A 56,551-nucleotide genomic window follows, 5' to 3' on the forward strand; every position below is an offset into this window, starting at 1 on the left:
GTCTGGCCCCAGCGGACGATGTCGCCGGCGGCCACGCCGATCAGGGTGGTGCCCATCACGGTCAGCAGGGTGCCGGTGACCACCGGCGGGAAGTACTTCAGCAGCCGGGCGAAGTACGGGGCGGCAAAGAAGGTGACCAGGCCGGCCACGATGATCGAGCCGTAGACCGCGGCGAGGCCGTCGGTGCCGCCGCCGGAGGCCAGGCCGATCGCGATGATCGGGGAGACCGCGGTGAAGGTCACGCCCTGCAGCAGCGGGAGGCGTACGCCGATGCGCCTGCCCAGGCCGGCCGACTGGATGATCGAGGCGATCCCGCAGGTGAACAGGTCGGCGTTGATCAGGTGGATGGTGTCCCGGGTGGAGAGGCCCAGGCCCTGTGCGACGACCAGCGGCACGATGACGGCGCCGGCGTAGAAGGCCAGCACGTGCTGCAGGCCGAGGACCGCGAGCTTCGGGACCGGGGGCACCGCGTCGACCGGGTCGACGGGGCGTACGAGTGAGGTCGTGGTGGACACGGCCCCCACCCTAGAGGTCACTCCACCGGCGGCGTCGACCGGAGGTACCTACCGAAGTGCGGCACGGTGAACTGCACCTTGCCGCGCTCCCCCGAGTAGACCAGGCCCTTCTTCATCAGCGAGTCGCGGGCCGGGGAGAGGCTCTGCGGCTTGCGGTCCAGGTGGGCGGCGACCTCGGCAGTGCTGGCCGGTTCCTCCCCGCCGACCTCCGCCATCGCCCGCAGGTACTCCCGCTCGGCCGGGGTGGCCCGCTCGTAGCGCGACCCGAAGAAGCCGACGGCCAACTCGGACTCGGCTTGCGGCACCGCGACCCGGACGTCGTCGACGGTGATCGGCGAGGCGGTCGCGACGTCCCAGACGGCCTTGCCGTACGCCTGGATGAAGTAGGGGTAGCCGCCGGTGGCGGTGTAGAGCGCGGCCAGCGCCTCGGGCTCGTACGCGGCCTCCTCGTCGGCGGCGGGTGCGGCGAGCGCGGCGTCGGCGGCCTCCCGGGCCAGCCGGTCGATCCGTACGTAGCGGAACAGGCGCTCGCTGTAGGACTTGGAGGCCGACAGCACGGCCGGCAGGTGCGGCAGCCCGGCCCCGACCACGACCAGCGGCAGGCCCTGCTGGCTGAGCTCGTGGCAGGCCGCACAGATCGCGGAGACGTCCTCGGGCTCCAGGTCCTGCATCTCGTCGATGTACACCGCCACCCCGGTGCCCAGGTCGGCGGCCAGCCCTCCGACGTCGGAGAACACCTCGACCAGGTCGATCTCGATGTCCCCGGAATCGGCGCGCCCGCGGGTGGGGGCGGCGGTGATGCCCGGGTTCCACCGGTCCCGCAGCTTGGTGCCGGGCTTGGCGTCCGCCTCGACGAAGGACCGTACGGTGCCCAGCACCAGCTCGGTCTGGGAGGGATGGCCGAGCTCTCGGATCGCCATGTGCAGGGCGGCGCCCAGCGGGCGGCGCAGCGACTGGCCGGGACGGGCCTCCAGCTTGCCGGTGCCCCAGCCGGCGCGGACCGCCGAGGACCGCAACGTGTTCAGCAGCACCGTCTTGCCCACCCCGCGCAGTCCGGTGAGCACCATCGAGCGCTCCGGGCGGCCCTTGGCGACGCGTGCCAGCACGACGTCGAAGGCGCGCAACTCCTCGTCACGGCCGGTCAGGGCGGGCGGGCGCTGTCCCGCCCCGGGGGCGTACGGGTTCTGGATCGGGTCCACGATGACACTCTATGGTCCGCTCTACCGCAGGACCGATAGTGACGCAGATGTCGATCGAGATCGGCCGTGGATTATCTTGCAGGAATGCACGAGCAACTCGCCCTCGCCCTCGAGGCGTACCGCCGGACCTCCCCCCTCGTCCACTGCCTCACCAACACCGTGGTGACGAACTTCACCGCGAACGTGGTGCTCGCCTCCGGCGGTGCCCCGGCCATGGTGGACAACCCGCAGGAGGCGGCCGGCTTCGCCGCGATCGCCGGCGGCGTGCTGGTCAACCTCGGCACCCCGCAGGAGCACACCGTGGCCGCGATGGGGCTGGCGTCGGCCTCGGCCCGTGACCACGGCGTCCCGTGGGTGCTGGACCCGGTCGGTGCCGGCGGCCTGCCGTGGCGTACGCAGGTCGCCGTCGAGCTGCTGGACAACCGCCCCACGATCGTGCGCGGCAATGCCTCCGAGGTGCTCGGCCTGACCGGCGGCTCCGGCGGCAAGGGCGTGGACAGCACCGAGACCTCCGAGAACGCCCTGGCGGCCGCCCGGGCGCTGGCCCAGGACTTCGGTTCGGTGGTCGCGGTCAGCGGGCCGACCGACTACCTCACCGACGGCCACCGGGTGCTGGCGCTGGGCAACGGCGTGGAGCTGATGACCCGGGTGACCGGCGTCGGCTGCGCGCTCGGCGCGCTGATGGCCGGCTTCGCGGCAGCCACCCCCGACGCCCTGGTGGCCGCTGCAGCAGCCACCACCCTGCTCTGCCTGGCCGCCGAGGAGGCTCCCAAGAACGGCCCGGGCTCCTTCGCCGTCGGGCTGCTCGATGCCCTGTCGACGATCACCCCGGACAAGCTCGCCGACCGGGCGCGCCTGGAGGAGCGGTGAGCGCTCCGCTGCCCGACCTGCGGCTCTACCTGGTCACCGACCGGGCGATGACCGCGGCGTACGGACTCGTCCCGACCGTGCTGGACGCCGTGGCCGGTGGCGTCGGGATCGTCCAGCTGCGCGACCCCGAGGCCGACGACGACGAGCTGGTGCGGATCGGCCGCGAACTCCATGCCGCGCTGGCCGGCCGGGTGCCGCTGCTGGTCAACGACCGGGTCCACCTGGTCGAGGCGATCGGCGCAGAGGGCGCGCACATCGGCCAGCACGACCTGCCGGCCGACCAGGCCCGCCAGGTGCTCGGCCCGGACCGACTGCTCGGCCTCTCGGTGCAGACCGTCGCCCACGTCGAGGCCGCCCGGGAGCTCGGCCCGGGGGTGGTCGACTACATCGGGATCGGCCCGGTCTGGGACACCGCCACCAAGCCCGATGCCGCCCGCGCCGGCGGCCCGGCCCACACCGCCGCCGTCGCCGCGGCCAGCCCGTGGCCCAGCGTGGCGATCGGCGGGATCAACCTCGCCCGGGTGCCCAGCCTGCGCCACACCGGGATCGACGGGATCAGCGTGGTCTCGGCGATCTGCTGCGCCCCCGAGCCCCGCCGGGCGGCGGAGGAGCTGCTGGCGGCCTGGACCCGTTGAGCGGGGCGGCTTGGTCGTCGTGGCAGGATCGACCGGTGTCCGCACCGCCAGCATGAACGATCCCATCGGAGGTTGACCCTTGTCCTGGACCTTGCCCGAGCAGTGGGTGAACAACGCGGTCGTCATCGTCGTGACGGTCCTGATCGCGTTCATCGCCCGCGGACTCCTGATCCGTACGATCCGCCGGATCGAGCGATCGGTGGTCGCCGAGGCCAAGGGCCGGCGCAACCGCGCCAGTGAGATCCTGCGCCGGGCCGCCGACATGTCGGACGAGCGCCACCAGCAACGTACGCACACCATGGCCGGCCTGCTGAAGAACCTGGTCGACATCATCATCGTGGTGGTCGTGGTGATGACCATCCTCAACGTGGTCGGCGTTCCGCTCGGCCCGCTGCTCGCCAGCGCCAGCATCGGCGGCGTCGCCATCGGCTTCGGCGCGCAGTCGCTGGTGAAGGACTACATCTCGGGCATCTTCATGGTCTCCGAGGACCAGTTCGGCGTTGGCGACTGGATCCAGATCAACGACCAGGTCTCCGGGCGGGTCGAGGAGGTCGGCCTGCGCGTCACCCGGGTGCGGGCGTTCTCCGGTGTCGTCTGGTACATCCGCAACGGCGACATCGTCCAACTCGGCAACTCCTCCCAGGGCACCTCGACGGCGATCATCGACGTGCCGATCGCCGTCCACGGCGACTCCGGCCACGCCATCTCGATCATCCGCGAGGTGCTGGCCCAGATGGCCGGGGAGCCGGAGTGGCAGCAGGTACTGATCGCCGACCCTGTGGTGCTCGGCGTGGAGAGCATCGACCCCCGCCAGACCAAGCTCCGGGCGACCGCCGACACGCTGGCCAACCAGCAGTGGGGCTTCCAGCGCGAGGCGCTGAACCGGATCCGCACCGCCCTGCACGAGGCCGGGATCGAGCCGCCGACGGCCTACCCGCCGCCCCTGGAGTGACGCACCCGCTCAGAAGTCGAGGTCACACCCGTCGCACCCGTCGCCGAGGGTGTCCAGCCCGTCCACGGAGTCGACGAAGCTGCCGACCCCGTCACTGAACGCGCCCAAGCCTCCGCTCACCACGTCGGCCACCCCGGAGACGTCCAGGCCGCCGATCAGCTCGGTCAGGCCCTCGCCGGCCAGGAAGGCCAGCTGCGGCAGGTCGAGCAGGTCGGCCAGGATCACCATGTCGATCCAGTCCAGGCCGAAGTCCAGGTCGTCGTAGCCCTCCAGCTTGGCCTGCGAGGCGATCTCGCCGAACACCTTGGCCCAGTGGTCCGCCACGCCGAACACGATCGCGTACGGCAGGTAGCGGGAGAAGATGTCGGCCGCCTCCTCGAACTTGATCTGGTCGGCCTCGGCGGTGCGCAGGTACTCCTCGAAGGCCAGGGCCTGGATCCGGACCGCCGTACCAGTGGCCGTACGTCCCGGCAGCACCCGGCCGAGCTTCTGCCAGGCCGCCGCCGACCCCAGCGTCAGGACCCCGGCGACCGCCCCGGCCCAGCCGCCGGCGACCAGCATCACGATCGCAGCCCCACCGGCCAGGCCCCACAGGCCGAATCCGCTGAGGCCCCGCTTGGTGCGGGGGTGGCGCCGGTACCAGCCGCGGTGCACCGCCTCGGTGTAGAGCGCTTGGACCGCCTCGCGCATCACGCTGCCGAAGTCGGAGGTCAGCTGCGAGATCCGCACGCTCGGGCCGTACGCGAACATGCCGTTGAGCAGGTGCGCCTCCATCACCGACAGTTCGTCATCCGCGGGCGGGTCCTGGGCGGTGACCTCCCAGTCGGCCTTCTTCCGGCCGAGCGGCTTGCGGGAGGGACCCCGCGCCTCGCCGGCGTCCTCCTCCGGCTCGACGGCGGTGATCTTCACGTACCCCCGCACGGCGAGGTCGACGATCGTCGCGGTCACGTCGCGGCTCTCGGCCACCCCGTCGTACACCGTGCCGACCAGCCCGGGCCGCAGGCCGCCGGGAGGGGTGAACTGGACCGCCACGTCCTTGCTGTAGGCGGTCTCGGGCACCCGGCGGGTGTCCGCCTCCTCGCCCGCCCGGGGGAGCTGGCCGGGCGTCACTCCCTCGTAGATCTCGTCCAGTCCCTCGCGCCGCGAGCGGATGATGGCGACGATCGTGAGCGCGGTGACGAGCAGACCGGCGACCAGCATGAACATGGAGACAGGAGTCACCCGGCCAGCCTACGTGAGCGGGGACAGCACAATGGCCGACCGCTGGTGCGGTCGGCCATTGCTTTGTCGCAGCGCTGGCGTACGGGGGGGGATGTTGTCAGCGCGCGACGACTCGGGGGGGTGTTCATACACCTGCCGACCTAGATTAGCCCAAAGATCTGCGGCACAACAGGGGACACGCAAGATTCTCAGGCATCATCGGACAAAATCAGGCGTTGGCCCTGTGCCACAGTTCGATATAGCTCTGGAACGCATCCACCCAGGCCTTCAGGAAGCTCTGGGTGCGCTCGGTGTCGAGGCAACCCTCCTCGTACTGGACGTACGCCTCCGGCTGACGCATGGTCGGCATGTCGAGGAAGCCGAGGATGTTGCGCAGGTGCTGCTGGGCCATCGAGGTGCCCGGGGCACCGATCGAGGCACCGACGATACCGGCCGGCTTGCCGGCGAAGGCGTTCTGCCCCCACGGACGGGAGCCCCAGTCGATCGCGTTCTTGAGGGCGCCGGGGACGGAGCGGTTGTACTCCGGGGTGACGAACATGATCGCGTCGTTGGCCGCGATCGCTGCCTTCATGTCGAGGGCGGCCTGCGGATAGTCACCGTCGAGGTCATGGTTGTAGAGCGGGAGGTCCTGGTACGGGATCTCGACGAACTCGAGGTCGTTCGAGGCGAGCTCGACGATCTTCTCCGCAACCTTGCGGTTGATGGACTGGGCCGACAAGCTACCGACGAAGTAGCCAACCTTGATGGTCATGTACCCTCCTTGGACGTTGACGATTCAACCATAACGATCGGGGCCGCCCGACGCAAGAGTGCACCGGACGGCCCCGAGAGCCATCACACCACAGATACGATCCGTGGTCGATAGATTCGATCAGTGGTCGATCGCCCCGCCGGCACCTGCACCGGTGAGGGAGCGGATCTCCATCTCGACCGCCTTGTCGGCATCGTGCTCCGACGAGGTGATCGTGCCGATCCACCCGAGGATGAAGCCGATCGGCACCGAGACCAGCGCCGGGTTGTCGAGCGGGAACCAGGCGAAGTTCATGTCCGGGAACATCGCGCCGGCGTTCCCGGAGACGGCCGGGGAGAAGACGATCAGCACCAGGGCGGAGATCAGGCCGCCATAGATGCTCATCAGCGCACCGCGGGTGTTGAAGCGGCGCCAGTACAGGGTGTACAGGATCGAGGGCAGGTTCGCCGAGGCCGCCACGGCGAAGGCCAGGGAGACCAGGAAGGCGATGTTCTGCCCGTTGGCGACCACGCCGCCCACGATCGAGATCAGGCCGATCACGACCGAGGAGATCCGCGCCACGCGCAGCTCCTCCTTCGGGTCGGCCTTGCCGTGCTTGATCACCGAGTTGTAGATGTCGTGCGCGAAGGACGCGGACGCGGTGATCGTCAGGCCGGCCACCACGGCGAGGATGGTGGCGAACGCGACGCCGGAGATCAGCGCCATCAGGACCGTGCCGCCGAGCTCGAAGGCCAGCGCCGGAGCGGCCGCGTTGGCACCACCCGGCATCGCCTTGATCTTCTCCGCGCCGACCAGCCAGGCCGCGCCGTAGCCGAGGATCATCGTGAGCAGGTAGAACAGGCCGATCAGCACGATCGCCCAGGTGACGCTCTTGCGGGCCTCCTTGGCGGTGGGCACCGTGTAGAACCGCATCAGCACGTGCGGCAGGCCGGAGGCTCCCAGGACCAGTGCGATGGACAGCGAGATGAAGCCGAGCTTGTTGGTGCCGTACTTGCCCATCGGCTGCAGCAGGCCGTCGCCGTGGCCGGGCTTCACGGTGTTCACGTGGTCGATGGCGCCTTGTATCAGGGTCGACAGGTTGAAGCCGACCTTGCTCATGACCCAGACCGACATCACGATGACGCCGGCGATCAACAGGATCGCCTTGATCATCTGCACGTAGGTGGTGCCCTTCATGCCGCCGATCAGGACGTACGCCACCATCAGCAGGCCCACGATGACGATGACGATGTTCTGGCCGACAGGGTTCGAGATACCGAGCAACAGGGCCACCAGGCCGCCGGCGCCGGCCATCTGGGCGAGCAGGTAGAAGAAGGAGACGAGCAGCGTGGAGACAGCGGCGGCCATCCGGACCGGCCGATCCTGCACGCGGAAGGAGAGCACGTCGGCCATCGTGTAGCGGCCGGTGTTGCGTAGCGGCTCGGCGACGAGCAGGAGTGCCACCAGCCAGGCGACGAAGAAGCCGACCGAGTAGAGCAGGCCGTCGTAGCCGTAGAAGGCGACAGAGCCGACGATGCCCAGGAACGAGGCGGCCGACAGGTAGTCACCGGCGATCGCGAAGCCGTTCTGGCGGCCGGAGAACGAGCCGCCACCGGTGTAGAAGTCACCCGACTTCTTCAGGCCGCCGCGGGTCACCATGATCACGATCGTCATGGTCATGACGACGAAGGCGACGAAGATGGCGATGTTGACGGTGGGATTGCCCAAGGTCTCAAGCGGAAGCATCGTTCACTCCTTCGATCTCGGCCTTCAGCTTGCTCGACAGCGGGTCGAGCGAGTGGTTGGCATGACGGATGTAGAGCCAGGTGATCAGGAAGGTGGTCACGAACTGGAGGAAGGAGATGAGCAGGCCGGTGGTGATGTTGCCGGCGATCCGGGTGCTCATCCACCCGACCGCATAGACGGACAGCAGGACGTAGAGGAAGTACCAGACGAGGAAGGCGATGGTCATCGGGAACGCAAAGTTGCGGAACTTCTTCCGCAGCTCGACGAAGTCAGCCGACCGCTCTACCTCTCTGTAGTGTTCGGGACTTAGCATGATCCGCTCCTGTATCGAGTGTGCGACCCGCGTCACACTACTAATACCAGTTCAGATATGTAAGCCCTTACTGGTACCGACTTGCTGACTTCTATAACAGTTGAGTAACGGCCGGGGCGGATCAGGGGAGGTGGCGCAGTAGCAGTGGGGCGATCGGATCGTGTTCCGCGGCGGACCGGGACCACCACTTGCGGGCTGCCCGTACGTCACCCGCACGAAGCGCGAGCAGCCCGAGGACGTTCAGGCCGGCGGTGTCGCCGTACTCGGCGGCTGTCCGCACGCGCAGGAACGACTCGTCCTCGGCCAGGTCCGCGGCGCCGAGCGACAGGACGTGTAGGTAGTCCTGGGCGAAGGACGAGCCCGCCTTCGCGGCGTTCGCCAGCGCCTGCTCGGCCAGGTCCGGGGCCCCCTCGGCGCTGCACAGACAGGCGAGGTCGACCAGCACCCGGGAGCTGCCCGAGGCGGCAGCGCGGCTCCAGTGCCGTCGCCGCGCGGCGGGATCCGCAGGGGAGACGCACCACTCGCCGTACAGCAACTCCCCCATCGGGGCGTACTCGTGGTGCCCGCTGGACATCGCCACCCGGAAGGCGGCGCAGGCCGTCATCGGGGAGCTCTGGGCCAGGAGTTGGCCGAGCCGGACCGCCGCGAGCGGGGCCCACTCGCCGTGCCCGCTCGCGACGGCGATCTCCAGGGCCTCCGCCGCCCCGGACGGGTCGGTCCGGGCGAGCAGTTGCCCCAGCCGGACCGCGGCGCGCGGGGCCCACTCCCGGTGCCCGCTCGCGATCGCCGTCTCGTACGCCGCCCGGGCAGCCTCCGGATCGGACTCGGCGAGCATCCAGCCAAGATCCGCGGCGGCCCTGGGGGCCCACTCCGGCTGGCCGCTGCGGATCGCCGTCTCGTACGCCTCGCGGGCCGCGGCGCGGTCCTCCGACTCCAGCATCCAGGCCAGGTAGACGGCCGCCTCGGGGGCCAGGTCCGGGTGTCCGCTGCGGATCGCCGCCGCGTACGCCTCCCGTGCCGCCGGCGGGTCGTCCCACTCCAGCAGCCAGCCGAGCCGCAGGGCGGCCTCCGCCGCGAGCGTCGGGTTGTCCCCGTGCTCGACCGACTCGTACGCCTCCCGCGCCACCACCGGATCGCGAACCTCGAGCAGGCGGCCCAGGGCGGTTGCGGCCGCCGGCGCGGCGTCGGGGTGGCCGGATCCCATCGCCCGCCGGAGCGCGGCGATGGCCTCCTCCTGGTCGTCCTGGGCGGCATCGAGTTCACCGACCAGCGCCGAACCCCAGGCCGCCAGCGGGGTGGTCGTCATCCTGGCCACAGCGTCCCAGGCGCCGTGCCCGACGTCGTGGACCTCGGCCACGTACGCCCGCAGCCCGAAGCCGAGCAGGGTCACCGGGTCACCGGTGGCCAGGGCGTGAGCGAGTCCCGCGGACCAGACCTCCTGGTCGATGGTTCCCCACTCGGGCGGCGGATGCGCGACCACGTAGCCGTCGGCATGCAGCCGATCGGGACCTACCCAGGTGACCGGACTGGCGGCACTGATGGCCAGCGGCGCCGTCAGCTCGGCGATCGCGGTCTCGAAGCGTTCCCGGCGCTCGTGGCCGGTCCCCTCGACCAGCGACTGCTGGCGCTGGCGGGAGAGCACGGGCAGCCAGACCTGCTCGGCCACCTGCACGGGAATGCCCCCGGGCAGACCCATCCGGCTCCACGCGGCGATGACGCGGGCGACGGCCCTGGCGATCGGGTCGAGCTCCTCCAGCCGGTCGAGGAGTTCGCCCGCAGCGCCGAGGACCTGCCCCAGGGACTGCCCCTGGGCGATCCGCCGCCCGAGCAGCCCCGGCAGGCCGGTGGTCGGCAGGTCCTGCACCGACCAGGGCGGCAGGCGCACCAACTCGACGACGACGGGGTCGGCGAGGACGGACCAGGGGCCGTGGAAGTCGCGGTCGTCCAGCACCTGGTCCAGGAATTCGGTGCGGACGCTCGCCACGACGATCAGCCGCTCCCGGGAGGCCCAGTCCCGAAGGGTCGGCGTGTCCCACCGGACGGTCGCGTCCCCGACGTGGTCGAGCCAGACCACCGCCCCCTCGGCCGGGGCCTGCGCGATGATCTCGGAGGGGTCGGCCCCGGCCTCCGGCACCAGGAGTGTCCATCGGGAAACCACGGGGTGGGTCCGGAGGGCCTCGGCGATCGTCCGGGAGGTACCGTCCATCGCGTGGCCGGCGATGACGAGCGGACGGTGGTCCGAACCATCCGCCCGGCGGTCCAACGCGCCGGCGAGCTGGTCGTCCACTGCCCGTCGCAGATAGGGGAAGTACGGGTCACCGCGGGATTCGACGTCGGTGCGCGCCAGCCTGGCCCCGAAATTGCCCGGCTCCGCGTCCAACGAGACCCGCCGCTCCGCCCCTGCGCCCATCGCTCCCCCTGTGCTCAGGCCATTACGAAAGTCTAGGCAGATGAGCGAGGGACATCGCGGACATATGGCAAGTGGGTGGCGTGTCGGGGGTAGGTAGGGGGTGCATCCCCGCTAGTCGGGCCGGGTTCAGCCCGCCGCCCGGGCCGGGCCGGTGGCCTCCCGGGCCCGGATCCCCCCTTCCAGCACCTCCTGCATCGTGGTGACCGTCTCGGGCAGCAGGTCGACCCCGAGCGAACGCGCCTGGGCATTCAGCCGGTAGACCAGGCGTTCCACCTCCCGTACGTTGCCAGACCTGCTCTCGCAGACCAGCAGCTGGCGCTGCAGTGCCTCGTCTCCGGGCGCCGCGACCAGGCCCCGGCCGATCGCCCACTTGGCCAGGTCGGGGTCGGAGCCCTCCAGCGCCCGGGCGGACAGGACGTACGCCACGTCGCGCAGGGCGCAGGCGGCCTCGATCCGCAGCTCCTCGGCCCAGGTCCAGCCTCCGGGTGGCGCGTCGGCGAGCGGCGCGCCGCGGACCAGTTCCAGGATCGCCACCAGGGTCGCGTCACTGGCCATCTCCACCCCGCGGCCGAGCAGGATCTGCACCTCCTGCCAGTCGGAGCGGACCGCCGGGTGCAGCCTGATCCGGCCCGAGTAGGCCTCGGGCAGGTAGGCCGCACCGTCGGCGCTGGCCCCGAGCCAGCCCCGCAGCCGGCTCATGTTGGAGCGCCGGGTCGCCTCGGCGACCAGCAGGGAACGGGCCATCTCGACCGAGGAGGCGTTGGGGTGCTCGAGCAGCCAGGCGCAATACTCCAGGCACTGGCGCGGGGCCCTCGTCGGCGGGACACCGCGTGCCCCCTCGAGGACCACCGGACCGAGCAGGAGGAGCCGCGGATCGTCTGCCATCGTGAGCTCCTCAGGGGCGGTCTGGTCAGTGTTGGGGGCCCACCAGGGGGCGGGGACGAGGGCGTCGGGAGCACTCACCCGGGCCAGTTCCACCACGGCATCCCGCACGGAGCGGGGCACGAGCTGGGGGGTGAGGTCGAGGTCGACCGGCTCGAACGTTCCGCGCAGCGGCTCCTCGTCGACCAGCAGCGTCGCGTCCGCGCCGGGGTGCTCGGAGAGCAGGACCAGCGGCCCGCGAGGCGTACGGTCGAAGCGCGCGGTGAGCCGGCTGCGCTCGGCCGGGGTGATGTCGGCGAGCAGGACCAGGACCTGCGGGGCCCACGCCTCCGCGTAGTCGGGGTCCAGGCGCAGCAGAGGCACCGGTTCGTCCGCCACCGCCGCCAGGGCCTGCTGGGTGGCGGCGGTGGACTCCCAAGCCGGCAGGATCTCCTCGAGCGTGGCGACCCGTACGACATTCTCGGCCTCGCCGACGTCCACGAACCCGCCGTCGTCGCCGACGACCAGGACGCGCGCGCCTCCGGCCCAGGGGTTGGTGGCCAGCTCCATCACGTACGAGGTGAGGACCTCTCCGGCACGACGGGCAGTGTCGGCCTGCACGCTGACCCGCCCCCAGCGCTCCAGGTCGACGAAGTAGGTGTCCTCCCCCCGGGTACCGATCGAGACCAGGGTCGGCCACAGCCGCAGCACGTCCTCCTCGATCCGCTCCCGGCGGTCGGCGGCGACCTCGGCGAGTCCGACGCTCCACGAATCGGGCGTGCGGGTGAAGGGCGCGGGTGGCCGGCCGGCCGGGTTGTCGTCCCAGTGGAACTCGATCCCGTCCGGGCCGGCGCGCAGCCAGTCGAGCCCGGCGAGTCGACCACGGCGTAGGGCGTCCCGCGCGACCATGTGGACCGCCCATTCCACCAGCTCGACCGCAGGTGGCAGGGGCGTGGAGAGGAGTGCGCCGCGCAGCCGGACGGTGGGGTCGGTGGGGCGTTCCGGCAGCTGCCCGAGGGGTCGCTGCACGAGCTGGCGTTGCCGTCGGGCCGCCAGCATGGCAGTGATGCCGGTGGCGACCAGGGCCCCGGTGCCGCCGAGCAGCAGGCTGGGGTCGGGTGCGACGGTGTCGGACGCTTCTGCCTCGGAGCTGGCCGGGGTCGAGATCGGGATGTCCGACAGGGATGCCGGGGCCGGGGCGCCCGGAGCCGGTGCTGCGGGTACGGGCAGGGCTTCGGGTACGGGCGGGACTTCGGGCTGGACTTGGGGTTCGGCATCAGGTTTGACCGTCGGCGCTGGTCCCTCGGTCGGCGAAGCAGCCGCCGGGACCGGGATCTGCAGGACCCAGCCGGGTTCGAGGTGTTCGGGGTTACCGGCGAGCCGCTCCCGGTTGAGGTCCAGGATCTGCCGCCACTGCATCCCGTCACCCAGATAGGTCTCGGCCAGGGTCCACAGGTCGTCACCGCGCACCACGGTGTACTCGAGTAGGGTCGAGGTCGCGGCGGGCGCGGCCTCCGTCTCGGCGACACGCGCCGACATCGCCGCCACCGGCTGGACCTGCGGCCCGGGCTGGACGGGGTGGACGGGGGCGGCATGGGCGGCGACCACCATCGGTGCGGGCGGGAGCCCATCGGTCCCGGGGTGGTCCTCGTTGGAGCCGAGCATCACCAGGACCGCCACCAGGAGTGCCCCCGACACTCCCTGCATCCATCGCAGGCCCGGGAGCCGGACGGCAGGCCGGCCCTGGAGGGCAGCAAGGTCCAGGGCGGTGGACACGGTGAACAGCACCCACACCACCCAACCCAGGGCCGTCACGGCCCAGAGCAGGACCCGGCCGTCATCCGGGGTACGGAGCAGGTCCCAGGTCAGCTCCGAGGGATCCGGATAGTGGCCGACCGCCAGCAGCAGCCACGGCACCACGAGGAGCGAGGCCAGCAGGGCGGCCAGGGCGAGGAGTCCACGTACGACGCGCATCAGCGCCCCCGATACCTGTCGGCGACGCTGACCGCGTCGGCAGTGATGGTGATCCGCCCTGGAAGCCCCGGCAGCAGCAGGTCCGCCAGGGCGACGGTACAGCTGGCGGTCGCGGTGACCTCCCCCGGTGAGCCGGGGGGCCGGCTGAGGGCGGTGGCGTCGACGACGACGGCTGACGGCCGACAGGACAGGTCGGCGAGGTTGCGCAGGCCCGCCTCGCGGCCCAGGGCAGCCGACGTCCGGGCATCAGAGATGACAGTCGCCGTCCGGGCCGCACGGTGGGCCGCCTCGTCGACGGTGGCCCGCGCCGACCAGACCCGGGCGCCCGCCACCACCAGCCCGACCAGTGCCATCAGGGCGGGCACGAGGACGACGACCTCGACGGCCGCATTCCCCCGCTGGTCCCGCCTCATCGGGGCACCTCCCGGGGAGCCGATGCACTGACCTCGATCCGTCCCAGTCCCAGGTCGACCAGAAGGGGGGCCGAGCCGGTGACGACGACCTCGACCTGGCGGCCACCGCGCTCGGCGCGGACATCGACGTCCTCCACGCCGCCGGCACCCGCGACCCGGAGGGCCGCCGCGCGGGCGGTGGCCGGGTTCGCGCGTTCGACGCTCAACATGTCCGCGGCGGTCGCCGCGGCCGACGTGAGGGTGAGCCGCGCGTGCCACCAGACGCCGAGCTGGATGGTACCCAGCACCAGCAGCATGACCAGCGGCCACAGCACGGCCCATTGCAGGCTCTCGGTCAGCCCACGTTCGTCCCTCGTCAGGAGGGCATGTTGGACTTGACGTACGCGGTGACCGCCGTGATCACGATCGTCGCGACGGTGACGGCCCCAGCGAGCAGGATGGCGTTCTCGGTGCTCTGGGAGAGTCCGCGCTCGTCGCGGGTCCGGGGTCCGACGACGAGCAGCAGCAGGGTGCTGAGGGCGGTGGAGATGGTGGACATGGTAGTTCCTTTCCTCGGGTGGTGTGGCGGTGGTGGAGGTCGTGCCGGTGAAGGTCGTACCGGTGGGAGTCATGGTGTGCCGCCTGCTCCGGTCAGCCGCAGCAGCGGCGGGACGAGGAAGACCAGCGCGAAGACCATCGAGGGGATGACCATGAAGACGGTCATCTGTTCGGAGACCTTCGCGGCGCTGATCTTCTGGGCGCTGAGGTGGGAATCGCGCAGCTCTCGCACCCGGGCCCGCAGCGCGCCGGTCAGGGAGGCGCCCGACTCCTCGAGTTGCATCACGTCGGCGACGTCGGCCAGCTCGGGCAGCTCGAGCCGTTCCGCCAGCGCGCGGAGCTCGGCGTACGGGGGGCGCTGTTCGAGGCGGGCCCGGTCCAGCGCCGAGCGCAGGTGCAGGAACAGCGGCGCGTCCGAGGCGTACGCGGCGGAGGCGAGTGCCTGGGGCGCCGACAGGTTGGCCAACCGTTCCAGGGTGACAAGGTCGAAGTAGGTATAGAGAGACTCGGCCATGTCGGCGCGCAGGGCCGGGGCACGACGTCGCAACGTCACGTCGGGGACGAACCACCCGATGATCGCGCCGGCCAGTGCCACCCCGACCGGCACGAAGGGCGTCCAACCGGCAAGGAATCCGATACAGCCCGCCACCACACCCGGGACGATGGTTCCGATCACTGTGAAGACGGCCTTCTCGGCCATGAAGTCGGCGATCGGGATGTTCCGGGCCGCCAGGGCCCGGCGTTGCGAGGCGGGTAGCGGTGCCAGCGGATGCCGGGCCAGCCAGGCTCCGAGGCGGTCGCTGCGCGAGGCCGGTCCGGCGGTCGTCAGGTCGGCCGCGGTGTCGGCCGGGCGGCTGGTGTCGAGGAACGCCAGACCGGCGGCCAGGGATGGCACCGGGGCGCGGAGCCCGCGTACGACCGCCACGGCGCCGAGGCCGACCAAGGCGCCGATGGCGGCCACCAGCAGCGTCCACGCGGCGGACGTCATCGGGTAGCTCCGGCCAGGATGCGCTGGCGCTCGCGAGGCCTGGTCAACCGGCGCATCATCGCGAGGGACCCGACGTACGCACCGACCAGCCCCAGCAGGAGGGCCTGCCCGAGCGGGGTGGAGTAGGGGCTGAAGAAGTCTCCGCCGAAGACCAGGGCAACGCCGAGCATGCCCAGGGTGATCGTGGTCACCTGGCGCACCACGATCCGAGGCTTGGCCCGCTCCGCCTCGATCTCGCGCCGGGCGGCCAGGGTCTGCTCGATGGTGTCGGACAGCGAGGTGAGCGTGGCGGTGGCACCGGTCCCGCCGCGGTGGGCGGCCAGACCGAGGGCGGCGAGGACGGCATCGGCCTCCGGGGTGTGCAGGTGGTCGGCCATTTCGCGCAGGGAGTCCCGGACGCTCCAGCGCTGGTCCAGCCGCCGGACCACCCGGTCGATGTGGGGGGCCAGTAGCGCCGGGGCGTTCCGCCGGGAGGTGCGGATCGCGTCGGCGATCGACTGCCCGGTCGGCAGCGTGGCGACCAGGCTGTGGACCCAGCGATCAAGCGCACTGAGCTGGTCGATCGAGGGAGTAGGTGGATCGGCCAGCAGGGCTGGCAGGGCGAAGACAGCCAGCGGGACGATGAACAGCCAGACCACCCAGCCGGTGAGCGCGTACCCGAGGATCCCGGCGACGACCGCAGCCGCCAGCCGGATGTCCCGGCGTCGGCCGGCCGGCCCCTCTGGGCGTCGGGTGACATCTGCCCAGCGTTGCGCCCAACTCCGCGGCCGCGCCATGACGACCACCTGATCGCGCGGGACGGCACCCAGCACCACGAGACCGATTCCCGCGGTGAGGAGGGCGCCACACAGGGCCACCAGTGCCGTCATAGGGCACCCGGCCAGGCCGGACGGAACCGCTCCAGCTCCGCGAGGGACTCCGGCACAGGATCGAAGACCTGTGGCGTCCGTGCGGTGGGAATGGCGTTGTAGGTCAGGTGGGTCACGGGGCGACCGTTCTCCAGTGCCCCCGTGACCTCGCGCACCTCGCTGACCAGGCGTCGGCGGGTGCCGCCGCGCCAGGTCTCGTCGATCAGCTGGACGTGGACGAACAGGTCGATGTTGTGCGCGATCTGCCGATATGCCTCCTCGACGGTGAGGACGCCGCCCTGGGCCGCCCGTGAGGCGAGCCGGTCCATGGTCGACGCGGCCGAGTGCGAGTGGGTCGTACTGAGCGTCCCGGCGCCGGACTGCATCGCTTCGAACATCGCGCCGGCCTCGGCGCCCCGGACCTCGCCGACGACGATCCGTGACAGGTTCTGTCGCAGGGCCTCGGGGAGCAGGTCCGCCACCGTCACCTCGCCGATCCGGCGGCCGGCGACGACCTCGCCCTGGCCGGTCTTGGCCTGCAGGGCGACGATGTTGCGGCGTTCGGGCAGCAGGTGGGTGAGCAGCTCGTAGTCGGTCTCCAGGGTGCCGAAGCGCTCGTTGGCCGGGATGGCGTCGATCAGTGCCCGAAGGAGGGTGGTCTTCCCGGCGCCCTGGTCGCCCGAGATCACCACGGATCGGCGCGACATCACGGCGGCGTGCAGGTAACGGGCGAGCTCCTCGGGAAGCATCCCGCTGTCCACCAGTTCGGGCAGGCCGATGTCGGTGAGCAGGTGCTGGCGGATGGTGACCGAGGGTCGGTACGACAGCCCGAACCCGATGGCGTGCAGGCGGAACCTGTCCCCGAGTGCCAGCGTCATCGTCGGATGCGCGTCGTCGAAGGGGCGGCTCGGCCGAGCCTGTTCCCCAAGGAAGCGGATGGCCTCCACGAGCTCCTCGTCGGACTCCGCCACCGGGGCGTGCTGCTCACGCCTTCCGTCCCCGTACTGGACGACCACCGAGTCACAGCCGTGGATCTCGATGTTCTCGGCCGTCGGGATGTCGAACAGCGGCTGCATCCTCCCGTAGCCGAAGACGGCGCTGGAGACTGCGCGGACGTAAGACTCCTCGGTGTCGAGGTCCCACAGTGCCGCCCCGGACGCCTGGAGTTGCTCGGCATGGGAACGTACGACCTGCCGGATGACGGCCCGACCCATCAACCGGCGATCACCCTCCGGCATGGCGCGGGCGTACTCGTCCTGGTGGTGCTCGACCCGATCGCTGATCTCCGCTGCGGCGCGCCGGCGCAGCGTGACGACCACGCCCCAGTCGACGGTCTCGCGCTGCGGGGGGACGACCCTCTTGGCGCTTGGAAGTGGCAGGTCGACCGGGGTGACCTCGGTGATCGCGCGCCGCCCCAGCAGGGGGACCTGGTCGAGCGGCAGGCGGTCCAGTGGCATGTGCTGTGTCATCGGGCCACCGCCTCCCCGAGGCGGGATGCCTCGAAGTCACGCAGGGCCTCGAGCAAAGGCGATCGCTCCCAGCGGCGCGGTGGTGGCGCTCCATCCGACAGCACGGCGGCGTGGTCGGGCAGGAACGGCAGTACCAGGTCAACACGCCAGCCGAACTGCGCGGCCACCTCGTGGCGGTCGTAGGGCATCCCCTCACCGACCAGCGCCAGGCCGGCACGCGTGCCCCTCGGCGATCGGGCCACCAGCGGGTCGAGCACGTCGACCACCGGCCGCGCCGCGGCCAGGTGCCGCAGGCTGGTCCGCGCCACCAGCAGGACCTCGTCGGCGATGCGTACGAGGGGCTCGGCCGTTCGCGCCGAGGTTCCCCGGCCGGCGTCGATGACGACGTGGGTGCCCTCGTCCGCCAGGCGACGCAGGACGTCGGCGAGGTCGGGCCAGGCGGACTCGAACAGCTCGGCCGCCCCCAGGTGGCCGATGCCGGGCAGGAAGCGACGCTCGCCGTCGCGGTCCAGCGGCACGGTCGCCGCCTCGAGGTCGAAGGGAGCCCCCATCCGGCGCCGACGGGCGAACTCCTCCAGACCACTGCTCGCGGCGGCGGTGCCGCGCAGGTACCCGGCGAGGACCGCCTGGGCCGCATCACGGGAGGCGTCAACCAGGAGCACGGGGCCCTGGTGCTGGAGCGCGAGGCCCAGAGCGGTCGTGGTGACTCCGGGCGAGCCGGCAGGGCCGACGATCAGGTGGACGGGCATCACTCACTCCTGACCAGGACGATGCGGTCCTCGGCGGCGAGGCGGGCGACGGCCTCCACGTCGCGGCGGGCGACCGTGACGTCGACGAGCATGGCGACCTGGTCGGCGCTGGTCTCCATCGGCCGGTGCACCTCGGCACGGAAGGCCCGCGCGGTGCCGGCCGCGCCGCCGGCGACCGGCTGCTCGGCCGCTGCCTCGACGAGCAGGACGGGGGTACCTGGCTCGATCGGCACTCGGGGGACGCGTCCCTCCTCCAGGCGGAGTCCGACCACCGCGGTCCCCGCCTCGAGTTCGGGCCGACCGATCGCCTCCCGTGGCAGGAGGCTCCCGGCGGCGACGTCGGTGCGCACCTGTTGGCCGATGACCGAGGCCAGGTCGTCGGAGAGCAGGGCATCCACCCCGCCGAGGCGACCCACGCTGACCGGGCTGAGGTCCTGCGACGTGATCACGTGCCCCCGGTACAGCGTGTCGTTGACGCGCAGCACGGTCGTCGTCTCCGCGACCCGGTTCCACAACAGCACCGAACCGAGCGCGCCGAGCGCCAGTGCCAGGACCCCGGCCAGGATCCACCGGGGCTGGCGGCGACGCAGCCCGGGCAGCGGCGCGCCGGCGGTTGACGTACGTGGGGCCGCGTCCGGGAGCGACGGCGGCGCGGGCAGCGGCGAGGTGGTCTGAGTGGTCGTCATCAGGTCTCCGTGGCATCCGATAGAGGGTGTCGAGGCTGACGCTAGGCAGACAGCGGGTCAGGTCCAGCGGCTGCGATGGTGAAGTCGCGGTGAACATCAGGGGCGGCATGGGACGTTCGGGGGCTGCGAGACGTGTTCTGGGGCACGTCCCCATGCTGCTGGCCCGGTGTTGCCCGAGGTGTTGTCCGGACCATGCCCGGTGTTGTCCATATCACCGTCGGTGTTGTCCGGAGGCCACGATGCGTCTGTGCGCCCCCTGAGGCCCTGCGCTTCCGGTTCCGGACACTTCGAAACTGGGGCTAGCCAAAAGTCGCGGACTGAGTAAGCTGGACCTAATCTCGTAGCGAGACCAAAGAAATCCCAAGGGCCGTTCGGTGTCGTACCGGCGGCCCTTGGTGCTGCCCCGGGATCGAGCACCTCCACTCGCCCGCAGGACCTCGGATCGGCCATCTCAGGTCGGCCCCACTCCGCCACGTTCCGTTCCTGGCCGGTGCACCCGCTGCCGGAGTGCCCGGCCGCCGCGGGTGGCAATGAGATGTTGGCCACAAATCCCGCAGGCCCCTACACGCCCAAGCCATCCGCCGGTAGCTTTCTGGTTATCTCCTAGCGAGATCACAGAACTCCCAGGGGCCGTTCGGTGTCGTACCGGCGGTCCCTGGTGCTGTGTCCGGGTGCTGCTGGGTCCGCAATGGTGGGAGGGCGGGACACCGATGCGATTCCTTGGGCACGCGCCGAACTATTGTGTGCAGGTGGATCTGTGGCGCGAGGGCCGACGGCTGATGCACGGCGCGCTCTTCCGGAAGATGCTCGCCGTGCGCCTCGCCACGCAATCGGCCGACGGGATCCTTCAGATGGGTCTGGCCTCCTACGTCGTGCTGTCCCCGGTGAACCAGGCCGACGCCATCTCCATCGCCACGGTGCTCGCCGTCACCCTCCTGCCGTTCTCCATCATCGGGCCGATCATCGGCGTGGTACTGGACCGCTGGGACCGTCGTACGGTCATCGTGGTCACCGACCTGGTCCGAGCGGTCCTGGTCGGGGGCCTGGCGGTCCTCGTGGCCAGCGGACCCCTGGGCAGCGGTCAGACCGTGCTCTTCTACGGCATCGTCCTGGTGGCGATGAGCCTGAACCGGTTCCTCATGGCCAACCTCCAGGCCGCCGTCCCGCTGGCCGTGCACGGTCGCGACTTCCTCATCGCCAACTCGATCCTGCCGATGGTCGGGCCCCTCGGCGTGGTCGTCGGCGGGGCCGTCGCGGGGGGCCTGCGGCTGGGCACCGCCGGCCTCCTGCCGACCTGGGTGGCCGACAGCCTCATCTTCGCCGTCTCCGCGACGCTCTTCCTGGGAACGGTGGGGCTGGGCACCCGGGTCCCACCGCGTGCGTTCGGGCCGACGGTCGTGCACCGACCCCGGGCCGGGGAGGTCCTCGGGGGCATGTACCGGGCGGTGGTCCACCTGGCCCGGCAGCGCGCCGCAGCCGTCGGGCTGTTCTTCTTCGCCGCCCAGCGGGTGCTGTTCGGCATGATCTTCGTCGAGGCGATCCTGCTGTACCGCAACTGGTTCAACCCCACCGACGACATCGGCGCCGCGATGCGGGACATCGGCCTGTGGGCAGGCATCAACGGCGTCGGGGTGCTGCTCAGCGCAGCGATCACACCCCAGGTCGCCTCGCGGATCGGTGTCGGACGCTGGATGGCGCTGTTGCTGGTGGGCGGCGGCGTGCTGCAGATCATCCCGGGGTCGACGTTCACTCTGTGGGGGATGCTGGTCGGCGCGCTGGCGGTCGGGCTGCAGACCCAGTCGATGAAGATCTCGGTGGACACGCTGCTGCACCGGCACGTGCAGCAGGCCTTCAAGGGCCGCGCCTTCATCATCTCCGACATGCTCTTCAACGGCACGCTCGTCGTCGCAGCCTTCCTCGTCGTCGCCCTAGCGCCGGCTGACGGCCACTCCGTGGCGCTGTTCGTCTCGATCGGCGTCACGATGATCCTGCTCGGCCTGGTCCTCCTGCTCCTCATCCGGGCAGGCGCCTCGTCCCGCGGTTGGTGACCTCGAAGCACTGGCCCCGGGGCGTACGCCATTGCCACCGACCCGGGGTGGGCTGGCTCAGGGCGTAGCCGCCATGGGTGCGGGCCCGATGGCTCGCACGCCCCAGCGGCCCCAGGTTGTGCGGCGCCGTCTCCCCGCCCATCGCGAACGGAACGGTGTGGTCCATGTCGGAGTGGCGCGCTCGGACCGACCCGAACGGCGACACCTCGTACGGCTGGGCGAGGTTCAGCTGCTCGCGCATCCTCGGCGGCACCTCGTACGCGTCGGTCGGGACCGACTCGCGGTGGTCGATCACCCGGGTGAACCGTACGGTGCACCGCTCCAGCAGCCGGCCGAGCTCCCCCACCGGGAGCGGGCCGTGGCCCTCCAGGCGGGCCACCTCACCGTCGGCCCAGGCGTGCAGGTAGAGGTGCACCACCGGGGCGGCACCCTGCAGGCCACCGCAGGCGAGCAGGCCCAGGGCACGGGCGCGGCGGGCATCCAGGTCGGACTCGTCGCCTGCCTTGGCGAGGTCCTCGGACATCCGGGCGAGGGTGGCGTCGAGCTGGCGAGCATCGGCGACGTCGAGGACTCCGAACAGGTCCATCGCCCCGGTCGCCCCCAGCCGCAGCCCGACCCCGACATGGCGCCGGTTGAGCCGGGCCCGTTCCCGCTCGGCGGCGGCCACCGGATCGGCCGCGGCGATCTCGCCCTCGACCAGTCGCCGGGCACGGGCCCAGGCCAGGTCCGGCAGCTCGTCGCCGACGGCGTCATCGATCCGGGTCACCTGGAAGAGGGTGAGTCCATGGCACATCCGGGCCACGGTGAGGGCGCGCCAGGGAGGCATGTCCCCCTCGACCATCCGGTTCCACAGGCGAGGATGGCGCCACTTCAGGTCGAGGGCGTCGGAGACCAGGAGCCGGGCGCGTTCGGTGGCCATGCCCAGGGCGGCGCCGATCTCCATCGGCAGGAACTCCGGCACGTCCGGCGTGCCCTCGCCCCCGCAGCCGACCACCCGCTCGCGCTCGACCGGCGGTGCGGCCTCGACCAGGTCGGCAACCAGGGCCACCCGCCGGATCTCTGCGAAGCGGGCCAGCGCCTCGACCTCACGCAGCTGGACGATGTGGTCGGCCGGGTCCTCGGGCAGTCCGTACCCCGGCGTGACGGCGCGCGGAGGCGCATCGGGACCCTCCCGGACCATGCACCCGCCCTCCATCAGGTCGCCGAGCGCCGGGGGCTGGTGCGGCTCGAAGAAGGCGGGATCGTACGTGGTGGGATCGGCGGCCGGAGGCTCGCCGGGCTCGTCGTCGGGGGGCGGGTCGAACAGTGGCTCGTCCATGTCCACGACCCTATGGAGCCCCACTGACAATTTTTGCTACACCCGTACGATTCCAGGCCAGGGGCCGACTCAGAGGTTGTCCGCCGCCCATTCCCGGAGCAGCTGCGCGGCCTCCTCCTCGCCGAGCGGTCCGCGGTCGACCCGCAGCTCGAGCAGGAACTTGTAGGCCTTGCCGACCGCCGGGCCCGGCGACACGTCGAGGATGGCCATGATCTGGTCGCCGTTCAGGTCCGGGCGCATCGCGTCCAGCTCCTCCTGCTCGGAGAGCAGCTCGATGCGCTCCTCCAGGTGGTCGTACGCGGCCCGCAGCGACGCGGCGCGGCGGCGGTTGCGGGTGGTGGAGTCGGCCCGGGTCAGGATGTGCAGCCGCTCGAGCTCCTCCCCCGCATCGCGTACGTAGCGGCGCACCGCCGAATCGGTCCAGTCGCCCTCGCCGTAGCCGTGGAACCGCAGGTGCAGCTCGATCAGCTTGCAGACCTGCTTGGTCTCGTCCCCACTGAAGTGCAGTGCGCGCATCCGCTTGCGGGCCAGCTTGGCGCCGACGATGTCGTGGTGGTGGAAGGAGACCTTGCCGGCCTCCTCGAAGCGGCGGGTGGCCGGCTTGCCGATGTCGTGCAGGAGGGCCGCGAGCCGCAGCACCAGGTCGGGCTCGTGGCCACGCTCCTTCTCCAGTTCGATGGCCTGGTCGAGCACGGTGAGGGAGTGCTCGTAGACGTCCTTGTGCCGGTGGTGCTCGTCCACCTCCAGCCGGAGGGCGGGCAGCTCGGGCAGCACCCGGTCGGCCAGTCCGGTGGCGACGAAGACGTTCAGGCCGTCGCGCGGTCGGTCGGTGAGGACGAGCTTGCTGAGCTCGTCGCGGACCCGCTCCGCCGAGATGATGTCGAGGCGTTCGGTCATCGCCTGCATCGCCCCGACCACCTCGGGGGCCGGCGTGAACCCGAGCTGGGAGGTGAAGCGGGCCGCCCGCATCATCCGCAGCGGGTCGTCGGAGAAGGACCGCTCCGGCGTCCCCGGCGTACGGATCACGCCGGCGGCCAGGTCCTGCAGTCCCTTGTGGGGATCGACGAAACGCCTCGTCCGCACGTCGACGGCCATCGCGTTGACAGTGAAGTCACGGCGGACCAGGTCCCCCTCCAGGCTGTCCCCGAAGGCGACCTCCGGCTTGCGGGAGTCCTCGTGGTACGTGTCCGCCCGGTAGGTGGTGACCTCGACCACCCAGCCGCCCTCGACGTTGCACCCGATCGTGCCGAACGCCTTGCCGATGTCCCAGACCTCGCGGGAGACCTTCTTCAGCAACCGCTCGATCTGGTCCGGTCGCGCCGAGGTGGTGAAGTCCAGGTCGTGGCCCAGCCTGCCGAGCAGCGCGTCACGGACCGATCCGCCGACCAGGTAGAGCTCGTGGCCGGCCGCGGCGAAGACCGTTCCGAGCCTGTCGACCACGGGTGAGATCCGCATCAACTCGGCAACGGCGTTGTCCTGGGCTTGGGTCAGGGAGGGCACGCTGACCGAGTCTACCGGCCGGAGCGCCCTACGATGGCCCAGTGAGTCCACGCCCCGTGCCCTCCCGGCGCCGCCCCCTCGGCAGCCGGACCCTCGGCATGCTCGCGGCGCTGCTGCTGGCCCTGGCATACGTCGCCGGCGGGCCGGTCCGACCGGCACAGGCGGCCGACCCGGTCCGGGTCGACCTCACCTCGCTGAGCCCGCGGATCGCCACGCCCGGCCAGACGATCACCCTCAGCGGCCGGGCGACGAACACCGGCTCCACCACCCTGACCGCCCTGCAGGCCTACTTCTGGCGCGACCAGCGGCTGCTCACCACCCGTGACGAACTGGATCCCACCGCGGCCCCCGTCGGGGCCCGGTACCTGCCGACCTTCGCCATCCTGGGCACCAACGGCACGCTCGCCCCGGGCGAGAGTGCCGACTTCACCGTGACCATGCCGACCTCCGCGCTCGGCGTACCGGCCCGCGACGGGGTCACCATGGTCGGCGCGCAGGTCCGCGGCTCCGACGGCTCCGGCAACACCACCCTCGGACGCGTCCGCACCTGGCTGCCGCAGGACGTCGGCAGCACACGGAAGCCGATCGACGTCACCACCGTGGTGGCCCTCACCTCCCCGCCCTCCCGGGTCGGGCCCGACAGGTTCGTCGACGACCACCTGGCCGGCGAGCTCGCCAGTGGCGGCCGGCTCGATGCCCTGCTCGACACCGCCGCCGAGACCGGACGCACCTGGATCGTCGATCCGGCCCTGGTCGTGGCAGTGGCCGACATGGCCGACGACGGGTACACCCTGACCGATGGCACCGCCGGTACCGGCCAGGCCGATGCCCGGGCCTGGCTGCAGAAGTTCCAGGCGCTGCGGACCGAGGGCTACCGGCTCCCGTACGGCACCACCGACATCGACCTGGTCGGCTCGATCGCCCGACCGGACGTCCTGCGCCAGGCCGCCGACCCCTCCGCCCTCCCCGGTGAGGTGGCCCGCCTGCCGCTGGCGGTCTGGCCGGCCGGGGGCCTCCTCACCGCGCACGGCCTGTCCGCGCTCGCCGGGCTGGACGGCCCGGTCACGGTGCTGGCGTCCAACCTGCGCGAGGACGCCTCGTCCGCGGGTGGGCGCACCGTCGTGCCTTACGACCCCGGCGCCCTGGCCATCGGCACCGAGATGGCCCGCTCCGCCACCCAGCTGCGCCAGGCCAGCGCCGCCACCACCTTCCTGGACGCCGTCCAGGGCAGGACCGCCCAGGTCCGCCTGGTCACCGACGCGGCCGCCGCGAGCGTGGACGACAACGACCCCACCAGCCGCACGCCACTGTCCTCGGTGCCGGCCACCGCGGGCCGACCGGTGACCGTCGACGGCCTTCTGCTACCCGAACCCGACTCGACCCCCGCCCCGGCGACCCCCGCCCCGTCGGCACCCGTCGGCCAAGGTGGCGACGTGGTCGCCGCCGCGACCGACAGGGCCGGGTTGGGGAGCATGTTCGCCGATCCCGGGCTCGCCGCCGACATGACCTCGCGGGTGGTCTCCTCCCTGGCCAGCTCCCAGTGGCCGGGGCACGCCGACGGCTACCGCGCCTTCCGGAAGTGGGAACGGGACCAGACCGCGGCGATCCTGCGCGGCAACGCGCTGACGATCAGCGCCCAGCCGGTGCTGCTCACCGCCCGTCAGGACATCCGGTTCCCGGTCACCGTCACCAACAACCTCGACGAGCCGGTCTCGGTCCGCCTGGAGTTCACCTCGGAGAACAACGACCGGCTGCACGTGCCGGCCGTCGACGTCCCCGAGATCGGCGCCGGCGAGGCGATAGGCATCAACGCGGTGCCGGAGGTGCAGGCCAACGGCCGCTACACCGTCCAGGCCCAATTGACCACTCCGTCCGGGAGCCCCGTCGGGAAACCGGTGGACATCGATGTACAGGCCACCCAGGCCGGAAGGGTCGGATGGATCCTCATGATCGTGTCAGGCATCGTCGTGATCGGGACCACGGTCCTGCGAATCAAGCAGGTCCGCACGGAACGGAGTCGCGGATGAGCCGCTCGGTGATCTCCACCACCGCCCTGATGGCGTCCGGCACGCTCGCCTCGCGCGTGCTCGGCTTCGTCCGCGCCGCGCTCATCGCGGTGGTGCTCGGCAACGGCAGCCGGCCGGCCGAGGCCTTCAACCTGGCCAACACCATCCCCAACAGCCTCTACATCCTGCTGGCCGGCGGCGTGATGAACGCCGTCCTGGTGCCCCAGATCGTCCGCGCCATGGACGAGGACGAGGACGGCGGCGAGGCGTACACCAACCGCATCATGACCGCCTTCCTGGCCGCGCTCGGCGTGCTGACGGTGCTCGTCACCGTCGCTGCGCCATGGATCATGCAGATCTACACTGCCGAGGGCTGGCGCGAGCCGGCGATGCAGGCGTACTGGCACAACATGGTGGTCCTGGCCTACCTCTGCCTGCCGGAGGTCTTCTTCTACGGCGCCACCGTGCTGGTCGGCCAGGTGCTGAACTCCCGCCAGGTCTACATCCCGTACATGTGGGCGCCGATCGCCAACAACGTCATCTCCATCGCGGTGTTCGGCCTCTACCTGGTTGTCTGGGGAAGCTCGGACGGCCAGCCGTTCACCATGAACCAGATGCTGCTGCTGGGCCTCGGCTCGACCGCCGGCATCGCGGCCCAGTTCTTCATGCTGCTGCCCTTCCTGCGCCGGGCGGGGTTCCGCTACCGGCCCCGCTGGGACCTGCGGGGGGTGGGCCTCGGCCACACCTTCAAGCTCGCCCAGTGGACGCTCTACTTCGTCCTGGTGAACCAGCTGGCGATCTTCGTGGTGAACCGGCTCGGCTCCACCGCCGTCCTCAGCTCCTCGGGCAGTGGCGCCGGCATCACCGCCTACCAGACCGCCTCGCTGATCTGGATCGTGCCGCACTCGTTGATCACGCTGTCGCTGGCCACCCAGATGATGACCAGCAGCTCCCGGCTCGCCGCCGAGGGTGACATGGCCGGGGTCGCCGAGGAGACCGAACAGACGATGCGGCGCGCGATGACGGTGATCGTGCCCAGCGCGATCGCCTTCCTCGCCCTGGCCTTCCCGATCAGCCACCTGATGTTCGGCAACGGCGCCGGCGCCCGGGACTCCGACTTCATCGGCCGGACCCTGCTGGTGATGGCCCTCGGGCTGGTCCCCTACAGCCTGCACTACCTGGTGATCCGCTCGTTCTACGCGCTGGAGGACACCCGTACGCCCTTCTACATCCAGTCGACGATCGTGGCGACCAACATCGTGCTCGCGATGGCGCTGGTGCTGCCGTTCAACGCCCCGGGCTGGGTCGCGGCCGGACTGGGCGGGGCGTACGCCCTGTCGTACGTGGTCGGCCTCACCATCGCCGTCGCGCTGCTGCGCCGCAAGCTGCCCGAACTGCGCTTCGGACGGGTCGCCGGCCTGCTCGTCCGGCTGACGGTCGCGTCCGCCCCGGCCGGCCTGCTGGCCTGGCTGGTGATGCGCTTCACAGCCGGCCACGGGCAGCTCCTGCTCCTCGGCTCGCTGGTGCTGGCGGGTGCCGTCGCCGTTGGGATTTTCCTGCTGATGGCACGTACGCTGCATATCGAGGAGGTCAGTGCGGTGGTGGATGCACTGACGCGGCGCAGGGGCGGCAAGCCCGTGGAGGCCGCGGCACCCTCCTCCACCGCGGAGCAGGAGGGGAGCGTCGTGGCGGACAGGACCGACGAGGGCCACGGGCCGGCCCGTGGCCCGAGCGAGCCCGCTGTCGACCAGGCCCTGGAGGACGACCGGGCCGAGCACGTGGGTCGGCTGCTCGGCGGCCGGTTCCGCCTCGAGGAGACGCTGCGCCCGGGCCGCAACGACCTGTGGCGGGCCACCGACCTGACCCTGAAGCGCTCGGTCGTCTGCCAGTTCTTCCCCGCCGACGACGAGCGCAGCCCGCTGCTGCTCGCCGCGGCCAAGCGCGCCGCCCAGGTGACCGATTCCCGCTTCGTGCGGATCCTCGACTTCGCCGACGGCGCCGAGCCGTACGTGGTCCGGGAGTTCGCCCCCGGCCTGGCGCTGTCCACGCTGCTCGCCGACGGTCCGTTGACCGGGATCGAGGCGGCCTGGCTGGTCCGCGAGGTGGCCGACGCCCTGGCCTCCGTACATGCCCAGGACAGGTACCACCAGCGCCTGGACCCGGACGCCGTGACGATGACCGACACAGGGAACGTCAAGATCGTCGGCTTCCAGATCGACGAGGCCCTGCTGCCCCCCACCCCGGACACCGGCGTCGAGGGTGCCGAGCGCACCGACGTCTTCGACCTGGGCCGCCTGCTGTACGCCTGCCTCACCGGCTACTGGCCCGGTGGGCCCGCCCACGGTCTGCCGGACGCGCCGCGTCGGGGCGCGATGTGGCTGTCCCCCCGCGACGTCCGCCCGGACGTACCGCCGGCCCTGGACCGCATCACCCAGCAGGTGATCGGCGGGGTCAGCCCGCTGATGGCCGACACCACCGGCCGTCCGGCGATCACCACCGCCGCCGGTCTGGTCGCCGCACTGTCCTCGGTGCTCGGCGTGACCGATGCGTCCTACCGGCTGGAGCAGCGGGTCCGCGGCCACCGGCCGGAATCGCCGATGGAGGCCACCGCCATACAGGCGCCGGTACCGGCCGACCCACAGACCGGCCCGCAGGCCCCCGGCATGCAGCTGTTCAGCCCCGCCGAACAACCGCTGCGGGTCGTCCCGCGCTCGAGCCCCCGGCGCGGCTGGGTGCTGGGGCTGCTGGTCCTGGTCGCGCTGGCGATCGTGGTCGGGCTGATCGGGGTGGCCATCAACACCGGCCGCAACGGCGCCGTCACCCCTCCGGGCAGCCCCGATGTCCGTACGCCCTCCCCGGCCGCCACCGCACCTTGGCCGATCGTCGACGCGACGACGTTCGACCCGACCGCCGACGGCGGCAACGGCGACGAGAACCCTGGTACGGCCGCCCTGGCGTACGACGGCGACCCGACCACCGGCTGGCGCACCATGCAGTACATCGGTGATCCCCGGCTGGGCAAGCTCAAGCCCGGCGTCGGCCTCATCCTGGACCTGGGCCAGCAGCGCAGCGTCGGCTCGGTGAAGGTCGACGTCTTCGGTACCGGCTCCACGATCGAGGTGCGGGTTCCCTCGGACCCGGCCGTCACGTCCCCGCCGATGGACAGCGCGAACTCGTGGCGGGTGCTGACCACGGCGACCGATGCCAGCGGGACGGTCGAACTGCGCACGCAGCCGGCCGAACAGACCCGCTACGTCATGCTCTACTTCACCCGGCTGGCGCCGGACGGCGGGTCGTACCGCGGAGGCGTGAACGAGGTGCAGGTCGAGCCATGACGCCCGCGCTGGAGGGCATGGGGGACACGGAGCTGCTGGCGGCACACGTCGGCGGGCATCCCGAGGCCTTTGCCGTGCTGATCGGTCGCCACCAGGACCGATTGTGGGCGGTAGCCCTCCGGACCCTGCGCAATCCGCACGATGCCGCGGATGCCCTCCAGGACGCATACGTGTGTGCCTTCCGGCGGGCCCACACCTTCCGGGGCGATGCAAGGGTCTCCACCTGGCTGCACCGGATCGTGATCAACTCCTGCCTGGACCGGATCCGCTACCTGGCCCGACGCCGGACCGATCCGCTGGACGACGAGCTCGCCGGGCTGACCGGCCCGGATGACGACGGGTTGACCGACGTGGTGGCCGACGCGCTGGCACAGATCTCCCCCGACCAGCGCGCCGCACTGGTGCTGGTCGACATGGAGGGGTTCTCGATCGAGGAGGCCGCCGAGATGCTGGGTTGTCCCCCGGGGACGGTCAAGTCCCGGTGCTCCCGCGGACGGGCCCGGCTCGCCCCCGTCCTGCGCGAACTCCTGGCCTCCCGGTGAACCGATTCCTGACCCCTCGCTGAACGGCCGCTGACCCCTCGCCGGGCCAGAATGGTCCAACGGCCAGTAGAGTTTCTGGCCGTACGGGGGTACTTCGCACAGCCAGGAGCCGTGGTGACAGATGACCCGATGGACCGGGAGGACGACGTCGAGCAGGCCGTGATCGTCGGCCTGCGCCGGGCACCGCTGCCGCCGATGCCCGAGCAGGTACGCGAGCAACTCGACGCCGCGCTCCGCGACGCGCAGCTCCGCCGGGAGACCGGAGAGTGCGCCCAGGACCACACCGAGGCGGTCGTCGCGGCCGCCCTGAGGACGGCCACCGGCACCTTCGGCCCCAACCCGATCGGCCGGAAGACGGCTCCGGGGCGCCGGCGCACCCCGCGTACGATCGGGGCATGACCGCCCACGTACCGCTCTCGATCCTCGACCTCGTCCCCGTCAGCGAAGGCTCAGGGGTCCGCGAGACCCTGGAGGCCAGCTTCGAGGCCGTTCGCCTCGCCGACGCGGCGGGCTACCGGCGGTACTGGTTCGCCGAGCACCACAACTCCCCCACCTTCGCCAGCTCGGCCACCTCGCTGCTGATCGAGCACGCGCTGTCGCTGACCAGCACGATCCGGGTGGGCTCCGGCGGGGTGATGCTGCCGAACCATGCCCCGCTGACCGTCGCCGAGCAGTTCGGCACACTGGTCCAGCTGCACGGCGACCGGGTCGACCTGGGCCTGGGCCGCGCCCCGGGCACCGACCCGATGACGGCACGGCTGCTGCGCCGGGGCGCCTCGGACGCCCAGTCCTTCGCCGACCAGATCTACGAGATGCAGTCGTGGTTCGCCTCGGGCGACTCGCCGCGCGGGGTCTCCTCGATCGTCGCCGCCGGCACCGAGGTGCCGATCTGGGTGCTCGGGTCGACCACCAACGGCGCCTCGATCGCCGGCCAGCTGGGCCTGCCGTTCTCGGTCGCGTCGCACTTCGCTCCGGACGAGCTGTACCAGGCGCTGTCGGTCTACCGCAGCTCGTTCACCACCGGGTCCCCGACCGCCCGGCTCGAGCGTCCGCAGGCCATGGTGGGCGTCTCGGTGCTGGTCGCCGACACCGATGCGGAGGCCGAGCTGCAGTACTCCACCCACGTCCAGATGTCGATCGGCAACGCGACCGGTGACCGCCGGCCGCTCCAGCCGCCGCGCGCCGAGCTGCCGCATGACGGGGGCTGGCGGGCGGCCCAGGGCATGCTGGCCTGTCGCGCCGTCGGCTCCCCGGCCACGGTGCGCACCCGGCTGGAGGAGCTGGTCGCCTCGACCGAGGCGGACGAGCTGGTCGTGGTGACGTACGCCCATGACCCGCAGGTCCGCCTGCGCAGCCTTCAGTTGCTCGCGGAGCTCTGGAAGTAGGGGTCCTGGACGGCGTGCAGGGCCTTCGCGCTCGCTGCGAAGCGCTCCTGCTCGTCCGGGCTCAGCGGGATCTGCACGACCCGCTCGACACCCTCGCGGTAGAGCACCGCCGGGGTGCCCATGTACACGTCGCGCTGGCCGTACTGGCCGGTCAGCAGGGTCGAGACCGGTAGCGCCACCCGCTGGTCCTCCAGGATCGCCCGGGTGATCCGGGCCAGCGCCATCCCGATGCCGAACGAGGTCGACCCCTTCGCCGCGATGATCCGCTGGGCGGAGGTGACGGTCTCGTGGAACGCCTCCTCGATCTCCAGCCGCCGTTCCGGATGGCGCGACAGCTCGTCGTTCATCGGGACACCGGCGATCGTGGCGCTGGACAGCGCGGGCAGTTCGGAGTCGCCGTGCTCACCCACGACGTTCGCGTGCACGCTCATCGGGGCCACGTTGTACAGCTGGCCGAGAAGGTAGCGGAACCGCGCCGAGTCCAGCGTGGTGCCCGAGCCGATCACCTGGGCGCTCGGCAGGCCGGACGTCTTCCAGGCGGCGTACGACAGGATGTCCACCGGGTTGGTGGCGACCAGGATGATCCCGTTGAAGCCGTTGGACATCGCCTGCTCGATGATGCCGCCGGTGATCCTCAGGTTCTTCTCCACCAGCTGCAGCCGGGTCTCCCCGGGCTTCTGCGCCGCCCCGGCGGTGATCACGAGGAGGCCGGCGCGCGCGGAGTCGGCCTCGTACGACCCGACCCTGACATTGGTGGGCGAGGGCGCCCAGACGACGCCGTGGTTGAGGTCCTCGACCTCACCGCGCGCCTTCTGCTCATTCACGTCGATGATCGCGAGGTCGTGGGTGATGCCCTGGTTCACCAAGGCGTACGCGTACGCCGCACCGACGTCCCCGGCGCCGACGAGCAGGATCCTGTTACCGACTGTTGGAGGCATGCCTCTATTGAAACATTTGGTCTGACCAATAGGTTCAGGGGGTCGGCAGAACGTGCAGACTCGCTGCCCGTCGCCGCAGCTGGGCGGCCCGCTCGGGGTCGGAGACCACTTCGGCCAGGTCCAGCAGGAGGGCGGCGTCGAACGGCCGGACGATGCTGAGCGCGGTGAGCACCGAGGCGGCCTCCTCCCGCTCCCCGGCCGCCAGCATGGCACGGGCCCGGACGTGCTCGTCCGCCACGGTCGTCGGTTCGGGGCCGGAGCCGCCCACCCGCAGGGCCAGTAGGCGGCGGCTCACCCCCGACGGCGGATCGTCCTCCAGGGCCCGGCTGCTGGGCGCCCATGAGGCCGGATCGCTCAGCGTGAAGCGATCGAAGATCCAGCGGCCGAGCGGGTCGACCGGGTCCGGGGCCGGTTCGGTGTCGACCAGTTCGTGCGGATCGGGGGCGTCCCAGCGCAGGAAGGCGCCCATGTCCTCGTCGACCAGCCAGGCCAGCCGGGCGGTCGCCCGGACCAGGAACTCCCGCGGGGACCCGAGCAGTTCGGCGGCCTGCCACCAGCCGATCCTCTCCGGGACGGGATCGGCGCCACCACCGAAGACGCGCGCCGTCATCGCCGTCGCCGTGGCGAGGGCCAGGGCGCCGCGGATCACCGCCGGGACCGGGACGCCGCGGCGGTCCAGGTCCATCCACATCATGTAGAACTCGTCGTGGTCGACCATCCGATCCCCGGGCGGCAGGGTGGCGTACGCCCGGAACTGCAGCAGCACCGGCCCGACGCTCTTCTTCACCAATTGGGTGTGGCGTTCGTCGAGGGCCAGCCGGGCCACGTCGTAGGTCATGTCGCCATTATCGGAGCACCGAGCCGGGTTAGTCTGGGCCATGCCTCCCCTGTCTTCGGGACTGACGATCGCGACGTGGAGCGAACTGGCGGATCGTACGCCCACCTATGCGCTGGTGGCCGGCGTGGACCTGGTGGTGATCCGGTACGGGGACGAGGTCTCGGTGCTCTACGGGCGCTGCCTGCACCGCGGATCGCTGCTGGCCGACGGCTCGATCCGTGGGGACGACCTGGTCTGCGGGGTGCACGGCTGGGACTACCGCGTCGAGACCGGCGTCAGCGCGTACGCCAATGACGAGGCGCTGCAGAAGTTCACCGCCTGGGTCGACACGGACGCCGACGCGGTGATGGTCGACGAGGGCGAGATCGCCACCTGGAAGCGCGAGATGGCCGACCTCACCGCCGTCGCGTTCGCGGGGGCTGCCGGCCGGCAGGAGACCTAGTCCGCCTCGGCACGGCTGCCAAGTCAGGGCAAGCCCTACCAGTGGGCAGGTGACCTCTCAGTAGGGTGAGGGCATGCTGGCTGTCCTGGCTTCATCCCCCCTGCTGACGATCTTCCTGGTCGTGGCATTCGGCGCGCTCCTCGGCGCCGTACGCTTCGGACCAATCCGCTTCGGCGCCGCCGGGGCCCTGTTCGTCGGCCTGGCGGTGGGGGCCCTCGACCCGCGGCTGGGCCAGGGCCTCGGGCTGGTCCAGTCCCTCGGCCTGGCCCTGTTCGTCTACACCGTCGGCCTGGCCGCCGGCACCTCGTTCTTCCGCGACCTGCGCACCCAGGGCAAGATGATGGGCCTCGCCGTGGTCGTCCTGGTCCTCACCGCGGTCGCCGCCATCGCGGTGGGCCGGGTGCTCGGGCTGGACGTCGCCCTCCAGGCCGGCGCGTTCGCCGGCGCCCTCACCTCCACCCCGGCGCTGGCCGCCGCCACCGCCGTCACCGGCAGCACCACCCCGGCGGTCGGCTACTCCCTGGGCTACCCGGTCGGTGTCATCGTGACGATCGTCATCGTTGCCCTGACCGTGGGACGGCGCTGGCCGGCCGCCAAGGACCCCGCCGCCGGCGACCCGATCACCGCGACCACACTGCAGGTCGAGCGCGCCGCCATGATGCGCGACATCCCCGGGTGGAGCGAGCAGAGCGTACGGTTCTCCTACCTCGCCCGCGGTGATCGCCAGCGCGTGGTCGTGCCCGGTGAGGAACTGCTCCCCGGCGACCGGGTGGTCGTCGTCGGCCAGCCCGAGGCCATCGACCGCGCCGAGGCCCACCTCGGCCACCGGATCGAATCCCACCTGGCCGACGACCGCAGCATCGTCGCCTTCCGGCGCTTCCTCGTGTCCGACCCGTCCGTGGCGGGCCGGACCATCCACGAGCTGAACGTCCCGGACCGGTTCGGCGGGGTGATCACCCGGGTGATCCGGGCCGACTCGGAGCTGCTGGCCACCGACGACGTGGTCCTGGAACTGGGCGACCGGGTGGTCGCCGTGGTCCCGCGCGGGCAGATGGACGCGGTCTCGGACTACTTCGGCGACTCGGTCCGCAAGATCTCGGAGTTCGACGCGCTCTCGATCGGGGTGGGGATGGCGCTGGGCCTGCTGCTGGGCCTGGTCACCGTCCCGCTGCCCGGCGGCAACAGCTTCGCCCTCGGGGCGGCCGCCGGCCCGCTGGTGGTCGGCCTGCTGCTGGGCCGGCTGGAGCGTACCGGACCGCTGGTGTGGGGCCTGCCGCACGCCGCGAACCTGACCATCCGCCAGCTCGGACTGCTGCTGTTCCTGGCCGCGGTCGGCCTGTCCTCGGGCCAGGCCTTCGCCTCGCAGGCGTTCAGCATGACCGGGCTGAAGGTGATCGGCTTCGCCACCATGATCGTGCTGGTCGCTGCCGTGCTGTTCCTGGCCGCGGTCCGGCTGTCCGGGTTCAGCGCCCAGCGGTCCTCGGGCGCCCTCGCCGGCCTGGTCGGCCAGCCTGCGATCCTGGCGTACGCGACGTCACGCAGCACCGATCCGCGGATCGACGCCGGGTACGCGCCGCTGTTCGCCCTGGGGATGATCGTGAAGATCCTGCTGATCACGGTGCTGGCCTCGTAGGGTCCGGCAACAGCTCGGCCCGCAGGAACCGGTGCACCAGGTCGACGTACGCCTCGGCGGACCAGCCGTAGCGCAGCACGACGATCTCGTACAGCTCACCGGCGCCCAGCATCAGGATGTCCCTGACCTGGTCGGGCGTCAGCTCCGGACGTACGAAACCGCCGCGGAGCAGGTAGTCGGCGTTGTGCTCCATCCGGGCCCTACGGGCCGCCTCCACCTCCTCGAGCAGCGCGGCGGCGCCGTCGTCGGTGACCGCTGCGGCCTTGATCAGGGCCTGGACCGGGGCCCCCAGTGCGCTCACCTCGGCCGACAACCGGGCCCAGTTGGCCAGGATGTCCTCGGGGTCCTCGGCAGTACGCGACACCTCGTCCGAACGCTCCTCCGCCGGGCGCCTCCCCTGTCCCAGCAGGGCCCGGTCCCAGATGGCGCGGACGAGACCGGCCTTGGAGCCGAACGCCTTGTAGACGAACTCCACGCTGACCCCGGCGTCCGCGGCAACGTCAGCCACCGTCGTGGCGGCATACCCATCACGCCGGAAGCGGACACCGGCAGCGTCCACCACCTGGTCGCGCCGCCGCTGCGCAGCGTGCTGGCGGCGGCTCGCGTCATAGGGTCGCGATCGCCGCGCCGACCCCTTGATTTCGCCCGTCATGGAGTGCATCCTTTGGTTATTGGATACAACCAACTGTAGCCAATAACTGCAGCACATCGCACGAGGTGGTCACCATGTCCCACATCACCCAACTGCCGCAGACCCTGGCTCGCCTCGTGTCCGTGACCAACGCCCATGACATCGACGGCCTGGTCGGGTGCTTCGCCCCCGACTACGAACTGGTCATGCCGAACCATCCGGCCCGCGACTTCACCGGCACCGAGCAGGTGCGGCGCAACTGGACCATGTTCTTCACCCAGATCCCCGACATCACCACGTCGATCACCCGGGTCTGCCACGATGCCGGGACCCCCGACGAGTGGTGGACCGAGTGGGAGATGCGAGGCACCCGCAGCGATGGCACCACCCATCTCATGCGCGGGGTGATGATCTTCACGGTGGGCCCCGAGGCCTCCGACCTCATCCGGGCCAACCGGTTCTACGTCGAACCGACCGAAAGCCCCGCCGGCATGGACAACGACGAGTACGTGGGCAGCCTCACCAAGGGAGATGTTCGGTCATGAACACATCAGATCTCGTCGTCATCGTCGGTGGTACCGGCCGCCTCGGACGCATCGTCGCCGCCCGCCTCCTCGCCGAGGGACGGCAGGTACGGGTGGTGGCCCGTTCGGTCCCGGCCACGCCGGTGCCCGGAGCCGAGTTCGTCGCCGCCGACGTACGGCACCCGGAGACCCTGACCGCGGCATTCGAGGGCGCAGGAGTCGTCGTGTCCGCCATGCACGGCGTCGATCCTGCCGCCAAGGAGTCCCCGGAGTCCGTGGACCGTGACGGCAATGCGAACCTGATCCGGGCCGCCAGGTCCGCCGGCGCCTACATCGTGCTGATGTCGATCATCGGCGCACGCCCCGACCACCCGATCGAGCAACTCCGGATGAAGGCGGCCGCCGAGCAGGTGCTGCGCACCGGGCCGGACGACTGGACCATCGTGCGGGCCTCGGCCTACGCCGAACTCTTCGCCGGCCTCCTGGCACAGATGGCCGGCAAGTCCGGGGTGACGACGGTCTTCGGCCGGGGGGACACCCCGATCAACTTCGTGTCGGTCCAGGACGTCGCCCTGGCGGTGGCGCGCGCGGTCACCGACCCCACCCTGCGAGGCCAGGTCATCGAGGTCGGCGGCCCCGAGAACCTGACCATGAACGAGTTGGCCTCCCGGGTCGTCGGCGATGCCCACCCGCCCCGCCACGTCCCCCGGGTCGCCCTGCGAGTGATGTCCCTGGTGATGTCGCTGGTCAACCCCGCCCAGGCGCGGATCGTGAAGCAGGCCCTGCTGATGGACACCATCGACATGAGCTTCGACCCCGGTCCGAGCCTGGCGGCCCATCCGTGGCTACAGTCCACCCGTATCGAAGGAGTGCCGCAGGCCGCCGACCGGTGAGCCGGACCGGTCGACGAATATCCTGTGAGGTACTTCACACCCCGGACCGACGAGCACAGGATGGAACCATGGAATCCGTCTGGCTCGCCACCCATCCCTCCACCCCGGCCACCGACACCTTCACCGACGGCGCCCACGCCGACACGATCGTCGCGGGCGCCGGGCTCGCCGGCCTGGCCACGGCCGTCATGCTGGCCCGCTCCGGCCACCAGGTGGTGGTCCTGGAGGCCCGTAGCGTCGGGGCCGTCACCACCGGCCGGACGACCGGCAAACTGTCCCTGCTGCAGGGCCTGACCCTCTCCGGCATCCTCGCCCACCACTCCAAGGACGTGGCGCGCGCGTACGTGGAGGGCAACCGGGAGGGACAGGCCCTCCTGGTCCGCCTGATGGATGACCACGGCGTGGCGTACGAGCGGCGGCCCGCCTACACGTACGCCACCACCGACGACGGCCTGAAGCGGCTGCAGGCGGAACGGGACGCCTGCGGGACCGCAGGGCTGGACGTGGAGTGGACCGAGGACACCGAGCTGCCCTTCCCGATCCGCGGAGCCCTGCTGCTGCCCAACCAGGTCCAGCTCCACCCGCTGGCCGTCCTGGACATGCTGCGCACCCAGCTGGCCGAGCACGGGGGCGTGCTGGTCGAGGGCGTACGGGTCACCGCCGCCGACTCGGGCTCCCCGGTCACCGTGACGACCACACAGGGCCGGATGACGGCCGACCGACTGGTGCTCGCCACGGGGACCCCGATCCTGGACCGCGGCGCCTACTTCGCCAAGCTGACCCCGCTGCGCTCGTACGTGACCACCTACCGGGTGCCCGGACCGGTCCCGCGGGGGATGTACCTGTCCTCCGACGACCCGACCCGCTCGCTGCGGACGGTGGAGGTGGACGGCGGCGTGCAGTTGGTGGTCGGCGGAAACGGCCACGTCACCGGCCGCTCCGCCTCCGCGTCGGAGGCCGTCAGCGGGCTGGTCGAGTGGACCGGCCAGCACTTCCCGGGTGCCGAGCGGACGTACGCCTGGTCCGCCCAGGACTACCGCTCGGTGAACCGGGTGCCGTTCGTCGGCCCGATGCCGCGCGGCGGCGGGAACATCTACGTCGCCACGGGATTCAACAAGTGGGGCATGACGAACGCCGTGGCCGCGGCCGTGAACCTGGCCGGGCAGATCCTGGGCGGGTCGATGCCGTGGGCCGAGACGCTCGGGCACCGGATCACCAAGCCGGCCGGCCTGGTCAGCGCCGTCGGGCCCAACGCCGCCGTCGCCGTCGAGGCGACCAGGTCGTGGGTCCAGGCAGAGGTCGGCGCACTTCCCGACGAGCCCCCGGCGGAGGGCACCGGCGTCGTGGGCCGGGGCCGCCACGGGCGGCCGGAGGCGATGTCCACGGTGGACGGCCACACCTGCCGGATCTCGGCCGTCTGCACCCATGCCGGAGGGATCGTGGGCTGGAACGACGCCGAGAAGTCCTGGGACTGCCCCCTGCACGGCTCCCGCTTCGCCGCTGACGGCACACTCCTGGAGGGACCCGCGGTGACCGACCTGGAGTAGGTTCCTTGTAGCCCGGCGAGCGTCCGGGCCGGGACGAGGAGCGCGGATGACCGGGATCGACATCCTCGGGATGGACATCGGGGTACTGGGGCTCATCGTCCTCGCCGGCGTCGGCACCGGCATCGTGGGCTACCTCACCGGGCTGGCCTCCCTGGTCAGCTACCCGGTCCTGCTCGCCGCCGGCCTGTCGCCGGTCGCGGCGAATGTCTCCAACACCCTCGGCCTGGTCGGCGTCGGCGTGGGCTCGACCGCCCGGGCGATGCGTACGGTCACCGGCGGCAGCGGGCGGACCCTGGCCGCCCAGCTGCTGGTGGCCGCGGTCGGGGGTGGACTGGGCGCGACCCTGCTGCTGGTGGCCGGCGAGTCGAGCTTCGAGGCGATCGTGCCGTGGCTGGTGGTCCTCGCCTCGGCCCTGCTGCTGCTCAGTCCCCGGATCAGCCGGATGCGCAGGGAGGGCCCGAACCCGGTCGTGTACTGGGTCGGCCTCTTCCTGGTCTGCTGCTACGGCGGCTACTTCGGTGCCGGCGCGGGCGTGATGTACCTCGCGCTGGCGCTGATCGCCAGCTCGGACCTGTTCACCCGCGCGATGGTGATCAAGAGCCTCCTGCTCGGGGTGAGCAACCTGATCGCCTCACTGATCTTCATCGGCTTCGGCCCGGTGAACTGGGCGGCGGCGATCGCGCTCGGGCTGGGCTGCGTGGTCGGCGGGAACTTCGGGCCGGTGATCCAGCGGCTGATCCCGGAGACGCTGCTCCGGATCATCGTGGCGGCCGGCGGGTTCTTCCTCGCGGGTTGGCTCTGGTTGCGGTGAGCCGTCAGGCCGCGGGCACCCCACGCCGCGGGCGTCCGAGCGTACGCTGCAGGGTCAGCACCAGCGCTCCCGCGGTGGCCAGCACAAGCCCCGCAGCAAGCAGGAAACCAAGGGGATCCGCCGTACTGACCTGCCGGATCAGGCGCTCGGGATCCGCTGCGGCCCACACGAAGGCAGCGACGGTGCCGAAGTAGCTGCCGATCATGTTGCCCCGGTGGGCGCGCGAGTCGTGGCGGACGGCGGCGAGCACCCCCAGGGTCACCGTGACCAGGGTGAAGACGGACAAGGCGTGCAGCCACGAGAACCCAGCGGTCGACCTGATCCCGAAGCTGGTCAGGCAGGTGACGGCGATGGCCAGCACCCAGCCGGCGCCGAGCATCCGGTGCATCCTGTCGCGGCGGCGACGCAGGATCTGGACCGGACCGAGGACCAGGACGTAGGTGGCGGCGACGAGATGGACGGCGATGAGCGGCGCGATGTCGTTCAGTTCCATGGCTTTAAGATAGTGACGCTATCCAGTGCTGCCAACATGGATAGTCCAGACACCGTCCACTCTCCAGAGGTGATCCCTGTGCGGATGAAGGAGCTGGCCGTACGTTCCGGCACGAGCACCGCCACGATCAAGTTCTACCTGCGCGAGGGGTTGCTGCCGCCCGGGAGGCGGGTCAACGCGACGCTCGCAGAGTACGACGAGAGTCACCTGCGGCGGCTGGAACTGGTCGCCACCCTGCGGACCGTTCTGGGGGCACCGCTGGACCGGATCAAGGCCCTCACCGACCGGATCGACGATCCGGAGGTGGCACTGTTGCAGATCCTGGCCGACGCCCAGTCACTGGCCCTGGGCCAGGAGGCGGCCGACGCGACCCTGCAGGCCGACGAGGAGCCGGTGGTCACGGACGTGTTCGCCGAGCGGGGCTGGCCCGACGTCCCCTCGTGGGCGCGGACCGCGCTGGACGCGCAGGTGGCGCAGATGCGGGAGCTGGGGATCGCCGTGGACGCCCGGACGATGTCGACGTACGCGGAGGCGGCCGACCGTGCCGCTGCGCTGGACATCGGGGTCGTGCAGTCCGCCGGATCGCGGGACGAAGCGGCGCTGGTGGTGGCCGTGGGGGTGCACAGCTACTCGCAGCTGCTGCTGGGGTTGTTGGCGGTGGCCCAGACATCGCGCAGCATCAAGGAATTCGCTGATCGTGACGAGAGAGCGGTGGATCGGAGCCCTCACCGTGCGATCCCCGGGATTCACCCTCCACCACCAGAAAACCCCCACCCGACAGGGTGAGGGCTCATCTTGGTGGGCCCAGCTGGACTTGAACCAGCGACCTCTGTCTTATCAGGACAGCGCTCTAACCACCTGAGCTATGGGCCCTTCTGCTGCGCTTGCGGCGCCGAGGAATGACGATAGCGCATTCCCCGGCGCCACGCAAAATCGCGTCCTCAGTCCTCCGCGAGGGTGATCTCCAGCCCACCGATCAGGCGCGAGGCGGTGTTGTAGAGGAACGCCATCAGCGTCGCCATCGCGGTCAGGATGACCACGTTGAGCACCGACAGCAGGATCGTCAGCCCCATCACCTTGGACAGCCCGAAGTAGTCCTGGATCCGGAACGCCGTGTTCTCACCCGGCGACCTCAGGATGGTCCCGACCGTCTGGTTGATCAGGTCGAAGACCCCCGAGGTCGACAGCACGACCCAGACCAGCAGCACCAGCACCAGCGCAGCCACGCCGAAGGCGACGGAGAAGACGAAGGACGTCTTCATCACCGACCACGGGTCGACGCTGCTCAGCCGCAGCCGGGCCTTGCGGGTACGGTGCGCCTGCGTACGGGCCGCAGCATCGGGCTGGGACGCCCGCCGCAGCGGCGTGGGCGACTGGGGCGACTCCGGTATCCCGGCAGGGCCGTAGAACTCCTCGGTCGACCGCACCGCGGTCGCGTCGACGTCGCTGTCAGGTCGGGCATCACTCACTGGAGGTCTCCTCCTCGGTCGTCGCGTCGTCCGCCGTCCCATCATCGGTCAGGTCGGTGTCAGCCACGGTCTCTTCAACCTCGACGTCATCCTCGGACCCGGACTCGGCCTCGTCACCCTCGGGGTTGAGGGCGATGATCGCGACCGCGTCGTCCTTGGCGACACCGACGAACTTCACGCCCATGGTGTCACGGGAGGTGACCGCAACCTCGGAGACGGCGCTCCGTGTCACCTGTCCGGAGTTCTTGATCGCGATGACCTCGTCGCCCTCCTGCACCATCAGGCCGCCCACCAGCCGGCCGCGGTCCGAGCTGAGCTTCATCGCCTTGATGCCCAGGCCGCCACGCCCCTGGAGCCGGTACTCGCTGACCCGGGAGCGCTTGCCGTAGCCCTCGTCGGTGACGGTGAAGACGAACCGGTCGTCCTCGGGGAAGTCGTGTCGGACCACCATCATCGACAGCAGCTCGTCACCCTCGCGGAACTTCATCCCGGTGACACCGGAGGTGGCCCGCCCCATCGGGCGCAGCTGCTCGTCGTCGGCACTGAAGCGGATCGCCTGCCCCTTGCGGGAGATCAGCAGGACGTCGTCCTCGGCCTTGGTCAGCTCGGCACCGATCAGCTCGTCGTCCTCGTCCCGGAAGCTGATCGCGATCAGGCCGGCCTGGCGCGGCGAGTCGTACGCCGACAACGCCGTCTTCTTGACCAGGCCCTTCCTGGTGGCGAGCAGCAGGTAGTCGGCCACCTCGTACGAGGGGATCGAGAGCACCTGGGCGATCTCCTCCCCCGGCAGGAAGCTGAGCAGGCCGGCCACGTGGCTGCCCTTGGCGTCCCGGTTGGCCTCGGGCAGCTGCCAGGCCTTTGCCCGGTAGACCCGGCCCATGTTGGTGAAGAACAGGATCCACTGGTGGCTGGTGGTCGCGAACATGTGCGCGACCTCGTCGTCGGCGCGCAGGGTGGCGCCTCGTACGCCCTTGCCGCCACGCTTCTGCACCCGGTACTGGTCCGAACGGGTCCGCTTGGCGTACCCGCCGTGGGTGATGGTGATGATGACGTCCTCGTCGGGGATGAAGTCCTCGTCGGAGAGGTCACCATCGGCCGCCACGATCGTCGTACGCCGCTCGTCGCCGTACTTGTCGACGATCTCCTGCAGCTCCGCGGAGACGATGTCACGCTGGCGCTGCGGGGTGGCCAGGATGTCCTTGAAGTCCGCGATCCGGGCCTCGAGCTCCTCCAGCGCCGTGATGATCTTCTGGCGCTCCAGGGCGGCCAGGCGCCGCAGCTGCATGTCGAGGATGGCGGTGGCCTGCGCGTCGTCGATCTCGAGCAGGTCCTTCAGGCCCTCGCGGGCCGCCTCGGTGGTGGGGGAGCGGCGGATCAGGGCGATGACCTCGTCCAGCGCGTCGAGCGCCTTGACCAGGGCGCGGTAGATGTGCGCCTGCTCCTCGGCCTTGCGCAGCCGGTACTCGGTCCGCCGGCGGATCACCTCGAGCTGGTGCTCGACCCAGTAGGAGATGAACTGGTCCAGCCGCAGCGTACGCGGCACGTCGTCGACCAGCGCCACCATGTTGCAGCCGAAGGTGTCCTGCAGCTGGGTGTGCTTGTACAGGTTGTTCATCACCACGCGCGGCTGGGCGTCGCGCTTGAGCACGATGACCAGGCGCTGGCCGGTACGGGCCGAGGTGTCGTCGCGGATGTCGGCGATGCCGTTGAGCCGGCCGTTGTGGACCAGTTCGGCGATCTTCAGCGCCAGGTTGTCCGGGTTGCACATGTAGGGGAGCTCGGTGACGACGAGCTGGGCACGGCCCTTCTCGTCCTCCTCGATGTCGATCACCGCACGCATGGTGACCGAGCCGCGGCCCGTACGGTAGGCGTCCTCGATCCCCTTGCGGCCGACGATCAGCGCGCCGAGCGGGAAGTCCGGGCCCTTGATCCGCTCCATCGCGGCCTCGAGCAGCTCCTCCTCGGAGGCGTCCGGGTGCGCGAGGGCCCACTGCGCGGCGTCGTTGACCTCGCGCATGTTGTGGGTGGGGATGTTGGTGGCCATGCCGACGGCGATACCGGTCGAGCCGTTCACCAGCAGGTTCGGGAACCGGGCCGGCAGCACGGTCGGCTCCATGTCGCGGCCGTCGTAGTTCGGCTGGAAGTCGACGGTTCCCTCGTCGATGTCGCGGACCATCTCCATCGACAGCGGCGCCATCTTGCACTCGGTGTACCGCATGGCGGCGGCCGGGTCGTTGCCGGGGGAGCCGAAGTTGCCCTGGCCGTTGACCAGGACGGCCCGCATCACCCACGGCTGCGCCAGGCGGACCAGGGTGTCGTAGATCGCCGAGTCGCCGTGGGGGTGGTAGGTACCCATCACCTCACCGACGACGCGGGCGCACTTGTACCAGCCGCGGTCGGGCCGGTAGCCGCCGTCGAACATGGCGTACAGCACGCGCCGGTGCACCGGCTTCAGGCCGTCACGGACGTCCGGCAGGGCGCGCCCGACGATGACCGACATCGCGTAGTCCAGGTAGGACTTCTGGATCTCGGCCTCCAGGTCGACCTGCACCACGCTGTCGGTGCGTACGTCGACCGCCAGGCCCTGCTCGGCGGCGGCTGCCTGCTCGTCCGGTGCGGCCTGGCCGTCGGCCTGCTCGGCGGCGCTGGCCTGCTCCTCGGGCTCCTGGCCCTGGGCGTCCTCGTTCTGCGGGGGGATCTCGCTCATTGTTCAGTTCTTCCGATCAGATATCGAGGTAACGGACGTCCTTGGCGTTGCGCTGGATGAACGCCCGCCGCTCCGCCACGTCCTCGCCCATCAGGATGGTGAACATGGCATCGGCGGCCGCCGCGTCGTCCAGCGTGACCTGCAGCAGCACCCGGCTGTCCGGGTCCATGGTGGTGGTCCAGAGGTCGCCCGGGTCCATCTCTCCCAGACCCTTGTAGCGCTGGATCGGGTTGACGTTCGGCAGCTTCTTGCCCGCGGCGCGGCCCGCCTCCAGCAACTGGTCGCGCTCCTCGTCGGTGTACGCCAGCTCGTGGGGGGAGTTGGTCCAGCGCAGCCGGAACAGCGGCGGCTGGGCCAGGTAGACGTGGCCGGCGGAGATCAGCGGCTTCATGAACCGGAAGAGGAGCGTCAGCAGCAGCGTACGGATGTGCGCGCCGTCGACGTCGGCGTCGGCCATCAGGACGATCTTGTAGTACCGCAGCCGGGCGACGTCGAACTCCTCGTGCACACCCGTGCCGAGGGCGTTGATGATGGCCTCGACCTCCTTGTTCTGGAGGATCTTGTCGATCCGGGCCTTCTCGACGTTCAGGATCTTGCCGCGGATCGGCAGGATGGCCTGGGTGCGCGGGTTGCGGCCACCCTTGGCCGAGCCACCGGCGGAGTCACCCTCCACGATGAAGACCTCGCACTCCTCCGGGTTGGTGGAGGAGCAGTCGGCCAGCTTGCCCGGCAGCGACCCGCCGCCGAGCAGGCTCTTGCGGTTGCGCGCCATGTCGCGGGCCTTGCGGGCCGCGATCCGGGCCGCGGCGGCGGCCTGCGACTTGCGGACGATGTCCTTGCCCTCGGACGGGTTCTGCTCGAACCAGTCACCGAGCTTCTCGTTCACCACGCGCTGGGTGAACGAGCGCGCCTCGGTGTTGCCGAGCTTGGTCTTGGTCTGGCCCTCGAACTGCGGCTCGCCGAGCTTGATCGAGATCACGGCGGTCAGGCCCTCGCGGATGTCGTCACCGGAGACGCGGTCCTCGCGCTTCTTGATCAGGCCCCACTGCTCGCCCCACTTGTTGACCGTGTTGGTCAGCGCGGAGCGGAAGCCCTCCTCGTGGGTGCCACCCTCCTGCGTGTTGATCGTGTTCGCGAAGGTGTGCACCGACTCCGTGTACGACTGGTTCCACTGCATGGCGACCTCGAGGCCCATGGCGTGGTCGGGGTCGTGCGCCTCCACGGCGACGACGCTGGAGTGCACCGGCTCCTTGTTGCCGGTCAGGAACTTCACGTAGTCGATCAGGCCGTCGTCGTAGCGGAAGGTGTTGGTGCGCGGACCCTTGGGGGCCTTCTTCGCCGCGTCCGGCACGGCCGCCTGCTCGATGTCGTCGACGTCCGCCGCGTCGTCGTGCGGGCGCAGGTCGGTGATCGAGATGGTCAGGCCCTTGTTCAGGAAGGCCATCTCCCGGAACCGGTTGACCAGGGTGTCGTACGAGTAGTCGGTGGTCTCGAAGATCTCGTCGGAGGCGTAGAAGGTGACGGTGGTGCCGGTGCGATCGGTCGGCTCCAGCTTCTCCAACTCCCCGTCCGGCACGCCCAAATGGAAGGTCTGGCGCCAGTGGTACCCGTCGCGGTACACCTCGACGATCAACTGCTCCGACAGGGCGTTCACCACCGAGACGCCGACGCCGTGCAGGCCGCCGGAGACCTTGTAGCCGCCGGTGCCGAACTTGCCGCCCGCGTGCAGGATGGTCAGCGCGACGGTGACCGCCGGGATGCCCTGCTGGGGGTGGATGTCGACCGGGATGCCACGGCCGTTGTCGACCACCCGGACGCCGTGCTCGGGCAGCAGTTCGATGCTGATCGTGTCGCAGTAGCCGGCCAGTGCCTCGTCGACGGAGTTGTCGACCACCTCGTACACCAGGTGGTGCAGGCCGCGCTCGCCGGTGGAGCCGATGTACATGCCGGGACGCTTGCGAACCGCTTCCAGTCCCTCCAGGACGCTGATGGAGCTGGCGTCGTAGTTGTTCGGAGCGACATGGGTGTTCTGCTCGGGTTCGGTCACCCGCCTATCCTACCGTACCGCCGGGGTGATCCACGTCACACATCCGATTTGAGGCCCCTGGGCGCCGTTTCAGGGCCCTGGGGAGGTAGGTGTCGTGGGTCACCCCATCGAGCGGCGCCCGAACCTCAGAATCAACCGTACGTGTCCCGGGGTCCGCGGCCGCGGACGCGTAGCCGGCCGTGCTTCCAGGTCGGGACGTCCGGCCCCTTGACCACCACCCGGGTCACCACGTCGTTGCCGAGCTGCTTGTTGATCCGGGCGATCACCGCGGGTGCGATGTTGCGCATCTGTACCGCCCAGGCGGTCGAGGAGGTCCGGACGGTGAGCACGCCGTCCTCGAACTCCTCCGCCCGGCAGTGCGCCGCGTTGGCCGGGCCGATCAGCTCGGGCCAGCGTCCCATCAGGGCGTGGATGTCGAGGTCGGTGCGCCAGCCGCGCTCCTCCACCAGCCGGTGCAGCACGTTGCCGATCAGCTGGGGGTCGCGGTCGTCGGGGCGGGCTCCGCTGGAGAGCGGGTCGACGTAGCGGCGGCGCTGCTTCTTGCGCCGCTGCTGGGCCGGGGGAGGGGTCCCCGCGTTCACCTGCCGCGCGATCCTGCGGGCCAGGTCGAGGCCGTCGGGGTCGAGCTGCTCGGCGTTCTCGTCCCGACCGGCGTTCTCCTCGCGCTCGGCATCCTCAGTCGTCATCCTCGGTCACCTCCCCTGCTGCCACCCGGTAGCGCCGTCCCGCCAGCGCCGCCGGCAGGTCCTCGGCCACCGCGGCGGTGACCAGCACCTGGTCGGCGCCCAGGACGCCGCCGGCCAGTCGTTCCCGGCGGGTGGCGTCCAGTTCGGCGAAGACATCGTCAAGGATAAGCACCGGTTCGATGCCGTCGGCCCGCAACAGCTGGAAGCCGCCTAGCTTGAGGGCGAGGGCGTACGACCAGGACTCCCCGTGGCTGGCGTAGCCCTTGGCCGGCAGGTCCCCCAGGACGAGCTCGACGTCGTCGCGGTGCGGCCCGACCAGGGACACCCCGCGGGCCACCTCCTCGGCGTGGCGGCTGTCCATCTGCGCCAGCAGGGCCGCCGCCAGCTCGGCCCGGTCGCTACTGGTCGGCTCCAGGGAACTGCGGTAGCCGGCGGTGGCGACGTTGTTGGTGGGGGCGATGTCCGCGTACGCCCGGGAGGTGTGGGGCATTAGCGCGGCGAGCGTGTCCAGGCGGGCCGACAGCACCTCCGCGCCGAGTGCGGCCAGCTGCTCGTTCCAGATCTTCAGGGTGTCCTCGGCGTACGGGTCGGGGGTGCGCCCGCCCCGGCCGGACAACGTCTTCAGCAGGCTGTTGCGCTGCTGGAGCACCTTGTCGTAGTCCTGGCGAACGCCGGCCATCCGGGGCCAACGGGTGGCGACCAGGGAGTCGAGGAAGTGCCGGCGGGCCGACGGGTCGCCCTTGACGATGGCGAGGTCCTCCGGGGAGAACACCACCGTCCGCAGGATGCCCAGCAGCTCGCGGGGCCGCTGCAACGGCGACCGGTTCAGCCGGGCCCGGTTGGCCCGGCGGGCGACGATGTCGATCTCCAACACCAGGGCCCGCTCGTCACCGCGCCCGGCCCGTACCCGCGCCTTGATGGTGGCCTGGTCGGCGCCGTGGCGCACCAGGGGCAGGTCCGAGCTGACCCGGTGCGAGCCGAGCGTGGCCAGGTAGTCGATCGCCTCGACCAGGTTGGTCTTGCCTTGGCCGTTGGCACCGACGAAGGTGACCACCCCGGCGTCCAGCCCCAGGTCGACGTGCCGGTAGGACCGGAAGTCGGCGAGGGTGAGGTGGTCGACGTACACGGACCTCAGTCGTCCTCGGGCAGCACGGCATGGCCCCCGAACTGGTTGCGGAGGGCGGCGACCATCTTCATCGCGGGGGAGTCGTCCTGGCGGGAGGTGAACCGGGCGTAGAGGGAGGAGCTGATCGCCGGCGTCGGGACGCCCAGGTCGATCCCGGCCTGGACGGTCCAGCGCCCCTCGCCGGAGTCCTCGGCGTAGCCGCGGATCTCGGACAGGTCGGGGTCGGCGGTCAGCGCGTTGTCGATCAGGTCGAGCAGCCAGGACTTCACCACCGAGCCCTCGCGCCAGGAGCGGAAGACCTCGGGCACGTCGGTGACCAGGTCGGTGGCCTCGAGCAGCTCCCAGCCCTCGGCGTACGCCTGCATCATCGCGTACTCGATGCCATTGTGGACCATCTTGGAGAAGTGGCCGGCACCCACCGGGCCGGCATGCACGAAGCCGTACTCCCCGGCCGGCTTCAGCGCCTCGAAGTAGGGCATCAGGCCGGCGACGACCTCGTCCTCGCCCCCCACCATCAGCGCATAGCCGTCGGCCCGGCCCCAGACCCCTCCGGAGACGCCACAGTCGACGAAGCGTACGCCGTGCTCGGCTGCGGCGGCCGCCCGGCGCTGGTCGTCGGTGTACTTGGAGTTCCCGCCGTCGACCACGACGTCGCCCTCGGCGAGCAGCGGGAGCAGCTGCTCCAGCGTCCCGTCGATGAACTGGACCGGCAGCATCAGCCAGACCGTCCGCGGGGCCTCCAGGCGGCCGACGAGGTCCGCCAGGTCGGTCGCGTCACTGACGTCCGGGTTGACGTCGTAGCCGACGACGTCGATCCCCGCGGCGTGCCAGCGCTCACGCATGTTGCCACCCATACGTCCCAGGCCGATAAGTCCGAGTGACATGAGGTTCTCCGTTCAGTCAGGAAGTCGCATCAGCATGATGACGTGGCGGTAGTCCAGCAGGGGGTCCCCGTCTAGGCTGCCGATGCCGGTGAGCAGGCAGGGCTTGCCGGCCGCAGTGAACGAGAAGTTCACGTACGCCGCGTCGAGGGCGCCCAGCGCGTCCAGCAGGTACTGCGGGTTGAAGCCGGCCGCGGCCATCGGGTCGCCGTCGGACTCCATCACGGCCTCGATCTGCTCGGAGGCGTGCGCGTGGTCACCACTGGCGGCCTCGAGGGTGATCGAGTCCGTCCCCATCACCATCCGCAGCGGCGAGTTGCGCTCGGCGACCAGGGCGACGCGCTTGGCGGCATCGATCAGGTCGGAGGTGGAGCAGCGGACGGTGAGGGTGGACCTGACGTCCATCAGGTGGCGGACCTTGGGGAACTCCCCGTCCAGCAGCCGGGTGGTGATCCGGCGCTTGGTGCCGTTGGCCTCGCCGGCCAGGCCGATCAGGCCCTGCCCGTTGCCGGGCTGGGACAGGGCGATGCTCACCGACTCCCCGCCGGCCATCGACTTGGCAGCCTCGGACAGCACCTTGGCCGGCACCAGCGAGTTGCCGCTGAAGTCGGACCGGACCGGGGTCCAGGTGAGTTCCTTGAGGGCCATCCGGTAGCGGTCGGTGGCGAGCATCGACAGCGTCTCGCCGTCGATCTCGATCCGGACACCGGTGAAGATCGGCAGCAGCTCGTCCCGCCCTGCAGCGACGGCCACCTGGGAGACGGCCTCGGCGAGGTCGCCGCTGGCCACCTTGCCGGTCTCGGCCGGCATCGCCGGCAGGACCGGGTAGTCGTCGGTCGGCAGCAGCTGCAGCGTGAAGTGCGCGCTGCCGCAATCCAGTTCCATCGAGGAGTCGTCGGTGGCGACCGATACCCCGACGTGGGGGAGCGAGCGGGTGATCTCGGCGAGCAGTCGGCCGGAGATCAGGGCGGTGCCCTCGTCGTGCACGCGGGCCGGCACGTCCACGCGCGCGGAGGTCTCGTAGTCGAAACTCGACAACGTGAGCGATTCGCCCTCCGCGTGGATCATCAGTCCGGCCAGGACCGGGATCGACGGCCGGGTCGGCAGGCTGCGGGCGACCCAGGCGACGGACTCCGCAAACACGTCGCGGTCGACTTCGAACTTCACTGGCTGCCTCCTGGGCGATCGGCTCCCCTGGCCGGCGGTATCTTCTCCGGCGTCCTCGATCATATCGACTCCGGGACGTCCTCGGTCCCGCACGCCCGACCCTACTTTTACCTCTCTTCTATATGTATGGATACAGCAGTAGTCATAGGCCCTGTGCACAGTGTGGAGAAGCCGTATCCGTGGTTGTCACGGATGCAATTTCTGTCCACAGGCGCGGTGGACAACTCGAATGGTTCTGGGAGCGGCTTGTGGACGCGCAGAGCGTCCCGACGAAGTTGTCAACAAGTTGTCCTCAGGCCCGGGATGACCTGTGCACAATTGTCCACAACCGAATCCACAGCTGTTGACAATTGCTTCTACGTACGAAAACGGCTCCGCGTGGTCACGCGGAGCCGTCCCGGAAATCGTGCGGAGGAGTGGTGGTCGACCTCACCCCTGGGCCGCCTTCTGCCGGATCCGGTTGGTCAGCTCCGACACCTGGGTGTAGACCTCCCGGCGCTCCGAGAGCAGGTGCCGGATCTTGCGGTCCGCGTGCATGACGGTGGTGTGGTCCCGGCCGCCGAACTGCTGGCCGATCTTGGGCAGCGACAGGTCGGTAAGCTCCCGGCACAGGTACATCGCGATCTGGCGGGCCGTGACGATGTTCTGCGTACGCGAGGTGCTGCACAGCTCGTCCACGGTCAGGGAGAAGTACGTGGCCGTCTGGGCCATGATCAGGCCGGGGGTGATCTCGGTGTCCGCGCCGGCCGGGATCAGGTCCTGCAGCACGACCTGGGCCAACGGCAGGTCGACGGGCTGGGCGTTCAGCGAGGCGAACGCCGCCACCCGGATCAGGGCGCCCTCCAGTTCGCGGATGTTGGTCTGGATCCGCTCGGCGATGAACTGCAGCACCTCGGGGTCGACCGACAGGTGCTCCTGCTGGGCCTTCTTGTAGAGGATCGCTATGCGGGTCTCAAGGTCGGGGGCATGGACGTCGGCGATCAGGCCGGACTGGAACCGCGAGCGCAGCCGGGGCTCCAGCGCTTCCAGCAGCTTGGGCGGCCGGTCGGAGGTCATCACGATCTGCTTCTCGGCGTTCTGCAGCGTGTTGAAGGTGTGGAAGAACTCCTCCTGGGTCTGGATCTTCCCCTCCAGGAACTGGATGTCGTCGATCAGCAGCACGTCGACCTCGCGATAGCGGCGCCGGAACTCGACGGTCTTGTTCTCCGAGATCGCATTGATGAACTCGTTGGTGAGCTCCTCGGTCGACACGTAACGCACCCGTACGTCCGGGTAGAGGTGCAGCACGTAGTGGCCCAGGGCGTGCATCAGGTGGGTCTTGCCCAGCCCGGAACCGCCGTAGATGACCAACGGGTTGAACACCTTGCCGGGGGTCTCGGCGGCGGCGCGGGCGGCCGCGTTCGCCAGCCGGTTGGAGGGGCCAATGATGAAGTTGTCGAACGTGTACTGCGGATTGAGCCGCGTCGACTGGATCACGTCGCCGGTCAGGTTCCCGTCGCCGGCGCTGCGCCGATGGGGGCGGGGCACGAATGGGCCGGACGCGCGGTGGTCGTCCTCGTTCGACCACTCGTCGTCGAGCTCCTCGTCGCTGGAGGAGTCGTCCGACTCCAGCGGCAACTCGGCCGCCAGGTCCAGGATGACGTCCGGGTCCACGGTGACGGCCAGCCGCGTCATGTGGCGGAAGCAGTCCGAGAGCGACTCCTCGATCGTGGAGCGCAGCCGGTTCTCGAGCTGGTCGCGGGTGTAGTCGTTGGGGACCGCCACCATCACCGTGTTCTGCACGACCGTCAGCGGCTTGGTGTTGCGGAGCAGCCCGCGATGCCGTGCCGGGGTCTGCTTCACGATGTAGGCCCAGGCCTCGGGAAGCTGGTCGGAGGTGAACATCGGTACGTCTCGGGAAGTCTCTGGCACGCGTACCTCTCCTGTCCTCGACTCTGCTGCGTCAGCCGCGTCCACACATCTTTCCACAGGTGTGGAAAAGGTTGACCGGCCCTCCATGGCGGGCCATGAGGGACAGTCAGGGTGCAAGTGCTTGCGCTTGTTCGGGTGAGGCCGGGACGTCGACGTTACTCGGGTGCTCGCCTGTCGTGCAACACGAGGAGGGCCCTTGTCGGCCGGATCCGCATCCCGATCGACGGGGGCGTCGGCGGGGATGATCGCACCGGAGGACCGGCCTGTCAGCCGGACGCCGAATTGCGCTTCTGTGCGCCTCCGCGTACCGTGGACCGGTCACCACCGTGGTGTCCATCAGCGTGTCGACCCCTTGGCACGTGCCGTCGAGATCTTTGGGAGTTCTTCGTGACCAAGCGCACCTACCAGCCGAGCAACCGGCGCCGGGCCCGTGTCCACGGCTTCCGCACCAAGATGCGGACCCGTGCCGGGCGCGCCACCATCGCTCGCCGCCGCAGCAAGGGCCGCGCCAGCCTCACCGCCTGAGCGCTGCACCTACCCCGATGCTGCCCAACGCGGCGAGGATGCGCTCCTCCGATGAGCTGCGGCTCACGGTCCGACGCGGCGTCCGCGCCGCCAGGCCGAGTCTCGTCGTGCATGCACGCATCGCTGACAGCCCGCCTGCCCAGGTGGGCTTCGTCGTATCCAAGGCGGTGGGCAACGCGGTGACCCGCAACCGTACGAAGCGACGCCTGCGCCACCTGGCGGCCGAGAGGCTGGCCGGGTTGCCGGCGACCGCTCGTATCGTCGTGCGCGCCCTGCCGGCCGCGTCCGCCGAGCCCGAGCGGCTCGTCGATGACTTCGCGGCGGCATGGGACCGCGCGGTGGCGAAGGCACGTTGAGCACGCCATGAAGTACCTGTTGATCGCCCTGCTGAGGGTCTACCGGGCTGTGATCAGTCCGATCTACGGACCGGTGTGCCGTTACTACCCCTCCTGTTCGGCGTACGCCCTTGAGGCCGTGACCGTGCACGGAGCGATCCGAGGGAGCTGGTTGGCCGGACGGCGCCTCGCCAGCTGTCACCCATGGGCCGTCGGTGGGTACGATCCAGTACCGGGAACACCTGCTGCCGAGCAGTGGGCCGAGGAGCAGGCCGAGAAGGCCCGCTCGGCCGAGAACGGGCTCCACTACGAGCCCGGGGTGACGGCTGCGCCCGAAGATTTGTCCACCCGCTCGACGTCCTAGAGGTCATCACTGATGGAACTCCTCCAGCCGCTCCTGATTCCGCTCGCCGGCATCAACGATTTCTTCAGCACCGTGGCCCAGCCGTTGTACTGGGTGGTGTCCGGCATCATGGTCGGTTTCCACAAGCTGCTCTCTCCGGTTCTCGGCACCTCCTCGGGCTGGACCTGGGGTCTGTCGATCGTCCTGCTCACCCTGGTGGTGCGCGTGGCGATGATCCCGCTGTTCATGCGGCAGATCCAGTCCACGCGAGGGATGCAGGAGCTGCAGCCCAAGCTGAAGGAGCTGCAGAAGAAGTACGCGGACGACCGCGACCGTCTCGGCCAGGAGACGATGAAGCTGTACAAGGACGAGGGTGTCAACCCGATGGCGTCCTGTCTGCCGCTGTTGATCCAGATGCCGTTCTTCCTGTCCCTGTACCGGGTCATCGACGGGGCCTCGCGAGGCGTTGCCCGCGGGTCCTGGCTCTCCGGTCCCGAGCACCAGGCGCTGCTGGACTCCCTGACCCACGCGACCATCTTCGGTGTGCCGCTGTCGGGCAAGTTCTGGCCGATGGTCGACGGTTTCTCCGGCGTACAGGTCCTCACCGGCCTGATGACCCTGGTGATGGTGGTGGCCCAGTTCCTGACCCAGCGGCAGATGTTCACCCAGAACATGTCCCCGCAGGCCATGGAGGGCCCGATGGCCCAGCAGCAGAAGATGATGTTGTACCTCTTCCCTGCGATGTACATCTTCTTCGGCGCCACCATCCCGCTGGGCGTGCTGATCTACCTGCTCACCACCACCCTGTGGTCGATGGGCCAGCAGGAGTGGATCATCCGCAACAACCCGACCGCCGGCACCCCCGCCTACCTGGCCTGGGAGGAGCGGCTCGCAGCCAAGGGCATCAACCCCCGCAAGGTGCGTCCCGGTGACAAGCTGACCCGCGCCCGGATCGCCGAGCTCAAGGAGGAGGAGGCGGTCGAGGCCGCCGCCCGTGCCGAGGAGGCGGGGAAGCAGCCGAAGAAGCTGAAGGCCGCCCCGCCGACCGTCCAGCGGAACCAGCCGGCACAGAAGCCCCGGGCCCAGCGTGGCCCGAACCAGAAGAAGAAGTAGTCCGTCGACCGCTCCGGCGCCGGTCCATCCGGCCCCGGTCGACGCGTCCTGCCCCCAAGGATTCACTGTTCCATCGAGGAGTTCCCCATGAGCGATAACGACATCACCGCCGAGGTCGTGGAGCCGGCCGCTGACGAGGCCGGCACCGACGAGGTCCGGTCCGCGCCGGCCGAGGACGCTGCCCTGACCGAGCCGTCCGACGCCGCTGGCGACGACACCGACGCCGGCGACGACACCGAGGCTGACGAGGCCGGGGACGACGAGGCCAGCGAGGACGACGAGGGCCCGCTGGACCTTGAGGGCGAGGTGGCCGCGGACTACCTGGAGGAGCTGCTGGACATCGCCGACCTGGACGGCGACATCGACACCTATGTCGAGTCGGGCCGCGCCCACGTGTCGATCCTGACCGACAGCGACGTGCTGATCGGCCGCGACGGGGAGGTCCTCGAGGCGCTCCAGGAGCTGACCCGGTTGGCGGTACTCGTCGACACCGGCCACCGGAGCCGTTTGATGCTGGACATCGGCGGGCACCGTGAGCGCCGGCGCGTCATCCTGCAGGAGCTCGCCGCCGACGCGATCGAGGAGGTCAAGCAGACCGGCGAGCCGGTCCGCCTGAGCCCGATGAACCCCTTCGAGCGGAAGATCGTGCACGACGCCGTCGCCGCTGCCGGACTGTTCTCCGAGTCCGAGGGCGAGGAGCCGCAGCGCCGCGTCGTGGTGATGGCCGAGGACTGAGCATGACCGCACCGATGCCGCTCGGCGAAGCCCAGGTCGAGATCCCCGACCCGGACGTCGTCCGGGCGGTTTTCGGTTCCCAGGAGCCGGTGATCAGGGCGTACGCCGACATCCTCGCGACCCGTGGGATCGAATGGGGACTGCTCGGACCCCGCGAGACGCCGCGCCTGTGGGAACGACACCTCTTCAATTGCGCAGCCCTGCTGCCACTCCTTCCGCCATCGGCCGTCGTCTGTGACGTGGGTTCGGGTGCCGGGCTGCCCGGCCTGGTGCTGGCGATCGGGCGCCCGGACCTGCGCGTCACCCTGGTCGAGCCGCTCCAGCGACGCGTCGCCTTCCTCGAGCAGGCCATCGACGAGCTGGCCCTCGGTTCCCGGGTCGAGGTGCTCCACGGGCGGGCGGAGGACTTCCATGCCGGGGCCGGCTTCGACGTCGTCACCTCGCGGGCCGTCGGCGCGCTGTCCAAGCTGGTGGGTTGGTCGGCGCCGTTGATGGGTCGGAACGGTGAGGTGCTCGCACTCAAGGGCGCCTCCGCCGCCGACGAGATCGACAAGGCGACCAAGGAGTTGCGCAAGGCGGGACTGGTGGCCGACATTCTCCAGGTTCGCGCCGACCCTCGTACCGAGGCGACGTCGGTGGTACGGCTGCGCCGAGTCACCCGGAACTGAGACGTCCCGGGTCCTTCGGGCTCTCCGGTGGTGATACACCCGGTGGTGATACACCCGGTGGTGATGCACCCGGCGGTTCGAGGTCGGCTACTCGAGGTCGGCTACTCGAGATCGGGCACTCTCCTCCATGCGCTTCGGTGGCGGAGCCATCGGCGAGAAGTTCGTCAGGAACGATTTTGAGCGATGTTGGCTGGCCTTGAGTCGCGCCTCGGCCCGGCAGATATTCAGTGCTCTGACCTGCGGGATCGGGTTCTTCACCCTCATTCGCCCGGCCTTCCGGACCTTCGTGCCGGTGCGCCCTTCAAAGCCTCATGCCACAAGGAGGGCATCGTGGTCTCCTCGGCGATGTGGACACCTGGAGGGGTTAGTCACCTGGGCGAGGTGATCGGCCCATCTCCCGTCCGGCGGAATGTCTCACGTGAAACATTGCTCTGATCCGTGCGGACTTTCTCAACTGGCCGTGGATGATCATCGGTGTATCTTCTTTAGTATGTGAATAACGCTAGATACCTGAATATCGGCGTAGGGGAGTGCGGTGGAGAGTGACCTCCACCAACTACACCTCCCCGCCACCGTCACTGACTCCGTTTCACGTGAAACATCTGCGAACATCGCACCACGCGGATTCGGGATCGCGTGAGTGGCATTGCTCTGTACTAGGCTGAAGGCCGGTGTGCGGCGGTTCGCTGCCGCCGTCCCCTTCCCCCACTCGCAACTGTGAGAGGACGATTGTATGGCCCTGCTCAGGCGTCGCAAAAAGGTTCCGGATGGTCCGAAGAGGGCTCTGTACGACTCCGGTGAAACCCCGGAGCTTGTCGAGACTGACGACCTCGACGGA

52 protein-coding genes and 1 tRNA gene (1 of these 53 only partly in view) are annotated in these 56,551 nt (G+C 70.4%); 22 read left to right on the forward strand and 31 right to left on the reverse strand.

The window, feature by feature from the left end; genetic code table 11:
• A protein-coding gene (locus GA0111570_RS14775) for a solute carrier family 23 protein (RefSeq protein WP_092613222.1) crosses the window boundary here: on the reverse strand, positions 1 to 515 show its 5' end (the start). It extends 1,414 nt beyond the left edge of the window; 515 of the gene's 1,929 nt are visible here — the first part of the coding sequence; it begins with the start codon at positions 513 to 515; its stop codon lies off the left edge, out of view.
• A gap of 17 nt (positions 516 to 532) precedes the next feature.
• Entirely contained in the window at positions 533 to 1,714 is a 1,182-nt protein-coding gene (locus tag GA0111570_RS14780; protein WP_092613028.1) for an AAA family ATPase, read from the reverse strand.
• Positions 1,715 to 1,798: 84 nt separating this feature from the next.
• Between GA0111570_RS14780 and thiM the strand changes: the two genes are divergently transcribed.
• The 3 genes from thiM (at position 1,799) to GA0111570_RS14795 (ending at position 4,171) form a co-directional block, all read left to right on the forward strand.
• Entirely contained in the window at positions 1,799 to 2,584 is a 786-nt protein-coding gene (gene thiM / locus GA0111570_RS14785; protein WP_092613031.1) for a hydroxyethylthiazole kinase, read from the forward strand.
• Positions 2,581 to 3,219, forward strand: coding sequence for a thiamine phosphate synthase (gene thiE, locus GA0111570_RS14790; RefSeq protein WP_092613034.1), 639 nt, complete (start codon positions 2,581 to 2,583; stop codon positions 3,217 to 3,219). The genes thiM and thiE overlap by 4 nt, the downstream gene beginning before the upstream one ends.
• 79 nt (positions 3,220 to 3,298) lie before the next feature.
• Positions 3,299 to 4,171 (forward strand): mechanosensitive ion channel family protein, encoded by an 873-nt coding sequence (locus GA0111570_RS14795; protein ID WP_092613037.1) that lies wholly within the window; start codon positions 3,299 to 3,301, stop codon positions 4,169 to 4,171.
• A gap of 9 nt (positions 4,172 to 4,180) precedes the next feature.
• On the opposite strand, the gene GA0111570_RS14800 is transcribed toward GA0111570_RS14795, so the two are convergent.
• From GA0111570_RS14800 to GA0111570_RS14865, 14 genes are all read right to left on the reverse strand, one after another.
• Positions 4,181 to 5,392, reverse strand: coding sequence for a DUF2207 domain-containing protein (locus GA0111570_RS14800; RefSeq protein WP_139283275.1), 1,212 nt, complete (start codon positions 5,390 to 5,392; stop codon positions 4,181 to 4,183).
• 208 nt (positions 5,393 to 5,600) lie between these two features.
• Entirely contained in the window at positions 5,601 to 6,143 is a 543-nt protein-coding gene (locus GA0111570_RS14805) for an NADPH-dependent FMN reductase (protein ID WP_092613043.1), read from the reverse strand.
• A 120-nt stretch (positions 6,144 to 6,263) separates the two neighbouring features.
• Positions 6,264 to 7,868, reverse strand: coding sequence for a solute symporter family protein (locus tag GA0111570_RS14810; RefSeq protein ID WP_092613046.1), 1,605 nt, complete (start codon positions 7,866 to 7,868; stop codon positions 6,264 to 6,266).
• Positions 7,855 to 8,181, reverse strand: a complete 327-nt coding sequence (locus GA0111570_RS14815; protein WP_092613049.1) for a DUF485 domain-containing protein — start codon at positions 8,179 to 8,181, stop codon at positions 7,855 to 7,857. The genes GA0111570_RS14810 and GA0111570_RS14815 overlap by 14 nt, the downstream gene beginning before the upstream one ends.
• A 121-nt stretch (positions 8,182 to 8,302) precedes the next feature.
• Entirely contained in the window at positions 8,303 to 10,591 is a 2,289-nt protein-coding gene (locus GA0111570_RS14820) for a sel1 repeat family protein (protein WP_092613052.1), read from the reverse strand.
• Between the two features lie 126 nt (positions 10,592 to 10,717).
• Complete coding sequence (locus tag GA0111570_RS14825; RefSeq protein ID WP_092613055.1) at positions 10,718 to 13,426, reverse strand: AfsR/SARP family transcriptional regulator; 2,709 nt, start codon at positions 13,424 to 13,426, stop codon at positions 10,718 to 10,720.
• On the reverse strand, positions 13,426 to 13,839 hold the full coding sequence (locus GA0111570_RS17445) for a TadE/TadG family type IV pilus assembly protein (RefSeq protein ID WP_139283276.1): 414 nt from the start codon (positions 13,837 to 13,839) through the stop codon (positions 13,426 to 13,428). Before GA0111570_RS17445 ends, GA0111570_RS14825 begins: the two co-directional genes overlap by 1 nt.
• Positions 13,836 to 14,153 (reverse strand): TadE/TadG family type IV pilus assembly protein, encoded by a 318-nt coding sequence (locus tag GA0111570_RS14835; protein WP_092613063.1) that lies wholly within the window; start codon positions 14,151 to 14,153, stop codon positions 13,836 to 13,838. The genes GA0111570_RS17445 and GA0111570_RS14835 overlap by 4 nt, the downstream gene beginning before the upstream one ends.
• A 41-nt stretch (positions 14,154 to 14,194) precedes the next feature.
• On the reverse strand, positions 14,195 to 14,377 hold the full coding sequence (locus GA0111570_RS14840; RefSeq protein ID WP_092613066.1) for a hypothetical protein: 183 nt from the start codon (positions 14,375 to 14,377) through the stop codon (positions 14,195 to 14,197).
• Positions 14,378 to 14,446: 69 nt separating this feature from the next.
• Complete coding sequence (locus GA0111570_RS14845; protein WP_092613069.1) at positions 14,447 to 15,364, reverse strand: type II secretion system F family protein; 918 nt, start codon at positions 15,362 to 15,364, stop codon at positions 14,447 to 14,449.
• Positions 15,361 to 16,233 (reverse strand): type II secretion system F family protein, encoded by an 873-nt coding sequence (locus GA0111570_RS14850; protein WP_092613072.1) that lies wholly within the window; start codon positions 16,231 to 16,233, stop codon positions 15,361 to 15,363. The genes GA0111570_RS14845 and GA0111570_RS14850 overlap by 4 nt, the downstream gene beginning before the upstream one ends.
• Entirely contained in the window at positions 16,230 to 17,669 is a 1,440-nt protein-coding gene (locus tag GA0111570_RS14855; protein WP_175557532.1) for a TadA family conjugal transfer-associated ATPase, read from the reverse strand. The genes GA0111570_RS14850 and GA0111570_RS14855 overlap by 4 nt, the downstream gene beginning before the upstream one ends.
• Before the next feature lie 8 nt (positions 17,670 to 17,677).
• On the reverse strand, positions 17,678 to 18,430 hold the full coding sequence (locus GA0111570_RS14860) for a CpaE/TadZ family protein (RefSeq protein WP_092613078.1): 753 nt from the start codon (positions 18,428 to 18,430) through the stop codon (positions 17,678 to 17,680).
• Entirely contained in the window at positions 18,430 to 19,116 is a 687-nt protein-coding gene (locus tag GA0111570_RS14865) for an SAF domain-containing protein (RefSeq protein WP_092613081.1), read from the reverse strand. Before GA0111570_RS14865 ends, GA0111570_RS14860 begins: the two co-directional genes overlap by 1 nt.
• Before the next feature lie 749 nt (positions 19,117 to 19,865).
• Here GA0111570_RS14865 and GA0111570_RS14870 point away from each other — a divergent pair.
• On the forward strand, positions 19,866 to 21,164 hold the full coding sequence (locus tag GA0111570_RS14870; RefSeq protein ID WP_139283277.1) for an MFS transporter: 1,299 nt from the start codon (positions 19,866 to 19,868) through the stop codon (positions 21,162 to 21,164).
• On the opposite strand, the gene GA0111570_RS14875 is transcribed toward GA0111570_RS14870, so the two are convergent.
• Positions 21,130 to 22,482 (reverse strand): hypothetical protein, encoded by a 1,353-nt coding sequence (locus GA0111570_RS14875; protein ID WP_092613088.1) that lies wholly within the window; start codon positions 22,480 to 22,482, stop codon positions 21,130 to 21,132. The two genes, GA0111570_RS14870 and GA0111570_RS14875, sit on opposite strands and share 35 nt — an antisense overlap.
• A gap of 69 nt (positions 22,483 to 22,551) precedes the next feature.
• The gene (locus GA0111570_RS14880) at positions 22,552 to 23,982 is read right to left on the reverse strand and encodes a CCA tRNA nucleotidyltransferase (protein ID WP_281245218.1); all 1,431 of its coding nucleotides are present in this window, start codon (positions 23,980 to 23,982) and stop codon (positions 22,552 to 22,554) included.
• 41 nt (positions 23,983 to 24,023) lie between these two features.
• On the opposite strand from GA0111570_RS14880, the gene GA0111570_RS14885 reads away from it, so the two are divergent.
• The 5 genes from GA0111570_RS14885 (at position 24,024) to GA0111570_RS14905 (ending at position 31,250) form a co-directional block, all read left to right on the forward strand.
• Positions 24,024 to 26,009 carry a hypothetical protein gene (locus GA0111570_RS14885; protein ID WP_139283278.1) on the forward strand — a complete coding sequence of 662 codons (1,986 nt, stop codon included), beginning with the start codon at positions 24,024 to 24,026 and terminating at the stop codon, positions 26,007 to 26,009.
• Positions 26,006 to 29,323, forward strand: coding sequence for a murein biosynthesis integral membrane protein MurJ (gene murJ, locus GA0111570_RS14890; RefSeq protein WP_175557527.1), 3,318 nt, complete (start codon positions 26,006 to 26,008; stop codon positions 29,321 to 29,323). Before GA0111570_RS14885 ends, murJ begins: the two co-directional genes overlap by 4 nt.
• Complete coding sequence (gene sigM, locus GA0111570_RS14895) at positions 29,320 to 29,865, forward strand: RNA polymerase sigma factor SigM (protein ID WP_092613099.1); 546 nt, start codon at positions 29,320 to 29,322, stop codon at positions 29,863 to 29,865. The genes murJ and sigM overlap by 4 nt, the downstream gene beginning before the upstream one ends.
• A 114-nt stretch (positions 29,866 to 29,979) precedes the next feature.
• Positions 29,980 to 30,264 (forward strand): hypothetical protein, encoded by a 285-nt coding sequence (locus GA0111570_RS14900; RefSeq protein ID WP_139283279.1) that lies wholly within the window; start codon positions 29,980 to 29,982, stop codon positions 30,262 to 30,264.
• Positions 30,261 to 31,250, forward strand: coding sequence for an LLM class flavin-dependent oxidoreductase (locus GA0111570_RS14905; RefSeq protein ID WP_092613105.1), 990 nt, complete (start codon positions 30,261 to 30,263; stop codon positions 31,248 to 31,250). Before GA0111570_RS14900 ends, GA0111570_RS14905 begins: the two co-directional genes overlap by 4 nt.
• On the opposite strand, the gene GA0111570_RS14910 is transcribed toward GA0111570_RS14905, so the two are convergent.
• Together GA0111570_RS14910 and GA0111570_RS14915 are read right to left on the reverse strand one after the other, a co-directional pair.
• Complete coding sequence (locus GA0111570_RS14910) at positions 31,223 to 32,188, reverse strand: L-lactate dehydrogenase (protein ID WP_092613108.1); 966 nt, start codon at positions 32,186 to 32,188, stop codon at positions 31,223 to 31,225. The two genes, GA0111570_RS14905 and GA0111570_RS14910, sit on opposite strands and share 28 nt — an antisense overlap.
• A gap of 34 nt (positions 32,189 to 32,222) precedes the next feature.
• Positions 32,223 to 33,026 carry a hypothetical protein gene (locus GA0111570_RS14915; RefSeq protein WP_092613111.1) on the reverse strand — a complete coding sequence of 268 codons (804 nt, stop codon included), beginning with the start codon at positions 33,024 to 33,026 and terminating at the stop codon, positions 32,223 to 32,225.
• Between the two features lie 40 nt (positions 33,027 to 33,066).
• Here GA0111570_RS14915 and GA0111570_RS14920 point away from each other — a divergent pair, with 40 nt between their 5' ends.
• Both GA0111570_RS14920 and GA0111570_RS14925 read left to right on the forward strand, forming a co-directional pair.
• Positions 33,067 to 33,468: a Rieske (2Fe-2S) protein gene (locus tag GA0111570_RS14920; RefSeq protein ID WP_092613114.1), complete on the forward strand. Its 402-nt coding sequence runs from the start codon at positions 33,067 to 33,069 to the stop codon at positions 33,466 to 33,468.
• 73 nt (positions 33,469 to 33,541) lie between these two features.
• Positions 33,542 to 35,101 carry an aspartate:alanine exchanger family transporter gene (locus tag GA0111570_RS14925; protein WP_092613116.1) on the forward strand — a complete coding sequence of 520 codons (1,560 nt, stop codon included), beginning with the start codon at positions 33,542 to 33,544 and terminating at the stop codon, positions 35,099 to 35,101.
• Here the strand turns inward: GA0111570_RS14925 and GA0111570_RS14930 are convergent.
• Entirely contained in the window at positions 35,082 to 35,753 is a 672-nt protein-coding gene (locus GA0111570_RS14930; protein WP_175557528.1) for a TetR family transcriptional regulator, read from the reverse strand. The two genes, GA0111570_RS14925 and GA0111570_RS14930, sit on opposite strands and share 20 nt — an antisense overlap.
• 74 nt (positions 35,754 to 35,827) lie before the next feature.
• Between GA0111570_RS14930 and GA0111570_RS14935 the strand changes: the two genes are divergently transcribed.
• The 4 genes from GA0111570_RS14935 (at position 35,828) to GA0111570_RS14950 (ending at position 39,507) form a co-directional block, all read left to right on the forward strand.
• Positions 35,828 to 36,277 (forward strand): nuclear transport factor 2 family protein, encoded by a 450-nt coding sequence (locus GA0111570_RS14935; protein WP_092613225.1) that lies wholly within the window; start codon positions 35,828 to 35,830, stop codon positions 36,275 to 36,277.
• Positions 36,274 to 37,149, forward strand: a complete 876-nt coding sequence (locus GA0111570_RS14940; RefSeq protein WP_092613121.1) for an SDR family oxidoreductase — start codon at positions 36,274 to 36,276, stop codon at positions 37,147 to 37,149. The genes GA0111570_RS14935 and GA0111570_RS14940 overlap by 4 nt, the downstream gene beginning before the upstream one ends.
• Positions 37,150 to 37,217: 68 nt before the next feature.
• Complete coding sequence (locus GA0111570_RS14945) at positions 37,218 to 38,696, forward strand: FAD-dependent oxidoreductase (RefSeq protein ID WP_092613124.1); 1,479 nt, start codon at positions 37,218 to 37,220, stop codon at positions 38,694 to 38,696.
• A 46-nt stretch (positions 38,697 to 38,742) separates the two neighbouring features.
• Entirely contained in the window at positions 38,743 to 39,507 is a 765-nt protein-coding gene (locus GA0111570_RS14950; RefSeq protein WP_217634205.1) for a TSUP family transporter, read from the forward strand.
• A 4-nt stretch (positions 39,508 to 39,511) separates the two neighbouring features.
• Here GA0111570_RS14950 and GA0111570_RS14955 read toward each other — a convergent pair whose 3' ends face one another.
• A complete protein-coding gene (locus GA0111570_RS14955) occupies positions 39,512 to 40,000 on the reverse strand; it encodes a DUF2306 domain-containing protein (RefSeq protein ID WP_092613127.1) in 489 nt (162 codons plus the stop codon).
• A 69-nt stretch (positions 40,001 to 40,069) separates the two neighbouring features.
• Between GA0111570_RS14955 and GA0111570_RS14960 the strand changes: the two genes are divergently transcribed.
• Positions 40,070 to 40,786, forward strand: coding sequence for a MerR family transcriptional regulator (locus GA0111570_RS14960; RefSeq protein ID WP_175557529.1), 717 nt, complete (start codon positions 40,070 to 40,072; stop codon positions 40,784 to 40,786).
• Positions 40,787 to 40,796: 10 nt separating this feature from the next.
• On the opposite strand, the gene GA0111570_RS14965 is transcribed toward GA0111570_RS14960, so the two are convergent.
• The 9 genes from GA0111570_RS14965 to dnaA all read right to left on the reverse strand — a co-directional run bounded on the left by GA0111570_RS14965 (position 40,797) and on the right by dnaA (position 51,967).
• Positions 40,797 to 40,873: transfer RNA gene (locus tag GA0111570_RS14965), tRNA-Ile, on the reverse strand.
• 68 nt (positions 40,874 to 40,941) lie between these two features.
• Positions 40,942 to 41,469 carry a DUF3566 domain-containing protein gene (locus GA0111570_RS14970; RefSeq protein ID WP_175557530.1) on the reverse strand — a complete coding sequence of 176 codons (528 nt, stop codon included), beginning with the start codon at positions 41,467 to 41,469 and terminating at the stop codon, positions 40,942 to 40,944.
• On the reverse strand, positions 41,462 to 44,176 hold the full coding sequence (gyrA, locus tag GA0111570_RS14975; protein ID WP_092613136.1) for a DNA gyrase subunit A: 2,715 nt from the start codon (positions 44,174 to 44,176) through the stop codon (positions 41,462 to 41,464). Before gyrA ends, GA0111570_RS14970 begins: the two co-directional genes overlap by 8 nt.
• A gap of 16 nt (positions 44,177 to 44,192) precedes the next feature.
• A complete protein-coding gene (gene gyrB, locus GA0111570_RS14980; protein WP_092613139.1) occupies positions 44,193 to 46,223 on the reverse strand; it encodes a DNA topoisomerase (ATP-hydrolyzing) subunit B in 2,031 nt (676 codons plus the stop codon).
• Positions 46,224 to 46,354: 131 nt separating this feature from the next.
• Positions 46,355 to 46,909: a DciA family protein gene (locus tag GA0111570_RS14985; protein ID WP_092613142.1), complete on the reverse strand. Its 555-nt coding sequence runs from the start codon at positions 46,907 to 46,909 to the stop codon at positions 46,355 to 46,357.
• The gene (gene recF, locus GA0111570_RS14990; RefSeq protein ID WP_092613145.1) at positions 46,899 to 48,035 is read right to left on the reverse strand and encodes a DNA replication/repair protein RecF; all 1,137 of its coding nucleotides are present in this window, start codon (positions 48,033 to 48,035) and stop codon (positions 46,899 to 46,901) included. Before recF ends, GA0111570_RS14985 begins: the two co-directional genes overlap by 11 nt.
• A 5-nt stretch (positions 48,036 to 48,040) precedes the next feature.
• Positions 48,041 to 48,919: a phosphogluconate dehydrogenase (NAD(+)-dependent, decarboxylating) gene (gene gnd, locus GA0111570_RS14995; protein ID WP_092613148.1), complete on the reverse strand. Its 879-nt coding sequence runs from the start codon at positions 48,917 to 48,919 to the stop codon at positions 48,041 to 48,043.
• Between the two features lie 12 nt (positions 48,920 to 48,931).
• Positions 48,932 to 50,083, reverse strand: coding sequence for a DNA polymerase III subunit beta (dnaN, locus tag GA0111570_RS15000; RefSeq protein ID WP_092613151.1), 1,152 nt, complete (start codon positions 50,081 to 50,083; stop codon positions 48,932 to 48,934).
• Between the two features lie 429 nt (positions 50,084 to 50,512).
• Entirely contained in the window at positions 50,513 to 51,967 is a 1,455-nt protein-coding gene (gene dnaA, locus GA0111570_RS15005) for a chromosomal replication initiator protein DnaA (RefSeq protein ID WP_092613154.1), read from the reverse strand.
• A gap of 414 nt (positions 51,968 to 52,381) precedes the next feature.
• Between dnaA and rpmH the strand changes: the two genes are divergently transcribed.
• The 6 genes from rpmH to rsmG all read left to right on the forward strand — a co-directional run bounded on the left by rpmH (position 52,382) and on the right by rsmG (position 55,713).
• Entirely contained in the window at positions 52,382 to 52,519 is a 138-nt protein-coding gene (rpmH, locus tag GA0111570_RS15010) for a 50S ribosomal protein L34 (protein WP_092613157.1), read from the forward strand.
• A 17-nt stretch (positions 52,520 to 52,536) separates the two neighbouring features.
• Positions 52,537 to 52,875, forward strand: coding sequence for a ribonuclease P protein component (gene rnpA / locus GA0111570_RS15015; RefSeq protein ID WP_092613160.1), 339 nt, complete (start codon positions 52,537 to 52,539; stop codon positions 52,873 to 52,875).
• 7 nt (positions 52,876 to 52,882) lie between these two features.
• Positions 52,883 to 53,218, forward strand: coding sequence for a membrane protein insertion efficiency factor YidD (gene yidD / locus GA0111570_RS15020; RefSeq protein ID WP_217634206.1), 336 nt, complete (start codon positions 52,883 to 52,885; stop codon positions 53,216 to 53,218).
• Between the two features lie 12 nt (positions 53,219 to 53,230).
• Entirely contained in the window at positions 53,231 to 54,310 is a 1,080-nt protein-coding gene (yidC, locus tag GA0111570_RS15025) for a membrane protein insertase YidC (RefSeq protein ID WP_092613165.1), read from the forward strand.
• Positions 54,311 to 54,397: 87 nt separating this feature from the next.
• Positions 54,398 to 55,045: a Jag family protein gene (locus GA0111570_RS15030; RefSeq protein ID WP_092613168.1), complete on the forward strand. Its 648-nt coding sequence runs from the start codon at positions 54,398 to 54,400 to the stop codon at positions 55,043 to 55,045.
• Positions 55,046 to 55,047: 2 nt separating this feature from the next.
• Positions 55,048 to 55,713 (forward strand): 16S rRNA (guanine(527)-N(7))-methyltransferase RsmG, encoded by a 666-nt coding sequence (gene rsmG, locus GA0111570_RS15035; RefSeq protein WP_245703237.1) that lies wholly within the window; start codon positions 55,048 to 55,050, stop codon positions 55,711 to 55,713.
• The last annotated feature ends 838 nt before the right edge of the window (positions 55,714 to 56,551 follow it).

Source organism: Raineyella antarctica, from assembly GCF_900092135.1.
GTDB lineage: Bacteria > Actinomycetota > Actinomycetes > Propionibacteriales > Propionibacteriaceae > Raineyella > Raineyella antarctica.

What these genes read in the sequence shown, in the direction of transcription:
- thiM (WP_092613031.1), top strand. Translation starts at nt 1,799, where the DNA reads ATGCACGAGCAACTCGCCCTCGCCCTCGAGGCGTACCGCCGGACCTCC.
- GA0111570_RS14805 (WP_092613043.1), bottom strand. Translation starts at nt 6,143, where the DNA reads ATGACCATCAAGGTTGGCTACTTCGTCGGTAGCTTGTCGGCCCAGTCC.
- GA0111570_RS14810 (WP_092613046.1), bottom strand. Translation starts at nt 7,868, where the DNA reads ATGCTTCCGCTTGAGACCTTGGGCAATCCCACCGTCAACATCGCCATC.
- GA0111570_RS14815 (WP_092613049.1), bottom strand. Translation starts at nt 8,181, where the DNA reads ATGCTAAGTCCCGAACACTACAGAGAGGTAGAGCGGTCGGCTGACTTC.
- GA0111570_RS14820 (WP_092613052.1), bottom strand. Translation starts at nt 10,591, where the DNA reads ATGGGCGCAGGGGCGGAGCGGCGGGTCTCGTTGGACGCGGAGCCGGGC.
- GA0111570_RS14825 (WP_092613055.1), bottom strand. Translation starts at nt 13,426, where the DNA reads ATGCGCGTCGTACGTGGACTCCTCGCCCTGGCCGCCCTGCTGGCCTCG.
- GA0111570_RS17445 (WP_139283276.1), bottom strand. Translation starts at nt 13,839, where the DNA reads ATGAGGCGGGACCAGCGGGGGAATGCGGCCGTCGAGGTCGTCGTCCTC.
- GA0111570_RS14840 (WP_092613066.1), bottom strand. Translation starts at nt 14,377, where the DNA reads ATGTCCACCATCTCCACCGCCCTCAGCACCCTGCTGCTGCTCGTCGTC.
- GA0111570_RS14845 (WP_092613069.1), bottom strand. Translation starts at nt 15,364, where the DNA reads ATGACGTCCGCCGCGTGGACGCTGCTGGTGGCCGCCATCGGCGCCTTG.
- GA0111570_RS14850 (WP_092613072.1), bottom strand. Translation starts at nt 16,233, where the DNA reads ATGACGGCACTGGTGGCCCTGTGTGGCGCCCTCCTCACCGCGGGAATC.
- GA0111570_RS14855 (WP_175557532.1), bottom strand. Translation starts at nt 17,669, where the DNA reads ATGCCACTGGACCGCCTGCCGCTCGACCAGGTCCCCCTGCTGGGGCGG.
- GA0111570_RS14860 (WP_092613078.1), bottom strand. Translation starts at nt 18,430, where the DNA reads ATGCCCGTCCACCTGATCGTCGGCCCTGCCGGCTCGCCCGGAGTCACC.
- GA0111570_RS14865 (WP_092613081.1), bottom strand. Translation starts at nt 19,116, where the DNA reads ATGACGACCACTCAGACCACCTCGCCGCTGCCCGCGCCGCCGTCGCTC.
- GA0111570_RS14875 (WP_092613088.1), bottom strand. Translation starts at nt 22,482, where the DNA reads ATGGACGAGCCACTGTTCGACCCGCCCCCCGACGACGAGCCCGGCGAG.
- murJ (WP_175557527.1), top strand. Translation starts at nt 26,006, where the DNA reads ATGAGCCGCTCGGTGATCTCCACCACCGCCCTGATGGCGTCCGGCACG.
- sigM (WP_092613099.1), top strand. Translation starts at nt 29,320, where the DNA reads ATGACGCCCGCGCTGGAGGGCATGGGGGACACGGAGCTGCTGGCGGCA.
- GA0111570_RS14905 (WP_092613105.1), top strand. Translation starts at nt 30,261, where the DNA reads ATGACCGCCCACGTACCGCTCTCGATCCTCGACCTCGTCCCCGTCAGC.
- GA0111570_RS14910 (WP_092613108.1), bottom strand. Translation starts at nt 32,188, where the DNA reads ATGCCTCCAACAGTCGGTAACAGGATCCTGCTCGTCGGCGCCGGGGAC.
- GA0111570_RS14915 (WP_092613111.1), bottom strand. Translation starts at nt 33,026, where the DNA reads ATGACCTACGACGTGGCCCGGCTGGCCCTCGACGAACGCCACACCCAA.
- GA0111570_RS14920 (WP_092613114.1), top strand. Translation starts at nt 33,067, where the DNA reads ATGCCTCCCCTGTCTTCGGGACTGACGATCGCGACGTGGAGCGAACTG.
- GA0111570_RS14925 (WP_092613116.1), top strand. Translation starts at nt 33,542, where the DNA reads ATGCTGGCTGTCCTGGCTTCATCCCCCCTGCTGACGATCTTCCTGGTC.
- GA0111570_RS14930 (WP_175557528.1), bottom strand. Translation starts at nt 35,753, where the DNA reads ATGACGGGCGAAATCAAGGGGTCGGCGCGGCGATCGCGACCCTATGAC.
- GA0111570_RS14935 (WP_092613225.1), top strand. Translation starts at nt 35,828, where the DNA reads ATGTCCCACATCACCCAACTGCCGCAGACCCTGGCTCGCCTCGTGTCC.
- GA0111570_RS14940 (WP_092613121.1), top strand. Translation starts at nt 36,274, where the DNA reads ATGAACACATCAGATCTCGTCGTCATCGTCGGTGGTACCGGCCGCCTC.
- GA0111570_RS14945 (WP_092613124.1), top strand. Translation starts at nt 37,218, where the DNA reads ATGGAATCCGTCTGGCTCGCCACCCATCCCTCCACCCCGGCCACCGAC.
- GA0111570_RS14950 (WP_217634205.1), top strand. Translation starts at nt 38,743, where the DNA reads ATGACCGGGATCGACATCCTCGGGATGGACATCGGGGTACTGGGGCTC.
- GA0111570_RS14955 (WP_092613127.1), bottom strand. Translation starts at nt 40,000, where the DNA reads ATGGAACTGAACGACATCGCGCCGCTCATCGCCGTCCATCTCGTCGCC.
- gyrA (WP_092613136.1), bottom strand. Translation starts at nt 44,176, where the DNA reads ATGAGCGAGATCCCCCCGCAGAACGAGGACGCCCAGGGCCAGGAGCCC.
- GA0111570_RS14985 (WP_092613142.1), bottom strand. Translation starts at nt 46,909, where the DNA reads ATGACGACTGAGGATGCCGAGCGCGAGGAGAACGCCGGTCGGGACGAG.
- gnd (WP_092613148.1), bottom strand. Translation starts at nt 48,919, where the DNA reads ATGTCACTCGGACTTATCGGCCTGGGACGTATGGGTGGCAACATGCGT.
- dnaA (WP_092613154.1), bottom strand. Translation starts at nt 51,967, where the DNA reads ATGTTCACCTCCGACCAGCTTCCCGAGGCCTGGGCCTACATCGTGAAG.
- rnpA (WP_092613160.1), top strand. Translation starts at nt 52,537, where the DNA reads ATGCTGCCCAACGCGGCGAGGATGCGCTCCTCCGATGAGCTGCGGCTC.
- yidD (WP_217634206.1), top strand. Translation starts at nt 52,883, where the DNA reads ATGAAGTACCTGTTGATCGCCCTGCTGAGGGTCTACCGGGCTGTGATC.
- yidC (WP_092613165.1), top strand. Translation starts at nt 53,231, where the DNA reads ATGGAACTCCTCCAGCCGCTCCTGATTCCGCTCGCCGGCATCAACGAT.
- GA0111570_RS15030 (WP_092613168.1), top strand. Translation starts at nt 54,398, where the DNA reads ATGAGCGATAACGACATCACCGCCGAGGTCGTGGAGCCGGCCGCTGAC.
- rsmG (WP_245703237.1), top strand. Translation starts at nt 55,048, where the DNA reads ATGACCGCACCGATGCCGCTCGGCGAAGCCCAGGTCGAGATCCCCGAC.